This window comes from Chromobacterium sp. IRSSSOUMB001 (genome assembly GCF_023507765.1).
GTDB lineage: Bacteria > Pseudomonadota > Gammaproteobacteria > Burkholderiales > Chromobacteriaceae > Chromobacterium > Chromobacterium haemolyticum.
Genome location: NZ_JALCYU010000004.1, coordinates 285,069 through 337,633 on the forward strand (window position 1 = coordinate 285,069; position 52,565 = coordinate 337,633).

Annotated in this window: 51 protein-coding genes and 1 tRNA gene (1 of these 52 only partly in view); 10 read left to right on the plus strand and 42 right to left on the minus strand. The window is 61.6% G+C overall.

Annotated elements, in window-relative coordinates; all coding sequences use genetic code 11:
* The 5 genes from MOV80_RS07390 to rlmE form a co-directional block, all read right to left on the minus strand.
* Window positions 1-1,127 carry the 5' portion of an ExeM/NucH family extracellular endonuclease gene (locus tag MOV80_RS07390; RefSeq protein WP_161524277.1) on the minus strand. It extends 790 nt beyond the left edge of the window, so the window shows 1,127 of its 1,917 coding nt (coding positions 1-1,127); it begins with the start codon at window positions 1,125-1,127; its stop codon lies beyond the left edge, outside the window.
* 244 nt (window positions 1,128-1,371) lie between these two features.
* Window positions 1,372-2,706, minus strand: coding sequence for a phosphoglucosamine mutase (glmM, locus tag MOV80_RS07395; protein WP_019101987.1), 1,335 nt, complete (start codon window positions 2,704-2,706; stop codon window positions 1,372-1,374).
* A 78-nt stretch (window positions 2,707-2,784) separates the two neighbouring features.
* Window positions 2,785-3,627: a dihydropteroate synthase gene (gene folP / locus MOV80_RS07400; protein WP_039755206.1), complete on the minus strand. Its 843-nt coding sequence runs from the start codon at window positions 3,625-3,627 to the stop codon at window positions 2,785-2,787.
* Window positions 3,628-3,717: 90 nt separating this feature from the next.
* On the minus strand, window positions 3,718-5,628 hold the full coding sequence (gene ftsH / locus MOV80_RS07405) for an ATP-dependent zinc metalloprotease FtsH (protein ID WP_048414214.1): 1,911 nt from the start codon (window positions 5,626-5,628) through the stop codon (window positions 3,718-3,720).
* Between the two features lie 83 nt (window positions 5,629-5,711).
* Window positions 5,712-6,329: a 23S rRNA (uridine(2552)-2'-O)-methyltransferase RlmE gene (rlmE, locus tag MOV80_RS07410; RefSeq protein ID WP_043591324.1), complete on the minus strand. Its 618-nt coding sequence runs from the start codon at window positions 6,327-6,329 to the stop codon at window positions 5,712-5,714.
* A 136-nt stretch (window positions 6,330-6,465) separates the two neighbouring features.
* Here rlmE and yhbY point away from each other — a divergent pair, with 136 nt between their 5' ends.
* Window positions 6,466-6,786 (plus strand): ribosome assembly RNA-binding protein YhbY, encoded by a 321-nt coding sequence (yhbY, locus tag MOV80_RS07415; protein WP_019103533.1) that lies wholly within the window; start codon window positions 6,466-6,468, stop codon window positions 6,784-6,786.
* A 240-nt stretch (window positions 6,787-7,026) separates the two neighbouring features.
* Here the strand turns inward: yhbY and MOV80_RS07420 are convergent, their stop codons facing one another.
* The 21 genes from MOV80_RS07420 to MOV80_RS07520 form a co-directional block, all read right to left on the minus strand.
* Window positions 7,027-7,455: a DUF4149 domain-containing protein gene (locus MOV80_RS07420; RefSeq protein ID WP_043591328.1), complete on the minus strand. Its 429-nt coding sequence runs from the start codon at window positions 7,453-7,455 to the stop codon at window positions 7,027-7,029.
* A gap of 62 nt (window positions 7,456-7,517) precedes the next feature.
* On the minus strand, window positions 7,518-7,994 hold the full coding sequence (gene greA, locus MOV80_RS07425; RefSeq protein WP_019100916.1) for a transcription elongation factor GreA: 477 nt from the start codon (window positions 7,992-7,994) through the stop codon (window positions 7,518-7,520).
* Window positions 7,995-8,132: 138 nt separating this feature from the next.
* Window positions 8,133-11,342 carry a carbamoyl-phosphate synthase large subunit gene (gene carB, locus MOV80_RS07430; protein WP_019100915.1) on the minus strand — a complete coding sequence of 1,070 codons (3,210 nt, stop codon included), beginning with the start codon at window positions 11,340-11,342 and terminating at the stop codon, window positions 8,133-8,135.
* A gap of 91 nt (window positions 11,343-11,433) precedes the next feature.
* Window positions 11,434-12,084 (minus strand): leucine efflux protein LeuE, encoded by a 651-nt coding sequence (gene leuE, locus MOV80_RS07435; RefSeq protein ID WP_043591331.1) that lies wholly within the window; start codon window positions 12,082-12,084, stop codon window positions 11,434-11,436.
* A 15-nt stretch (window positions 12,085-12,099) separates the two neighbouring features.
* Window positions 12,100-13,227, minus strand: a complete 1,128-nt coding sequence (gene carA / locus MOV80_RS07440) for a glutamine-hydrolyzing carbamoyl-phosphate synthase small subunit (RefSeq protein ID WP_249604966.1) — start codon at window positions 13,225-13,227, stop codon at window positions 12,100-12,102.
* 268 nt (window positions 13,228-13,495) lie between these two features.
* On the minus strand, window positions 13,496-14,245 hold the full coding sequence (locus tag MOV80_RS07445) for a type II secretion system protein N (RefSeq protein ID WP_107732851.1): 750 nt from the start codon (window positions 14,243-14,245) through the stop codon (window positions 13,496-13,498).
* Window positions 14,242-14,751, minus strand: coding sequence for a type II secretion system protein M (locus tag MOV80_RS07450; protein ID WP_019100911.1), 510 nt, complete (start codon window positions 14,749-14,751; stop codon window positions 14,242-14,244). Before MOV80_RS07450 ends, MOV80_RS07445 begins: the two co-directional genes overlap by 4 nt.
* Before the next feature lies 1 nt (window position 14,752).
* Window positions 14,753-15,943 carry a type II secretion system protein GspL gene (gspL, locus tag MOV80_RS07455; RefSeq protein ID WP_081574124.1) on the minus strand — a complete coding sequence of 397 codons (1,191 nt, stop codon included), beginning with the start codon at window positions 15,941-15,943 and terminating at the stop codon, window positions 14,753-14,755.
* On the minus strand, window positions 15,930-16,877 hold the full coding sequence (gene gspK / locus MOV80_RS07460; RefSeq protein WP_019100909.1) for a type II secretion system minor pseudopilin GspK: 948 nt from the start codon (window positions 16,875-16,877) through the stop codon (window positions 15,930-15,932). The genes gspL and gspK overlap by 14 nt, the downstream gene beginning before the upstream one ends.
* A gap of 29 nt (window positions 16,878-16,906) precedes the next feature.
* Window positions 16,907-17,482, minus strand: a complete 576-nt coding sequence (locus MOV80_RS07465; protein WP_118268324.1) for a type II secretion system protein GspJ — start codon at window positions 17,480-17,482, stop codon at window positions 16,907-16,909.
* Complete coding sequence (gene gspI / locus MOV80_RS07470; RefSeq protein ID WP_019100907.1) at window positions 17,479-17,859, minus strand: type II secretion system minor pseudopilin GspI; 381 nt, start codon at window positions 17,857-17,859, stop codon at window positions 17,479-17,481. The genes MOV80_RS07465 and gspI overlap by 4 nt, the downstream gene beginning before the upstream one ends.
* Window positions 17,856-18,332 (minus strand): prepilin-type N-terminal cleavage/methylation domain-containing protein, encoded by a 477-nt coding sequence (locus tag MOV80_RS07475; RefSeq protein WP_249604967.1) that lies wholly within the window; start codon window positions 18,330-18,332, stop codon window positions 17,856-17,858. Before MOV80_RS07475 ends, gspI begins: the two co-directional genes overlap by 4 nt.
* A 14-nt stretch (window positions 18,333-18,346) precedes the next feature.
* On the minus strand, window positions 18,347-18,790 hold the full coding sequence (gspG, locus tag MOV80_RS07480; protein WP_019100905.1) for a type II secretion system major pseudopilin GspG: 444 nt from the start codon (window positions 18,788-18,790) through the stop codon (window positions 18,347-18,349).
* A gap of 30 nt (window positions 18,791-18,820) precedes the next feature.
* Complete coding sequence (locus MOV80_RS07485; RefSeq protein WP_107800569.1) at window positions 18,821-19,081, minus strand: hypothetical protein; 261 nt, start codon at window positions 19,079-19,081, stop codon at window positions 18,821-18,823.
* Window positions 19,082-19,103: 22 nt separating this feature from the next.
* On the minus strand, window positions 19,104-20,315 hold the full coding sequence (gene gspF / locus MOV80_RS07490) for a type II secretion system inner membrane protein GspF (protein ID WP_118268326.1): 1,212 nt from the start codon (window positions 20,313-20,315) through the stop codon (window positions 19,104-19,106).
* On the minus strand, window positions 20,315-21,775 hold the full coding sequence (gene gspE / locus MOV80_RS07495) for a type II secretion system ATPase GspE (protein ID WP_249604968.1): 1,461 nt from the start codon (window positions 21,773-21,775) through the stop codon (window positions 20,315-20,317). The genes gspF and gspE overlap by 1 nt, the downstream gene beginning before the upstream one ends.
* Window positions 21,772-23,925 (minus strand): type II secretion system secretin GspD, encoded by a 2,154-nt coding sequence (gene gspD / locus MOV80_RS07500; RefSeq protein WP_118268327.1) that lies wholly within the window; start codon window positions 23,923-23,925, stop codon window positions 21,772-21,774. Before gspD ends, gspE begins: the two co-directional genes overlap by 4 nt.
* Window positions 23,926-23,936: 11 nt before the next feature.
* Window positions 23,937-24,563 carry a hypothetical protein gene (locus MOV80_RS07505; protein ID WP_081574121.1) on the minus strand — a complete coding sequence of 209 codons (627 nt, stop codon included), beginning with the start codon at window positions 24,561-24,563 and terminating at the stop codon, window positions 23,937-23,939.
* A 479-nt stretch (window positions 24,564-25,042) separates the two neighbouring features.
* Window positions 25,043-26,824, minus strand: a complete 1,782-nt coding sequence (locus MOV80_RS07510) for an acyl-CoA dehydrogenase (RefSeq protein WP_043591343.1) — start codon at window positions 26,822-26,824, stop codon at window positions 25,043-25,045.
* A gap of 220 nt (window positions 26,825-27,044) precedes the next feature.
* The gene (locus MOV80_RS07515; protein ID WP_043591345.1) at window positions 27,045-27,977 is read right to left on the minus strand and encodes an FAD-binding protein; all 933 of its coding nucleotides are present in this window, start codon (window positions 27,975-27,977) and stop codon (window positions 27,045-27,047) included.
* Between the two features lie 3 nt (window positions 27,978-27,980).
* Entirely contained in the window at window positions 27,981-28,730 is a 750-nt protein-coding gene (locus MOV80_RS07520; protein WP_107732854.1) for an electron transfer flavoprotein subunit beta/FixA family protein, read from the minus strand.
* Between the two features lie 317 nt (window positions 28,731-29,047).
* Between MOV80_RS07520 and MOV80_RS07525 the strand changes: the two genes are divergently transcribed.
* Window positions 29,048-29,464, plus strand: coding sequence for a MaoC family dehydratase (locus MOV80_RS07525; protein ID WP_019100896.1), 417 nt, complete (start codon window positions 29,048-29,050; stop codon window positions 29,462-29,464).
* A 3-nt stretch (window positions 29,465-29,467) separates the two neighbouring features.
* On the opposite strand, the gene queG is transcribed toward MOV80_RS07525, so the two are convergent.
* The gene (gene queG, locus MOV80_RS07530) at window positions 29,468-30,550 is read right to left on the minus strand and encodes a tRNA epoxyqueuosine(34) reductase QueG (RefSeq protein WP_324606831.1); all 1,083 of its coding nucleotides are present in this window, start codon (window positions 30,548-30,550) and stop codon (window positions 29,468-29,470) included.
* On the opposite strand from queG, the gene tsaE reads away from it, so the two are divergent.
* The gene (gene tsaE / locus MOV80_RS07535) at window positions 30,543-31,034 is read left to right on the plus strand and encodes a tRNA (adenosine(37)-N6)-threonylcarbamoyltransferase complex ATPase subunit type 1 TsaE (RefSeq protein ID WP_019100894.1); all 492 of its coding nucleotides are present in this window, start codon (window positions 30,543-30,545) and stop codon (window positions 31,032-31,034) included. The two genes, queG and tsaE, sit on opposite strands and share 8 nt — an antisense overlap.
* The gene (locus MOV80_RS07540) at window positions 30,995-32,236 is read left to right on the plus strand and encodes an N-acetylmuramoyl-L-alanine amidase (protein ID WP_019100893.1); all 1,242 of its coding nucleotides are present in this window, start codon (window positions 30,995-30,997) and stop codon (window positions 32,234-32,236) included. The genes tsaE and MOV80_RS07540 overlap by 40 nt, the downstream gene beginning before the upstream one ends.
* A 65-nt stretch (window positions 32,237-32,301) precedes the next feature.
* On the opposite strand, the gene yacG is transcribed toward MOV80_RS07540, so the two are convergent.
* From yacG to MOV80_RS07575, 7 genes are all read right to left on the minus strand, one after another.
* Window positions 32,302-32,490 (minus strand): DNA gyrase inhibitor YacG, encoded by a 189-nt coding sequence (gene yacG / locus MOV80_RS07545; protein WP_019100892.1) that lies wholly within the window; start codon window positions 32,488-32,490, stop codon window positions 32,302-32,304.
* 37 nt (window positions 32,491-32,527) lie between these two features.
* On the minus strand, window positions 32,528-33,286 hold the full coding sequence (gene zapD, locus MOV80_RS07550; protein ID WP_019100891.1) for a cell division protein ZapD: 759 nt from the start codon (window positions 33,284-33,286) through the stop codon (window positions 32,528-32,530).
* A 38-nt stretch (window positions 33,287-33,324) separates the two neighbouring features.
* Window positions 33,325-33,936 carry a dephospho-CoA kinase gene (coaE, locus tag MOV80_RS07555; RefSeq protein ID WP_043591353.1) on the minus strand — a complete coding sequence of 204 codons (612 nt, stop codon included), beginning with the start codon at window positions 33,934-33,936 and terminating at the stop codon, window positions 33,325-33,327.
* On the minus strand, window positions 33,926-34,795 hold the full coding sequence (locus MOV80_RS07560; RefSeq protein WP_043591355.1) for an A24 family peptidase: 870 nt from the start codon (window positions 34,793-34,795) through the stop codon (window positions 33,926-33,928). The genes coaE and MOV80_RS07560 overlap by 11 nt, the downstream gene beginning before the upstream one ends.
* Window positions 34,792-36,015, minus strand: a complete 1,224-nt coding sequence (locus tag MOV80_RS07565; protein WP_107732856.1) for a type II secretion system F family protein — start codon at window positions 36,013-36,015, stop codon at window positions 34,792-34,794. Before MOV80_RS07565 ends, MOV80_RS07560 begins: the two co-directional genes overlap by 4 nt.
* Before the next feature lie 71 nt (window positions 36,016-36,086).
* The gene (pilB, locus tag MOV80_RS07570; protein WP_019100887.1) at window positions 36,087-37,793 is read right to left on the minus strand and encodes a type IV-A pilus assembly ATPase PilB; all 1,707 of its coding nucleotides are present in this window, start codon (window positions 37,791-37,793) and stop codon (window positions 36,087-36,089) included.
* Between the two features lie 220 nt (window positions 37,794-38,013).
* Entirely contained in the window at window positions 38,014-39,144 is a 1,131-nt protein-coding gene (locus MOV80_RS07575) for a porin (protein ID WP_107732857.1), read from the minus strand.
* 271 nt (window positions 39,145-39,415) lie between these two features.
* On the opposite strand from MOV80_RS07575, the gene MOV80_RS07580 reads away from it, so the two are divergent.
* The gene (locus tag MOV80_RS07580) at window positions 39,416-40,894 is read left to right on the plus strand and encodes a deoxyribodipyrimidine photo-lyase (RefSeq protein WP_345944380.1); all 1,479 of its coding nucleotides are present in this window, start codon (window positions 39,416-39,418) and stop codon (window positions 40,892-40,894) included.
* A 54-nt stretch (window positions 40,895-40,948) separates the two neighbouring features.
* Here the strand turns inward: MOV80_RS07580 and MOV80_RS07585 are convergent, their stop codons facing one another.
* Window positions 40,949-41,329 carry a helix-hairpin-helix domain-containing protein gene (locus tag MOV80_RS07585; protein WP_118268328.1) on the minus strand — a complete coding sequence of 127 codons (381 nt, stop codon included), beginning with the start codon at window positions 41,327-41,329 and terminating at the stop codon, window positions 40,949-40,951.
* A 34-nt stretch (window positions 41,330-41,363) separates the two neighbouring features.
* Window positions 41,364-42,185, minus strand: coding sequence for a cytochrome c biogenesis protein CcsA (gene ccsA / locus MOV80_RS07590; protein ID WP_019103784.1), 822 nt, complete (start codon window positions 42,183-42,185; stop codon window positions 41,364-41,366).
* 107 nt (window positions 42,186-42,292) lie between these two features.
* Between ccsA and ffh the strand changes: the two genes are divergently transcribed.
* The 3 genes from ffh (at window position 42,293) to purB (ending at window position 46,030) form a co-directional block, all read left to right on the plus strand.
* The gene (gene ffh / locus MOV80_RS07595) at window positions 42,293-43,648 is read left to right on the plus strand and encodes a signal recognition particle protein (protein WP_019103785.1); all 1,356 of its coding nucleotides are present in this window, start codon (window positions 42,293-42,295) and stop codon (window positions 43,646-43,648) included.
* A 49-nt stretch (window positions 43,649-43,697) separates the two neighbouring features.
* A complete protein-coding gene (locus tag MOV80_RS07600) occupies window positions 43,698-44,594 on the plus strand; it encodes a hypothetical protein (protein ID WP_081575323.1) in 897 nt (298 codons plus the stop codon).
* Window positions 44,595-44,659: 65 nt separating this feature from the next.
* Window positions 44,660-46,030, plus strand: a complete 1,371-nt coding sequence (gene purB / locus MOV80_RS07605; RefSeq protein ID WP_043591371.1) for an adenylosuccinate lyase — start codon at window positions 44,660-44,662, stop codon at window positions 46,028-46,030.
* Between the two features lie 131 nt (window positions 46,031-46,161).
* Here the strand turns inward: purB and MOV80_RS07610 are convergent.
* The 6 genes from MOV80_RS07610 to MOV80_RS07635 form a co-directional block, all read right to left on the minus strand.
* Window positions 46,162-46,238, minus strand: a tRNA-Met gene (locus tag MOV80_RS07610).
* A gap of 64 nt (window positions 46,239-46,302) precedes the next feature.
* Window positions 46,303-47,124 (minus strand): undecaprenyl-diphosphate phosphatase, encoded by an 822-nt coding sequence (locus MOV80_RS07615; protein ID WP_191186002.1) that lies wholly within the window; start codon window positions 47,122-47,124, stop codon window positions 46,303-46,305.
* 83 nt (window positions 47,125-47,207) lie between these two features.
* Window positions 47,208-47,819: a thiol:disulfide interchange protein DsbA/DsbL gene (locus MOV80_RS07620; RefSeq protein ID WP_039756185.1), complete on the minus strand. Its 612-nt coding sequence runs from the start codon at window positions 47,817-47,819 to the stop codon at window positions 47,208-47,210.
* 26 nt (window positions 47,820-47,845) lie between these two features.
* Complete coding sequence (locus MOV80_RS07625) at window positions 47,846-48,496, minus strand: SPOR domain-containing protein (protein ID WP_019103586.1); 651 nt, start codon at window positions 48,494-48,496, stop codon at window positions 47,846-47,848.
* A 149-nt stretch (window positions 48,497-48,645) separates the two neighbouring features.
* The gene (locus MOV80_RS07630) at window positions 48,646-50,154 is read right to left on the minus strand and encodes a YifB family Mg chelatase-like AAA ATPase (protein WP_019103587.1); all 1,509 of its coding nucleotides are present in this window, start codon (window positions 50,152-50,154) and stop codon (window positions 48,646-48,648) included.
* Window positions 50,155-50,159: 5 nt separating this feature from the next.
* Window positions 50,160-50,447, minus strand: coding sequence for an accessory factor UbiK family protein (locus MOV80_RS07635; protein ID WP_019103588.1), 288 nt, complete (start codon window positions 50,445-50,447; stop codon window positions 50,160-50,162).
* A 312-nt stretch (window positions 50,448-50,759) separates the two neighbouring features.
* Between MOV80_RS07635 and glnK the strand changes: the two genes are divergently transcribed.
* On the plus strand, window positions 50,760-51,098 hold the full coding sequence (glnK, locus tag MOV80_RS07640) for a P-II family nitrogen regulator (protein ID WP_019103589.1): 339 nt from the start codon (window positions 50,760-50,762) through the stop codon (window positions 51,096-51,098).
* A gap of 29 nt (window positions 51,099-51,127) precedes the next feature.
* Window positions 51,128-52,441, plus strand: a complete 1,314-nt coding sequence (locus MOV80_RS07645) for an ammonium transporter (RefSeq protein WP_019103590.1) — start codon at window positions 51,128-51,130, stop codon at window positions 52,439-52,441.
* The last annotated feature ends 124 nt before the right edge of the window (window positions 52,442-52,565 follow it).

A 52,565-nucleotide genomic window follows, 5' to 3' on the forward strand; every position in this document is an offset into this window, starting at 1 on the left:
AATTGATATTGCTTGGGCTGGGGTTGGCCCTGATTTAGCGCATTCACCAAGTCCTGAATCGCCGAGTAGCGGTCGAAGCCATCATTCTCGATTTCCATCAGGCCTACCACATCAGCGTCCAATTGACGAATCGCGGCCACGATCTTGGCGCGTTGGCGCTCGAAATCCTGCTGAGTCTTGGCGCCGCGCGGCGTCGGGAAACCCTTGCCTTGGCCGTCGCCATTAAAGAAGTTGAGCACATTGAAACTGGCGAAGCGCACGCTCTCCGGCTGGCGCTTGGGCGCGCCTGGGCGCGGATTACTGGCCACCACGCTCGGCGCAGCCAGCGGTTGCAGCCGATATTTGCCAAAGGCGTAGCTGACCACGCCGGTCACGCCGTCCAGGCGGTCGCCGCTGCGCAGGGTGCGGCTGGCGGACAGGCCGCCGGGCGCCGGCAGCCAGGCGTCGGCGTTCTGGATCTGCAGGCCGTCGTCCAGGGTCAGCTTGTCCAGCTGATTGGCCTCGCTCAGCGCCTTGGCCTCGGCGCTGCCGGGCAGGAAGCGCTGGGTGGCGGTCCACAAGCGCGGCCGGCTGGACAACGTCAACTCGCCGTAGCGGCCATAGTCGTAATTGGCGGCGACGTAGACCGGTCCTTCCAGGCGCACGGCCATGCCGGCCAGCGCCTCCAGCTGAGCGCTGGATTGCAAGGGCAGCCGCAGCGTGGCGTAGCTCAAGGGCTCGCTGTAAGCGCACTGCTCCACCGCGGCGATCGTGGACGGGGTGATCTGGGTTTCGCTGGCGGCGTCGCCCTTGCGGCTGTACTCGGACACCTTGCCAGTGACGCGCACCACATCGCCGGGTTTAAGCGTCGGCGCCGCCAGATTGCCGAGAAACACGAAGATGCCTTCCGAGGTGGTCGGGTCGGCATCCTGATCCCGCACCTCTTCTTGCAGGTAGAAGCCTCGCAATTGCCCGGCCCCGGTGAAAGCACCGCTGACGACGCCTTCCACAGTGACGGTCTTGCCCTGCATCGGGCTTCCGACGACGCGGCCCTGCACATCATGGATTAAAGTGGCGCCGGCGGCGCCGCAAGCGGCCTGGGCCAAGGCCGGAGTCGCCAACGCCACTGCCATGGCGATAGGGCTCAAGGTCCTGAATGCTGTTGCTGTTTTCATGGTCTGGGTTCATCACAAGCGTAAGGAGCGCTGATTCTAACCAGAGCGCAATGACAAAAAGATGTCATTAGATACAGTTGCACGCAAAGTCGCTATCTGTATGTTTTTCCTGAAAACAGTAAGCTCCGCATCTTTCCAAATCCAGGCAATAAAAAAACGCCAAACAAACAATGTATGGCGTTTTCATGCTGATGCCGGCACTTGCCGGCTGTGGCAATCAGGCGACGCTCTGGATCGCCGCCGCAATGGACTGCGCCCACTGATCGGCCAGAGCCTTGTCGTCGGCTTCCACCATCACCCTCACCACCGGCTCAGTGCCGGACGGACGCAACACCACGCGGCCGCGGCCTTGCAAAGCCTGCTCGGCAGCGGCCAGCGACGCCGCGGAAGCGCTCTTCCAATCGCAGCCGTTATGGCGAACATTGATCAGCGTCTGCGGATACGGCTGCCAGTCGCTGCAGGCGTCGGCCAGGCTCATGCCCAGATCCGTCAGGCTAGCCAGCACTTGCAGGCTGGAAATGATGCCGTCGCCGGTTGAGTGACAGTCCAGGCACAAGATATGGCCGGAAGCTTCCCCGCCCACCTGCCAACCCTTGCCATGCAGCATTTCCAGCACATAGCGGTCGCCCACCTTGGCGCGGCCGAAGGCCACGCCCTGTTTGTTCAGCGCCAGCTCCATCGCCAGATTGGTCATCACCGTGCCGACCACGCCGCCCTTGAGCTCGCCCCTGGCCGCGCGCGCCTTGGCGATCACATAGATCAGCTGATCGCCGTCGTACACGGTGCCTTCGCGGTCCACCATGATCAGCCGGTCGCCATCGCCATCCAGCGCGATGCCGTAGTCGGCGTGGTGCTCCAGCACCGCTACCTGCAAAGTCTTGGGATAGGTGGCGCCCACCTTCTCGTTGATGTTGTAGCCGTCCGGCTCGCCGCCGATGGTGACCACCTCCGCGCCCAGTTCATGGAACACCTTGGGCGCTACGTGGTAAGTGGCGCCGTGGGCGCAATCCACCACCAGCTTCAAGCCCTTGAGATCGCGATCGTTGGGAAAGCTGCTCTTGCAGAACTCGATGTAGCGCTCCACCGCGCCCTCGATGCGACGCACCCGGCCCAATTGTTCGGACGGATTGGTCGCCATCGGCTGCTCCAGCATCGCCTCGATTTCCAACTCAACGGCATCGTCCAGCTTCTTGCCGCCTTCGGCGAAGAACTTGATGCCGTTATCCTGGAAGGGATTATGCGAAGCGGAGATCATCACCCCGGCCTCGAGGCGCAGCGCGCGGGTCAGGTAGGCGATGCCCGGCGTCGGCAACGGGCCGGTCAGCAGCACATTGACGCCGGCGGCGGAAAAGCCGGCTTGCAGCGCCGCTTCCAGCATATAGCCGGAAATCCGGGTATCTTTGCCGATCAAGACCGTAGGACGATGCGCCTTGTCGTGGTCGACCAAAACGCGGCCGGCGGCATAGCCCAGTTTCATCACGAATTCAGGCGTGATCGGGAATTGACCGACCTCGCCGCGCACGCCATCGGTGCCAAAGTATTTACGGCTCATGTTTCTCTCTCGAATCCGGCCGGCTTCTGGCCAACCGCTGTAATCGCTACGCCGGCTATTGTGCGCCAGACACCCCTTTCAGTTCAAACTTTCCAAGGCGGCCAGCACTTGCAAGGCCTGGCGCGTGGCCTTGACGTCGTGCACGCGAATGATGCGTGCGCCGCGCCGCGCCGACTCCAGCGCCGCGGCCACGCTGGCGCCCAACCGCTCCGCGGGCACGGCTTCGCCAGTGATCGCGCCCAGCATGGATTTGCGGCTCAAACCCACCAGTAACGGCGCGCCGGCGGCGCGTTCAATCTCCGGCAGCCCGCGCAGCAAGGCCAGATTGTGTTCCAGCGTCTTGCCGAAACCAAAGCCAGGGTCAACCAGCAGCCTGCCACGGGCGATACCGGCATCCAGACAAAGCTGGACGCGGCGCGCCAGATAGCCGGCCACTTCAGCCACCACGTCAGCGTATTCCGGCCGATCCTGCATCGTGTCCGGGTTGCCTTGCTTGTGCATCAGACAAATTGCGGCATCCGAAGCCGCCACCAACTCCAACGCGCCCGCGTCTTCCAACGCAGACACATCGTTGACCAGATCCACCGCGCCCATGGCCAGCGCCTCGCGCATGACCACAGTGCGCCGCGTGTCCAGCGACAGCGGCGCGCCTAGCTCTCGCAAACGCTCCAACACCGGCAGCACCCGCTCCATTTCCTGTTCAGGGCTGACATGAGGCGCGTTCGGTCGTGTCGACTCGCCGCCGATATCGAGAATGGCCGCGCCGTCCGCCAGCATTTGCTCGGCGTGGCGCAGCGCCTGGTCCAAGGCGTTGAAACGCCCGCCGTCGGAAAAGGAGTCCGGGGTGACGTTCAGAATGCCCATCACCAGGGGACGGGACAGATCGAGCGTGAAGCGCCCGCATTGCAAAGAGGGTTTCATGATCTGAACTACGCTCATGGATGGAGGGGTGTTGTCGCAAAAAAGCCGGGCAAGCCTGTCAAGGCTTGCCCGGCTTGATGACTGAGAGACTCAGACTTCCTGGGCCGGATCGGCGGTCGGCTCGGCGGCCGGCGGCGTCGGTTTGTCTTCCTGCGGCTTGGCCGCGAAACCAGCGCCAGGCTTGGGCGGACGCGGCGGCTTGCCGTCCATCAGGTCGTTGATCTGATCCGCATCGATGGTTTCCCATTCCAGCAGCGCGGCGGTCATCGCCTCGACTTTGTCGCGGTTCTCTTCCAGCAAGCGGCGCGCCAGCGCGTATTGCTCGTCGATAATGCGGCGGATTTCAGCGTCTACCTGCTGCATGGTGGCTTCAGACAGGTTTTTGTGGGTAGTGATGGAGCGGCCGAGGAAGACTTCGCCCTCGTTCTCGCCGTACACCATCGGGCCCAGCTTGTCGCTCATGCCGTAGCGGGTCACCATGTCGCGCGCCATTTGCGTGGCGCGTTCGAAGTCGTTGGAAGCGCCGGTGGTCATCTGATTCATGAACAGCTCTTCCGCGATGCGGCCGCCGAACAAGATGGCGATGCGGTCCAGCAGATAACCTCGGTCATAGGCGAAGCGGTCCTGCTCCGGCAACTGCATGGTCACGCCCAGCGCGCGGCCGCGCGGGATGATGGTGACCTTGTGCACCGGGTCCGCCTTGGGCAAGAGCTTGGCGACGACGGCGTGGCCGGACTCGTGGTAAGCGGTGTTGCGCTTCTCTTCGTCGGTCATCACCATGCTGCGGCGCTCTGCGCCCATCATGATCTTGTCCTTGGCGGACTCGAGGTCTTCCATGTCCACCAGGCGCTTGTTGCGACGCGCTGCGAACAAGGCGGCTTCGTTGATCAGGTTGGCGAGGTCGGCGCCGGAGAAACCCGGCGTGCCGCGCGCGATCACCTCGGCGTTGACGTCGGCGGCAATCGGCACCTTGCGCATGTGCACGCCCAGAATCTGTTCACGGCCGCGGATATCGGGCAACGGAACCACCACCTGACGGTCGAAACGGCCCGGACGCTGCAGCGCAGGGTCCAGCACGTCCGGACGGTTGGTCGCGGCGATCACGATCACGGTGGAATTGGTGTCGAAACCGTCCATTTCCACCAGAAGTTGGTTCAGCGTCTGTTCTCGCTCGTCGTTGCCGCCGCCCAGACCGGCGCCGCGTTGACGACCAACCGCGTCGATTTCGTCGATGAAGATGATGCACGGCGAGTTCTTCTTGGCCTGCTCGAACATGTCGCGCACGCGGGCCGCGCCCACGCCGACGAACATTTCAACGAAGTCGGAGCCGGAAATGCTGAAGAACGGCACCTTGGCTTCTCCGGCGATGGCCTTGGCCAGCAAGGTCTTACCGGTACCAGGCGAGCCGGCCAGCAAGATGCCGCGCGGAATGCGACCGCCCAGGCTCTGGTAGCGGGAAGGGTCGCGCAGATAATCGACGATCTCCTTCACTTCTTCCTTGGCTTCGTCGCAACCGGCGACGTCAGCGAAAGTAACGGTATTGGCGTCCTGGTCCAGCATTCTGGCCTTGCTCTTGCCGAAGGAGAACGCGCCACCCTTGCCACCGCCCTGCATCTGACGCATGAAGAACACCCATACGCCGATCAGCAGCAGCATCGGGAACCAGCTGATGAAAATATTCATCAGCATTGACGGTTCCTCTTCCGGCTTGGCGGAGAAACGAACGTTGTTCTTGATCAGATCGTCGACCAGTTGCGGGTCGTAAGGGGCGTAGGTGCTGAACGCGGAGCCGTCGGTCAACTTGCCTTTCAGCCATTGCCCGCGCAGCGGGTGGCCTTCTATGGTCAGGGACTGGACCTTGCCGGACTCGACATCGCTGATGAACTGCGAATATTCAAGCTGATTCTGGGTATCCTGACGCTTGTTGAACTGATTGAATACCGTCATCAGTACCAAACCGATGATGACCCATATCGCGATGTTTTTGCCGATATTGTTCACGAGTAGCGGACTCCTCTGTGCCCTGACTTTTTGGTTGCTTGTCTAGATATTTGCTTTGATTGTACGCCGCGAGCCACTTTATGTCAGCGTCGGCCTTTGCCCAGCAGGTAAATTTCGCTGGAACGGTCGCGCGACGCTTTCGGCTTGCGGGTGACTACCTCGTCGAACAGCTCGCGCATGGACTTGAGATAGGCTTGGAAATCGCTGCCCTGGAACACTTTGACGAGAAAATGGCCGCCAGGTTTCAAATGATCTCGCGCAAATTCCAACGCCAGCTCGCACAACAGAAAACTTCTGGCCTGGTCAATGGCGCTCATGCCTGACATATTGGGCGCCATATCGGAAATTACAAGGTCCAATTCGCGGCCGCCGAGCAATTGCACGAATTGCGCCAGCACTTCTTCCTCGCGGAAGTCGCCCTGGATGAAGTCGACGCCGGGCACCGGGTCCATGTCCAGAATGTCGAGCGCGAACACCTTGCCGCTGTCGCCGACGATGCGCGCAGCCACCTGCGACCAACTGCCGGGGGTGGACCCCAGATCGGCCAATACCGTGCCGGGACGGATCAGCTTGTCCTTGTCGTTGATTTCCAGCAGCTTGTAAGCGGCCCGCGCGCGGTAGCCGTCTTTCTGCGCTTGGTTGACATAGGGATCGTTGACGTGTTCCTGCAACCAGTGGTTGCTGCTCTTGCTTCTAGCCATTGCGCTGCGCTCTTAAAAAGGTGGGCAACAGGTCAGCCGCGCTATCCTGTTGTTTTTCATTTATTTTAGGTCCGGACTTTGGGAAAGCGCCCAACTCGAGTAGAATCGGCTTTTGCTTTGTAAATCCGTATTTCTCATGAAAATTGAACTCAAGCCGTTCCAGCGCAAGTATCTGCAGGGACTGGCGCACGACCTCAACCCGGTGGTGATGATAGGCAACAACGGCCTGACCGAAGCGGTGATCCGCGAAATCGCCATCAATCTGGACGCGCACGAACTGATCAAGGTCCGCGTGCAGGGCGACGACCGCGAAGCGCGCGTCGCCATGTTCGAGCAGATCTGCGAAGACCTGGGCGCCGCCCCGGTCCAACACATCGGCAAGTTGCTGGTGCTATGGCGTCCAAGCGATAAACAACGCATCATTCTGCCCAAGAACAAGCAGGCGCTGAAAGGCTGAACGTCGTTCGCGGCGATCGCGCTTGGTAGAAAAGCGGTGGCATGCCACCGCTTTTGTTTTGTCCGCTCCATACAGGGAACGGCGTCCTAGAGCCTGCTCAAAGTCTCGCCAGCGAGAGCGAGACCAGGCGTTTCAACCGAGAAAACGGAATGTACATACGGTACATCTGCATTTCTGAAGATGTTTTCAACGTCCTCTTCCATCCATCTCGCCGAAGCACAGCAGATCAAGAACAGGTTCTTAGTCGTTGCGCCAGACGTAAACCAAACCCATCAAGCTCTGCACCAGATAGATCAGGCTGGAAATCGCATGCCAGGTGGCGAAGCCGCCGCCGAACAGGCCTTCGGCCGCATGATTCATTTGCGCCTTGAGATTGGCGATGATGGGAGTGACGGCGAAATGATTGATCAGCGTGCAGGCCAGCATGCCCATCACCAGCCAGAAGCCGCTTTCCTTGACCCCGGCCGCGCCGTTGCGGCGGATATGGTCCACCAGCAGAATCGCCCCGCACACCAGCCCCACCCAGGCGATGCTGGCGAACAGCTTGCCGGCTACCATGCCGGCGGTAACCCGGTCCAGCATGGCGAACAGCACCGGCGCCACGATGATGCCGATCACCCACAAGCCGCCAATCCAGAACGTCTTGGCGATTGAACGCAATCCATCCATGTCTCAGCCCCTCTCCCACGCCGCGCCGCGCGCGGACCGTCAGGCCCGCTCGCCGGCGGGACTCAGATGTATTTGACGTCGAGCACTTCGTATTCGCGGATGCCGCCCGGGGCCACCACCTCGGCCACGTCGCCAGCTTCCTTGCCGATCAGCGCGCGCGCGATCGGGGAGTTCACCGACACCTTGCATACCTTGATATCGGCCTCGTCGTCGCCAACGATCTGGTAGGTGACGTTTTCCTCGGTCTCCAGGTCCATCAGTTCGACGGTGGCGCCGAACACCACGCGGCCGTCGGCGTCCAGTTCAGCCGGGTTCACGATCAGCGCGTTGGAAATCTTGCCTTCCAGTTCGGCGATGCGGCCTTCGACAAAACCCTGACGCTCCTTGGCGGCGTCGTATTCGGCGTTCTCGGACAGGTCGCCATGCGAGCGAGCCTCGGCAATCGCCTCGATCACTGCCGGACGTTCCACGCTCTTGAGGCGTTGCAGCTCTTCTTTCAGCAGCTCGGCACCGCGCACGGTCAACGGGACTTTGATCATTTCAGAATTCTCTCCAGAGGCGGCATCCGCCTTCATCAAAAGCACAAGCCGCCGTACTGGACGGCGGCTTGAAGTAGCGGGTTATGGGAGGGATTGTAACGGCAAACCCCTCCCGCTTCCAAGCCCCCGCGTCAGGACTCAGCCCTGAATCTGGCTGTGCAGTTCCTGCACGCTGTAGACGTCGAACTCCTCAGCGTGGGCCATGCCCACGCACACCGCCTTGGCGCCGGCCAGGGTGGTGTACTGCGGAATCCGCGCCTGCAAGGCCGAACGGCGGATGGAGTGACTGTCTTGAATCGCCTGGCGCTTTTCGTCGACGGTGTTGATCAGCAGATCGATTTCCGAGTTTTTGATCATGTCGACGATGTGCGGGCGGCCTTCATTAACCTTGTTGACCACCTGCACCACGATGCCCGCCGCGGACAAGTGCTTGGCGGTGCCGCGCGTCGCGCAGACGCCGAAACCCAAGCGCTGCAGTTCGCGCGCCACTTCCACCGCGCCGTTCTTGTCGCTGTCGCGCACGGACAAGAACACCTTGCCGGTTTTGGGCAGACGGTCGCCTGCGCCCAGCTGGCCCTTCACATAGGCTTCGGCAAAGGTTTTGCCCACGCCCATCACCTCGCCGGTGGACTTCATTTCCGGCCCCAGGATGGTGTCCACGCCGGGGAACTTGATGAAGGGGAATACCGCTTCCTTCACCGCGTAGAACGGCGGAATCACCTCCTTGGTGAAGCCCTGCTCGTTGAGGCCGATGCCGGCCATCGCGCGCGCCGCGATCTTGGCCAGCGGAGCGGAAGTCACTTTGGAGACGAAGGGCACGGTGCGGCTGGCGCGCGGATTCACCTCCAGCACGTAGATGGTGTCGCCCTGAATGGCGAACTGCACGTTCATCAGGCCAACCACGTTCAAAGCGCGGGCCATGGCCACGGTCTGGCGGCGGATCTCATCCTGCACCGCCGGGAACAGGCTGTACGGCGGCAGCGAGCAGGCGGAATCGCCGGAGTGAACCCCGGCCTGCTCCACGTGCTGCATGATGCCGCCAATCACCACGTTCTCGCCGTCGGACACGCAGTCGACGTCGACTTCGATGGCATCGTTGAGGAAGCGGTCCAGCAGCACCGGGCTGTCATTGGACACCTTCACCGCCTCGCGCATATAGCGCTCCAGGTCGGCCGGCTCGTGGACGATTTCCATCGCGCGGCCGCCCAGCACGTAGGAGGGGCGCACCACCAGCGGATAGCCGATTTCCTCGGCCAGCTTCATCGCTTCGGCCGGCGCGCGCGCGGTGCGGTTGGGCGGCTGCTTCAGGCCCAGCTCGTGCAGCAGCTTCTGGAAGCGCTCGCGGTCCTCGGCGGCGTCGATCATATCCGGGGTGGTGCCGATGATGGGCACGCCGTTGGCTTCCAGCGCGCGCGCCAGTTTCAGCGGGGTCTGGCCGCCGTACTGGACGATGACGCCGAACGGTTTTTCGATACGGCAGATTTCCAGCACGTCTTCCAGCGTCAACGGTTCGAAGTACAGGCGGTCGGAGGTGTCGTAGTCGGTGGATACGGTTTCCGGGTTGCAGTTGACCATGATGGTCTCGAAACCGGATTCGCGCAGCGCCAGCGCGGCGTGCACGCAGCAGTAGTCGAACTCGATGCCCTGACCGATGCGGTTCGGCCCGCCGCCCAACACCATCACCTTCTTGCGGTCGGACGGGTTGGACTCGCACTCCTCCTCGTAGCTGGAGTACATATAGGCGGTGTTGGTGGCGAATTCGGCGGCGCAGGTATCCACGCGCTTGTACACCGGGTGCAGGTTCAGGCTCCAGCGCTTGGCGCGCACCGCGGCCTGGTCCGAGCCCAAGAGCTCGCCCAGACGACGGTCGGAGAAGCCCTTGCGCTTCAAGCGGCGCAGTTCTGCGTAGTCCAGTTCTTCGATCTTGCGGCCGGCCAGCGCTTGTTCTTCGCCAATCAGGTCTTCGATCTGCGCCAGGAACCAGGGGTCGATCTTGCTGACCGCGTGGATATCGTCGCGGCTCATGCCGATGCGGAAGGCGTCGGCCACGTACAGGATGCGCTCCGGTCCCGGCGTGCCCAGTTCATGGCGGATAGCCGCTTCGTCGCTCGTGACCGGGTCGAAGCCGGCCAGGCCGGTTTCCAGGCCGCGCAGCGCTTTCTGCATCGATTCCTGCAAGGTGCGGCCCATCGCCATCACCTCGCCCACCGACTTCATCTGGGTGGTCAGGCGGTCGTCGGCCTGCGGGAATTTTTCAAAGGCGAAACGCGGAATCTTGGTGACCACGTAGTCGATGGACGGTTCGAAGGAGGCCGGGGTGGCGCCGCCGGTGATGTCGTTCTTCAATTCGTCCAGCGTGAAGCCCACCGCCAGCTTGGCGGCGATCTTGGCGATGGGGAAGCCGGTGGCCTTGGACGCCAAGGCCGAGGAACGGCTGACGCGCGGGTTCATTTCGATGACGATCATTTCGCCGGTGGCCGGATTGGTGGCGAACTGCACATTGGAGCCGCCGGTGTCCACGCCGATCTCGCGCAGCACCGCCAGGCTGGCGTTGCGCATGATCTGGTATTCCTTGTCGGTCAGCGTTTGCGCCGGCGCCACGGTGATGGAGTCGCCAGTGTGCACGCCCATCGGGTCGAAGTTCTCGATCGAGCAAATGATGATGCAGTTGTCGTTCTTGTCGCGCACCACCTCCATTTCGTACTCTTTCCAGCCCAGCACCGATTGTTCGATCAGCAGCTCATGGGTGGGAGAGGCTTCGAAACCACGCTCGCAGATGGCCAGGAATTCTTCGCGGTTATAGGCGATGCCGCCACCGGAACCGCCCATGGTGAAGGACGGGCGGATCAGTGTCGGAAAACCCACCTTGGACTGCGCGTCCAGCGCCGCTTCCATGGTGTGGCAAACAAAGGACAGCGGGCAGGACAGGCCGATCTTGGCCATCGCTTCCTTGAAACGGCCGCGGTCTTCGGCCTTGTCGATGGCGTCCTCGGTGGCGCCGATCAGCTCCACCTTGTATTTTTCCAGCACCCCGTTCTTGGCCAGGTCCAGAGCGCAGTTCAACGCGGTCTGGCCGCCCATGGTCGGCAGGATGGCGTCCGGGCGCTCCTTGGCGATGATCTTTTCCACCACTTTCCAAGTGATGGGCTCGATGTAGGTGACATCGGCCATGTCCGGATCGGTCATGATGGTGGCCGGATTGGAGTTCACCAGGATGACTTTGTAGCCCTCTTCGCGCAGGGCCTTGCACGCTTGCGCGCCGGAGTAGTCGAATTCGCAGGCCTGGCCGATGACGATGGGGCCGGCTCCGATGATCAGAATGCTTTTGAGGTCGCTACGCTTTGGCATGGTTCTACTCTTTATGATTGCATTTTGTTTGCCGCCAAGCCCGGACGCCTGGGACGCCCGGCGGCATGGCGGCGAATGTTAAATCTCTGTCTTACAGACTGGCCGCGGCCAGCTTGGCGCCGAAGCCGACGAACAGCGCGCCCACCGAGCCGCCCAGCGCCGCGCTCAACCTGCGGCGGCGGCGGAAAGCCTGGGCCAGCCGGTGGCCGGCGACGATCAGCGCGGTCAGGTACAGCGTGCTGCACACTTCCACGATCAAGCCCAGCGCGACGAAGGTCAGCGCAGGATGCGGGTAAGCGGGATCAACGAATTGAACAAAGAAGGACACGAAAAACAGGATGGCCTTTGGATTCATCAAGCTGATCAGCAAGGCTTTGACGAAAGGATTTTCCTCTCCCACCAGCACCGACTTGGCCTCGGCCGCTTCGCCGCGGGCGGAGCGGCGCCAGGCCGTCAGCGCGCCGCGCAGCATATTGAAGCCCAGCCAGGCCAGATAGCCGCCGCCCAGATACTTGACCACGGCGAACAGCATCGGGTTGGCCTTCAGCAGACCAGCCGCGCCAGTAGCCGCCAGCGTCATCAGGATGAAGTCGCCGATGATGATGCCGCCGGCGCCGGCAAAGCCGGCGCGCGTGCCGCGCTGCGCCGCCACCGACAGCACATACATGGAGTTGGGCCCCGGCAACAGCACAATGAGAACGGCGCCCAGCAGATAGGTGGTGAGATCGGTAATCCCCAGCATGTCCCCGCTCCCCGCTTAAACGCGTTCCGCCATCGAGGCGATGAAACGGTCGAACAGATAAGCGACGTCTTCCGGCCCCGGGCTGGCTTCCGGGTGGCCCTGGAAGGAGAAGGCTGGACGGTCGGTCAATGCGATGCCCTGCACCGTGCCGTCGAACAAGGAGCGGTGGGTGACGCGCACGTTGGCCGGCAGGCTGGTTTCATCCACCTGGAAACCATGGTTCTGGCTGGTGATCATCACCCGGCCGCTGTCCAGGTCCTGCACCGGATGGTTGGCGCCGTGGTGGCCGAACTTCATCTTGGACGTCTTGCCACCGCTAGCCAGACCCAACAGTTGATGGCCAAGGCAAATGCCGAATACCGGCCGCTTGGCGTCCAGAATGTCCCGGATGGCGGCGATGGCGTAATCGCACGGTTCCGGATCGCCAGGGCCGTTGGACAGGAAGACGCCGTGCGGATTCAGAGCCAGCACGTCGGCGGCCGGGGTCTTGGCCGGCACCACCGTCAACTGACAGCCGCGTTCGGCCAGCATGCGCAGAATATTGTGCTTGACGCCGAAGTCGTAGGCGACCACATGGAAGCGGGTAGACGACTGCACTTGATAGCCGGCGCCCAATGTCCACTCGCGCTCGGTCCAGGCGTACGGCTTGTCGCAGCTGACCACCTGGGCCAGATCCTGACCAGCCATGGAGCCGAAGCCCCGCGCCAGTTCCAGCGCGCGCGCCTCATCGACATCCCCGGCCATGACGCAGCCGGCCTGGGCGCCCTTTTCGCGCAGGATGCGGGTCAGGCGGCGGGTATCGATGTCGGCGATGGCGACGACATTGTGCCGCTTCAGATAAGCGGACAAGGAATCTTCGGCGCGGAAGTTGCTGTGCAACAGCGGCAGATCGCGAATGATCAGGCCGGATGCAAAAACGGCGCGAGATTCGGTGTCTTCCGAATTCGCGCCGACGTTGCCAATATGGGGATAAGTCAGGGTGACGATCTGTTTGGTATAGGAGGGGTCGGTCAAAATCTCCTGATAGCCGGTGATGGCGGTATTGAACACCACCTCGCCTACCGTATGTCCGGCGGCCCCGATAGCACTGCCCTTGAACACGGTGCCGTCGGCCAAGACAAGGATTGCGGGTACGGTTGACACAAGCTGCTCCTATTGCGTTTGCGGCGGGTAAGGAAAAACCGGCTGCGCCGGTTTGTTTGACCCCGTCCGCCCGCCTGGCCGCCTTGCTCGCGCAAGACCCTGGCCGCGACAGATGGGATCTGTCCCTACCCTAAGTTTTCGAATTGCTTTATGTGAAGAACGGGACTCGATGCCTGGCGCATCAGTCCCGTTTGGTTAAACCTTTCTATAGTAACGCCGAACCGAAAAACTCACAAGAAAAATCGATAACATGACAAATGAGCGGCAATCAGGCCCCGGGGCGGATCTGCCACTGCACGCTGGTCGGCCCGCTCGGTTTGCCCAGCATCAGCATCAACGGCTTCAAGGCGTCGTATTTTTCCGGCGGGCTGTCGGCGCTGCCGCTCAGCGCGAAGGCCGCGCCCGGCAGCCACTGCCCCTGCCCGCTCAGATTCAACGGTCCGTCCAGCGTCGACACGTTCAGCGCCACGCCCGCGCCGGCGCCGTTGACGTCCATCTGGTAGGAGCCGAACGGCGACAACGGGCTCAAGGGCGAGGCCGCGCCCAGCCAGCTGAGCTGCAGATTGCCGGCCAACTGGCCGTCCTTGCGGCTGAACTGGCCGATCTTGAGCTGCAGATCGCCGCCCAAGCGCGCCGCCTGCCAGGTCTTGGACAAATTCGCCAGCGCCGCCACCGGCAGAGTCAGGTTGACGCCGTTGACCTCCATCCCGCCCCAGCCCCACTCCAGCTTGCCGTCCTGGCCGTCGCTCTCCAGCAGCCAGATCGCCCGCCCCGACAGCAAGGCCTTGGGTTGGAAGCGCCAGCCTATCCGGCTCATCGGCAACACCTCGCCCTTGTCGCCGACATAGACCAATTGCGCCTTGCCCTGCCACACCGTGCCTTGCGCGCCGCTGAACTGCCAGCGATCGCCGGTGGCTCGCAACAGCGGCAGCGACAGCAAGCTCGCCGGCAAAGCGGTGATCAGGCCGGCCAGGAACAACGCGCCCAATAGCGCGCCAATCAGAATCTTTCGTTTCATGCGCCGCCTCCGGCATGCGCCAGCAGCGCCTTGATATGCACTTGGCCCGGCATCGGCTGCGCCTCCGCCCTCACACTGAGCACGCGCACCTGGTGCTGAGCCGCCAGCACGCCGGCCAATTTGACCCAGGCGTCGAACGCCATCGTCCCCTCCATCGCCACGCCGGACTCGCCCTCGGGGCTCAAGTGCCAGCCAGCCTCGGACAAGCCTTGGCTCTGCGCCACCTGACGAATCACCGGCAACAGCTCCTTGGCGGGCAGCGCCGCTTGCGCGGGCTGGCGCTTCAGTTGCTCTGCCTCCCGAGCCAAAGACTGCACATGGCTTAGTTCGGCTTGAAGGCGCGCCGCCGCGGCGCGGTTGCGCTCCACCGATTTGCCCGCCGGCTCCCAGACGCCGGCGTAGAGCACGCCGACGCCGAGCACGACGGCCATCGCCAGCAGCAGCCCTTGTTCCCGGCGGCTGCGCTGCCGCCAGTAAGCGACGAATTGTTCACGGTATTGCTTCATTTCAAGGCTCCCGGGACAAGCTGAGTTCTTTGGTCCCTTGCTGGGTGGCGGTCACGTCCAAGCGGATTTGCTTAGCCGCCAGTTGACTACGCCAGCGTTGCAAGGTTTCCCCCGGCACGTCCGCCACTTGCAGCTTGAGCCGCCCGCCTTCGTAGCTGAGCGTGCGGGTCTGCAAATCGCGGCCGCTGAGCGCGGCCAGCGCGCCCATCAGTTCCAAGGCGTCGTCGCGAGCCGGCAGGCCGTGGCTCAGCCGCAGCTTGTCCACCGCCCGCGTCATTGCCAGCGCGCTGCTGCCCGGCATCGCCTGACCGCCGATCCAAGGTTTGGCGGCGGCGCGAATGTCGGCCGACAGGCTTTGTTTCTGCCAGGCATACCAAGCGGCCTGGCCGAGGGTCAGCGCCAGCTGCGCCGCCAGCAAGCCGCCCAGCACCAGCCCGGTCCGTCTCAGCGCCGGTCCCCAGTCGCGCCAGCGGCGATTGGCCGCCAATTCGCCGTTGGCGAAATCGAAAGCCTGTTGTGCCTGGCCATGCCGCCAATCATGAGCGGCCAATTGCTTGGGCTCGCCTTGCCACGCCGGCAGCCGCGAGCCGATCAGACCGGCCGCTTCAGCCCCGCACACAATCAGGCTGGCCGGCGGCAGCTGTGTCGCCAGCCGTGCAAACAACAGTTGTTCGGTGGTTTCGCCGCAATAGGGCAGCCAGGCCGCGCGCGTGGCGCTCAGCCGCAGCAGCCAGCCCTCGCTACCGCGCGCCACGCTCCAACCGTCGCGCGCAGGCGACGGCAACAGGCTTTCCTCCGGCAGGATGCGGTCGCAGAGCCGCCCCGCGCTCTTGAGCATGGCCACGGCGCGGCGCACCGGAAACGCCTCGGTCACCGCCACGGCCCGGCTGCCATCCGGCAACTCCCCGCCAAGAGCGTAAAGATTGGCGGAGGGATCATTGATCAGCCCCTCCTCCAGAGCGAAACCCATCATCGCCGCCGTCGGCTGCTTGACCGCGGCCGGCAGCCGCGCCTGGGTGAACAGAGTGCGGCCGGCGGGCAGGATCAGTTCGCAACGATCGGCGCGCGGCCAGCCGGCCGGCGCGCTGTCGCCCTGAGCGCTCGGCTCGCCGCGCGCGCCCAGCAAGGCCCAGGGCAGCCCCGGTTCGCTATCGGGCCAACCGGCCCGCAGATACAGTCTAAGCGTTGTCATTCTGATTTCCGTTTCCCCTGGCCGGCGGCGGACGTCCCGCGCCGTCTTGCCGCCACAGCGTCTTCACCACATTCATATTGCTGTAGATCAGCGCCCGCATTTCCAGCCGCGCCCGTTCTAGCCGGGCAGAGCTGTCCAGCATGAAGTAATTGGACGCCGCGGCGATGTCGGTGTCGGCGATGATGCCCGGCGCCGGCAACCGCGCCTTGAAGTCGTTGGCGTCCTTGTAGTAATTGACCTTGCGCTGGTTGAGCAAGACCAGCAAATTGCCGTCGCCGACGCCGGGCAACAAGGTTTTCATCACCGCCGGCGTGGCGGTGTTGATGTTGATCTGGCTGACGTCCGCCGGCAAGGCCGCTACGTGCGGCAGCAACTTGTCCAGCACCTCCGGGGTGTAGCCCGGCAGCCAGCGCAACATCTCCACGCGAAGCAGCGGATGGCCCGGCGCCGTCGCGCCCGGCTCCGGCGGACGGTTCTCGCCCGCCGGCTGGCTGGCGTCCTCCGAATCCTTGCCGCCGCGCAACTGTCTGACCAAGGGTTCGGACAAGCGCGTGGGCAGGCCCAGCGTGGTCAGCAGCCGCTTGTAGAACACCAGCTGCCGCGCATTGGTCTGGCCGTTCTGCACCAGCGAATTCAGATTGAAGCGTCCCTGCAGATCGCTCAGCTGCCCGGCCACGGTCACGCCCTGCGCCTCGGTCTGCGGCAAAGGTTGCGCCCACAGCTGGGACAAGGCCACCACGCCGTTGCCGGCCGCGCCGTTGTTGAAACGCAGGATTTCCATCGCCCAGCCCAGGCCGGCGTCCGCCACCAGTCGCAGTTGGGCGCGATTGCGATCATTGTCCAGCTGGTGCCACCACAGGCCTTGCTGCCACAGCACCAGCGAGGCGGCGGTGGTGGCCAAGGCCACGATCAGCAAGGCCATGATCACCGCCATGCCGCGCTGCTTCCGGCTCCCCGACGCCCTCATGGCAGCGCCCATATCCGTTTCGCCCATTCATTGCCCGGCATGCGGATGCGCATTTCCAGCGCGCGCGGGCTGCGCGCCAAGCTGGCTTCTCGCGGCGGCCAGTTCTCCAGCCAGTTGCCGTCGTCCAACATCACGCGCCATCGCACCGCGGCGTCCTTGCCTAAAAGCACGTAGGCGGTCGGCGCCGCGCCCTGAGCGTCGCCCGCCGCCCAACTGAGGCCTTGCGCGCCGGCATGGTAGCTGATGCGCTCCTGGCCGCCGGGATAGCGGGCGGAAAAACTCTGCAGGGTCAGCGTCTGTCCGTCGCCGTCGCTTTGCAGCAGCAACTGGCTGCCGCCCAGGCTCGGCCCCTGCCCTTGCGTCGGCGCCGGCATCTGGCCGGTCAAATCGCCCTCCAGCCGCCGGAAGGCGCGCGCGGCGTCCACCCATTGCTCGCTGGTCTGCATCAGCCGTTCGCGCGAGATCAGCAAGGAGCCGAACGCCTTGTAGCCGAGCACCGACAAGAGGGCGAGCAAGCTCATCGCCACCAAAATCTCGATCAAGGTCATGCCGCCCTGCCGGCCGTCCCTCACGACCCGCCTCCAACATTCATGCGCAGGTAGCCGGTCATCTCGGCCAGCACATAACGGCCATCGCCCTGAGCCAACACCCGTACCACCACCTTGCGGAAATTGGGGTTGGGCGTCTGGCTGATCACGCGCTGCCAGCGCCAGCGCGCGCCGTCGTCGTCCAATTCTCCAGCCTGCTCGCCCACGTCCGGCCATTCGCGGCGCGCCTGCATCAGAGCGATCATGTTCTGCGCCTCCCAGGCCGCCTGCATCCGGCGCTTCATGCCTTCGCCGTTGTCGGCGGCCAGACCGGTGGCTCGCAACAACGCGCCCAAGGCCACAGCGATGATGGCCAGCGCCACCAGCACTTCAAACAAGGTAAAGCCGCGCTCGCGCTTCATGAGCCTTCGTCCACCCGGCTGCGTCCCAACGGCGACAGGGTCACGGCCAAGCTGCGCGTCTCGGTCTTGATCTGCAAAGCCAGCACGTTGGCGCGCCCGTCCTGCCACAAGAGCAGCGGCCGCCCCGCCGGCCAGGGTTGGCCGTCCAGCAACAGCGCGCCGCCGTGCACACCCTCCGGCCACAGCCGGTCGGCCAGCAATTCGTCGTTGGCGCCGCCCCAGTCCCCGTTGTCGCCGCGACGGCGGAAACCATAACCCTTGGCGTCCCACATCAGGGCCAGCGGATCCCCCATTTCGGCGGCGTCCGCCGCCTGCTCCAGCACCCGCGCCAATCGGTAGGCCTCATCCGAAGCCTGACGATGGGTATCCGGCCGCATGCTGAGCGTCACCGTGGTGGCCAGCACGCCGATGATCAGCATCACCACCATCACCTCAATCAGGGTGAAGCCACGTGCCGGAAGGGAGGAGCTCATCAACGGCTCCGGCCTTACTTGACCGCGTCCCAGTTGCCGATGTCGGCGTCCACGCCCTCGCCGCCCGGCTCGCCGTCGGCGCCGAAGCTCCAGATGTCGATCTCGCCGTGAGTGCCGGGGTTGGCGTACTGGTAGGGATTGCCCCACGGGTCCTTGGGCAAACGCTCCAGATAGCCGCCCGGCTTCCAGTTTTTCGGCTCCGGTGCCGAAGTCGGTTTTTGCACCAGCGCCTGCAGGCCTTGCTCGCTGCTAGGGTAGCGGCCGTTGTCCAGACGATACAATTTCAGGGCCTGGCTCAGTGCGCCCAAGTCCTGCTTGGCGGCGACGGCGCGCGCCTCGTCCGGACGGCTCATCACCTTGGGCACCACCAGCGCCGCGAGTACGCCGAGAATCACGATCACCACCATGATTTCGATCAGGGTGAAGCCTCGCTGGGCCGCTTTGGAAAGGTGTCGCATATCTACTCCTACTACCGAGGTTTCAAAGGGTCAAAACAGGGAGGGGCCGTCGCCGGACAACTCCCAGACGCCGGCGGGTCCGGCATTGGCCGGCTTGAGCTGGCCCAGCTTTCTCAACTCGCTCGCCGCCCAGCTCATATCGTATTGCCAGGTGTAGAACAACTCGGTGCCTTCCAGCTCGCGAGCGCGCGCATGCCAGATGTGCTTGGCCACCGTCAGCCGGTCCGCCTTGCCGCCGTGCGCGGCCAGCGCTTCCAACACCCATTGCTGTAAAACTGCCTTGTGAGACATTCCGTGCTTCTTTCCGCGAAAATCAATGCACCATCTGGTTCATGTCGATGATGGGCATCATGATGGCCAGCACGATCAACAAGACCATGCCGCCCATGAACAGGATAAGCAGCGGCTCCATCAGCGTGGTGAAGGTGGCGAGCTTGCGCTCCACCTCCTGCTCCTGCTGCTGGGCGGCGCGGTCCAGCATATGGGCCAGCGTGCCGCTGGATTCGCCGCTGCCTATCAGATGGATCAGCACCGGCGGGAATTGGCGGGTGGCGTGCAGCGCGCGCGACAGCGCCACGCCCTCGCGCACCTTGGCCATCGCCTCGCTGACCGCGTCCTGCATCGGCAGCAGGGTCATCAGGCCGCGCGCGGTTTCCAGCGCGGTCAGCAAGGGCACGCCGCTGCCCACCAGGATGGATAGGGTGCTGGCCATGCGCGCGGTGTTGAGCGCGCGCAGCAGGCGGCCGAACACCGGCAGCTTCAACAGCCGGGCGTGGAAGCGCCGTTTCAGCGCCGGCGCGCGCAAGGCGCGCACGGTCAGGAACAGCGCGGCGACGATGCCGGCCAGCAACGCGAGGCCCCATTGCCGCAGGAAATCGCTGGCGGCCACCAGCGCCCGGGTCAGAAAAGGCAGGGTCTGCTTGGTCTGCGCGAACACGCTGACCACCTGCGGCACCACATAACTCATCAGACCGGCCACCACCAGGATGGCCACCACGGTGACCACGGCCGGATAGGCCATCGCCAGCATCACTTTTTGTTGGGTGTTCTGGCGCTTGTCCAGGTATTCGGCCAAGCGCGCCATCACGGTGTCGAGATGGCCGGACTGTTCGCCGGCCTGCACCAGCGAGCGATACAGCGGAAAAAACACGCCCGGCGCCGAAGCCAGCGCCTGGGCGAAGCTCTTGCCTTCCAGGATGTCGCTGCGCAAGGCCGCCAGCACGGTGCGGCTGCGCGGGTGTTCGCACTGCTCGGTCACCGCGGTCAGCGCCTTTTCCAGCGGCAGGCCCGCGTTGAGCAGGGTGGACAGCTGTTCGGTGATCATCACCAGTTCCGCGCGCGGCAGGCCGCGGCGCAGCGCCGAGCTGCCGGCGTCGCCGTTCTTGGCGCTGACGCTTTCCACCTCCAGCGGCAGCAGGCCGCGCTCGCGCAGCTGGCTGCGCGCGGCGCGCGCGGAGTCCGCCTCCAGCAAGCCCTTTTGCTCCTTGCCGGCGGGGTCGAAAGCGGTAAAGCGGAAGGCGGCCATCAGTTCCTCGTCACCCGCATGATTTCTTCCAGCGAGGTTTCGCCGTCCTTGACCCAACGCAGGCCATCGTCGCGCAGCGAGCGCATGCCGTGGCGGGCGGCGTAGTCGCGCATTTTCTGCTCGGAAGCGCGATCATGGATCAAGCGTTGCAACTGATCGTCGACCAAGAGCAGTTCATAGACGCCGTAGCGCCCCTTGTAGCCGGAATGGCCGCAGCTTGGACACCCCGCAGGCCGGTAATGCGGCGTGTCCTCCGAACCTTCCAGCGGCACCGGATGCGGCGCCTTGCAGTGCGGACACAGCCGGCGCACCAGCCGTTGCGCCATCACGCCCAGCAGGCTGGACGCCAAAAGGAAGGGCTCGACGCCCATGTCCACCAGCCGCGTCACCGCCGAGGCCGCGTCGTTGGTATGCAGCGTGGCCAACACCAGATGACCGGTCAGCGAGGCCTGCACCGCGATCTGCGCGGTTTCCAGATCGCGAATCTCCCCTATCATCACCACGTCCGGATCCTGGCGCAGAATCGCGCGCAGCGCCTTGGCGAAACTCATGTCGATGCGCGGGTTGACCTGGGTCTGGCCGACGCCGTCAAGGTGGTACTCCACCGGGTCCTCCACCGTCATGATGTTGGTATGGCGCGCATCCAGCCTCGACAAAGCCGCGTACAGCGTGGTTGTCTTGCCCGAACCGGTGGGGCCGGTGACCAGCAGGATGCCGTGAGGCTGGCGGATCACCTTGTCCACCGCCTGCAAGGTGTCCGCCGCCATGCCCAGCGTGGCCAGATCCAGGCGGGCGTTTTCCTTGTCCAGCAGACGCAGCACCACGCGCTCGCCGTGACTGGTGGGCAGCGTGGACACCCGCACGTCCACAGGGCGGCCGCCCAGGCGCAACGAGATGCGGCCATCCTGCGGAATGCGTTTTTCGGCTATATCGAGGTTGGCCATGATCTTGATCCGCGACACCATGGCCGCATGCAGCGCGCGGTGCGGGCTGACCACGTCGCGCAGCGAGCCGTCCAGGCGGAAACGCACCACCGAGCGGTCTTCGAAAGCCTCGATATGAATGTCCGAGGCGCCGTCGCGCAGCGCCTGGGTCAGCAAGGCGTTGATCATGCGGATGATGGGCGCGTCGCCCTCGCTTTCCAGTAGATCCTCCACCGTCGGCAAGGACTCCACCATCTGGGTCAGGTCCAAATCCTGACCGATGTCGTCCACCACCTCGGCCGCCGCGCCGTCGCGGTTGGCGTAATGCTCGGACAGGCGCTTGTCGAACAAGGCCGCCTCCAGCGTCTCCACGCTGGCCAGCCCCTGGCCGTGCAGGCGCAGCACTTCGGCCCAAGCCTCGTGCCGGCTGTCTTCGCGCAGCAGCAGATGCCGGCCGCTCTCGCCGTCCAGCAGGATGACGCCGTTGGCGCGCGCGAACGGGAAACCCAGCGCCGGCGACAGCTTGGGCTTGTTCATTTCGGCTGCGCTTTCAGGCTCTGTTCCAGCGTCGAGCGGATGCCACTCTCCGGCAGGGACTTCAGCGCCGAATCCAGGTTCATCTGCAGTTTTTCCTTCTCCGCCTTATGGCCTTCACCGATGATGTAGTTGTAGCGATCGGTGGCGATGGAACGCGCCCCCAGATCGTCGCGGATGATGGTGGGCTTGATGAAAATCATCAGGTTGGTCTTGTTGCGCTGCTTGTTGCTGTAGCGGAACAAGGCGCCCAGCCATGGGATGTCGCCCAGCAGGGGCACCTTGCTTTCATTGTCGCTGACCGTTTCTTGCAACAGGCCGCCAATGGCGATGATGCCGCCGTCGTCGACATTGGCGATGGTTTCTATCATCCGCTTGTTGGTGGTAGGACCCTGCGGGTTCTTATCGGTGCCCGGCACGATGGTGGACGCTTCCTGCAAAATCTTCATGCGGATGGAGCCGCCTTCGGAAATCTGAGGCGTGATTTCCAGATTGAAACCAATGGTCTTGCGGTCATAGGTCTGGAAGGGGTTGACCGAGCCATTGCTATTGCTTCCGGTATTGCTGTATTGGCCGGTCAGGATAGGCACTTCCTGGCCAATCTGGATCTTGGCCTTCTCATTGTCCATCGCCATCAGGGACGGGCTGGACACGATGTTGCCTCCCATCTCCGTCTCCATCGCCCGGGCCAACGCGCCCATGTTCAACACGGTGCCGATGCCGGGGATGTTGACGGTGCCCTTGACCCAGCCGATGTTGAGGCCGCCGGTGGTGGCCAGCGTGTTGATCGGACTGCTGGGCGCGCCCGAGCCGGACACTGAGGGGGCAGACAAGCCGATGATTCCCGGATTGGTGGTGCCGGGGAAGTTGGTTCCGCCGAAAACCCCGGCGCCGTTGCCGTTGAGCGCGCCCAACGCCTGCCATTGCACGCCCAGCTCCATCACCCGCTGCGCGGCCACTTCCACCACCAGCGCTTCCACCATCACTTGCGCTCGGCGCTTGTCCAAGAGGTCGATGACATTGCGCAGGTTCTGGTACATGGAATCCGGCACATTCAGAATCAGCGCGTTGTTAGTGGGGTCGGCCTGGATCATGGAACCGCCGCCTCCGGCCCCTCCGCCGCTACTGCTGCTGGACGCGCTGTCGCCTCCCACCGGACTGGCCGCCTGAGCGGCGCTGGCGGAGCCGCTGGACGAGGACGCGGAACCGCTGCCCGAACCGCTCTGATTCAACAGGCTGGAGCTGGAGCCGCCATTGGTACTCACCGCGGTGCGGCCCTGCAAGGGGCCTGCGTCGCCGGTCATCAGCGCGCGCAGGGTCTGCGCCACTTTGCCGGCCTCTGCATTTTTCAGGTAGACCACGCGCACATTGGCGCCGGCCTGACTGGGCTGATCCAGGAGCTTTAGCAGGCTTTTGATCTTGCCGATCTTGCCCGGGGTGTCGGCGCGTACCATCAGCACATTGGCGCGCGCGTCCGGGATGATGGTGGTCTTGCCGCCGTCGGCCCCGGCGCCGCTGTCCTGCAGCAGCTTGTTCAGGCTGCCGGCCAATTCCACCGCGGAGCCGAACAGCACCGGCACCACCACGGTATCGCCCGAAGCCGCGCTCTCGATCGAGTCGATAATGGACTCGATGCGCTGGATATTGTCCGCGTAGTCGGTGACGATCAGCGCGTTGGACTGCGGGTAGGCTGCAATCGTGTTGTTGGGCGACACGATGGGACGGATCACCGGCACCAGCTGATTCGCATTGCCGTATTTGAGCGTGAACACCTTGGTGATCAAGCGATCGCCGTCGCCGCGCGGAATGCTCTTGCTGGCCTTGGCGTGCAACTTGGCGTCGGCCTCCGGCACGATCTTGACCACGCCGCCGCCCTCCACCGCTGAGAAGCCCTGCAAACGCAAGGAAGACAACAGGATCTGATAGGACAAGGCGCGCGGCACCGGCTTGCTGGACACGATGTTGACCGTGCCCTTCACTCGCGGGTCGATGATGAAGTTTTTGCCGGTGATCTCGCCTATCGCCTTGACCACGGTTTCGATATCGGCGTTGACGAAGTTGAGCATCACTCCATCGTTCTGCGGGGTGGCGGCCAATGCGGCGTTGCAACCGTAGATCAGGGCCAGGATGGCGACGAGTTTGTGGATACGCATATTCAGTCTTCTTATTGGCGAACCATGCTGGCGGAATCCAGCCCAGGTTGCGGCGGGGTTTCAGGATTCACAGGGACCACGGCGGGGGGAGAAACGGGGGCCTGGGAAGGAGGAGAAATCGGCGGCGGCATCGTTGGCGGGATATTGCCGCCAACCACGCCCCCCGCGCCGGGCACGCGCTCAACCAAGGGCACAAACTGCTCGCTGCCGCCGGAACGCATCAACACGCCGGAGGCGGTGATCTGGGCCAGCTCCCAGCCATCCGGCGTCGTTTTGCCCAGCAACAAGGCCACCGAACGGCCATTATCGTCTATCACCGCGAAGCCGGGCGCGCCGGAAGCCTGCGGAGCGTACACGCCGATCAGCTTGACCGGCGGCAAAGCCGCGGCTTGTTGCGCCACCGGCTCGCCAAACCAGTGCGCCATCGCCACATTGGCGGCAGCGGACTGCGGCGCCGGCTCGCTTAAGCCTCGCCACTGCTTGGCGGCGGGGCCCAGCAAGGGCGCGGCGACCGTACCCAGCCACGCGGCGGCGCCTGCCAGCGCCAGCCAAGGCAAAGCGGCGACCAGACGCCCCAGCGTCGCGGCCGACGGCAACAATCGCTTCCCCTTTTCACTCCAATGGACCACTTGCTTCATTGCATCCTGGCTTCTGTATTCATTCTTGAAATCTAAGCGCGGACCTTGCGGCCAAGTTCAAGCGGACGCCCGCGCCGTGGTGGAATCGGCCGGGGTTGGGCTCAAGCATGGCTGTGAGTCATGCAGCGGATTATTTGCACGCCATCAGGATACGGTCAATCCAAAAAAAGACCGAATTGCATAGCCTAGCAATATTCAAGCGAATATCAGCGCGCCATGCGATTAATTCTTCTATTAAGGACTATTTTTTCGCCTGATTTCGCACACAGCCCGTAGCTAGGGGCGGAGCAAACACTATGCGGCAAAATAATTTTAATGACAAACGGTTTTTGATATTGCAACGCGGCATCACGCAACAAGCTCTTTTCCATTATCTCAAAGACGGATTACAAGCTCATGCAAGAATCGCTCTTGCGTCGGTCAGGCAACAAAAAACGCCGCGGAATCCCCGCGGCGTCTCCTTCGTATCTCCCTCCGCCTCAGAACCAGGCTTCGTCCATCTCCAGCACGCTGTCAGCGCCCTCCACGATGGCGGCCGCCAAACCGCCCGCCTGGGGCAGCAGGTGCTCGCCGTAGAAACGCGCGGTGGCCAGCTTGGCGTTGAGAAAGTCTTGATCCACGTCGGCCTCTCCCTGCTTGGCCTTGGCAATAAGCGCCGCGCGCGCCATCTGCCAACCACCCAAGGTAATACCCATCAGCTTGAGGAAGGGCACCGATCCGGCAGCCGCCCGTTGCGGCTGCCCCGCGAAGGTGGCCAGGATGAAATCGACGCTGCGGCGCGCCTGCTTGACCGCCTCATCCAGATTGTCCGCCAGGCTGGTCAAACCCGCCGCGCGCAGCTTGACCGCGCAACCGGCCGCCTCTTCCAGCAAGGCGCGGGCAGTGACGCCACTCTCGCCGGCGGTCTTGCGACCAATCAAGTCCAGCGCCTGAATGCCGGTAGTGCCTTCGTAGATGGCGGTGATGCGCGCATCGCGGTAGTACTGCGCAACCCCGGTTTCCTCGATATATCCCATGCCGCCGTGCACCTGCAGCGCCAGACTGGTGATTTCATTAGCCTGCTCGGTGTTCCATCCCTTGACGATAGGGATCAGGAAATTGGCCAGCGCCTGATTGCGTGCTTTTTCGCTCGCCACCGGATGACGCGCGGCGCGATCCAGCGCCGCCGCGGTATACAGGGCCAGCGCGCGCTGCGCTTCCACTTGGGCGCGCATGGTCAGCAGCATGCGGCGCACATCCGGGTGCTGAATAATGGCCACGCCGGTCGGATCGGGCGAGCCCACGGCACGGCTCTGCACCCGATCACGCGCGTACTCCACCGCCTTCTGGTAGGCGCGTTCCGATACCGCCAGACCTTCGATGCCCACGCCCAGGCGTGCGTGGTTCATCATGGTGAACATATAGTTCAGGCCCTTGTTGGCCTCGCCAACCAGATAACCGATCGCGCCGCCCTGATCTCCGAAGCTCATCACGGCGGTGGGGCTGCCGTGGATGCCCAGCTTGTGCTCCAGCGATACGCAACGCACGTCGTTGCGCGCGCCCAGGCTACCGTCGGCATTGACCAGGAATTTGGGCACGATGAACAAGGAGATGCCCTTCACCCCGGCCGGCGCGTCCGGCAAGCGGGCCAACACCAGATGGACAATGTTGTCCGCCATATCGTGCTCGCCCCAGGTGATGAAGATTTTCTGGCCGCTGACGCGATAGCTGCCGTCAGCCTGCGGCATCGCCTTGCTGCGCACCTGAGCCAGATCTGAGCCGGCTTGCGGCTCGGTCAAATTCATAGTGCCGGTCCAGGCGCCGCTGGACATCGGCGGCAGATAGACGCTCTTGAGTTCGTCCGACGCGTGATGGTGAATGGCTTCGATCGCCCCCAAGGTCAGCAGCGGCGCCAGCGAGAAGGCCAGATTGGCGGAACACCACATCTCCTCGGCCGCGGTGGCCACCAGGGCCGGCATGCCCTGACCGCCGTAGGCCTCCGGCGCGCGCAGGCCCACCCAGCCGGACTCGACGTATTGCTGCCAGGCGTCTTTGAAGCCCGGTGCGGCGCTGACTTCGCCGTCGCGCCATTTCGCGCCCTGATCGCCTTGCTTGTTGATGGGAGCCAATACGCCCTCGGCAAACTTGGCGCCCTCTTCCAAAATGGCGTCCACCAGCTCCACCGAGCACTCGCCATAGCCCGGCAGGCCGCAAATGGCCGGAAGCTCGGCCAACTCGTTAAGCGCGAATTGGATGTCCTTGATCGGTGCTTGATAAATCATCGCCTTCTCCTCGTGTTTGGATGGCTGGGATGGCCTCCGCAGCCGGCAATCGGTTTCTATTCGCAGACATGAAAAAGCCGGCAAGCGCCGCACGGGTCCGGCCCGCATCGGGCCGATGACTGCGCGCGGGCGTTGCCGGCTGAATGTTCTTGTTCCGGCGGCCATGCGGCGCGCCGAACCCCATCCACGCCGGCGAGAGGCTCGCGGCGCGGACGCGGGATTATTTGGACAACTCGGCCATCAACTCCGGAACAACAGTGAACAGATCGCCGACGATGCCGTAATCCGCCACTTGGAAGATAGGCGCTTCCTCGTCCTTGTTGATGGCGACGATCACCTTGGAATCCTTCATACCGGCCAAGTGTTGGATGGCGCCGGAAATGCCGACTGCGAAGTACAGCTGCGGCGCCACTACCTTGCCCGTCTGACCCACTTGGTAGTCGTTTGGCGCGTAGCCGGCGTCCACCGCGGCGCGGGAAGCGCCAACGGCAGCGGAGAGCTTGTCCGCCAGCGGATCGATCACCGCCTTGAACTGCTCCTCCGAACCCAAGGCGCGGCCGCCGGAAACGATGACCTTGGCCGAACCCAGTTCCGGACGATCGGACTTGGTCAGCTCCTGACCCACAAAACTGGACAGCTGCGCGTCGGCGGCAGCGGCCACGGCTTCCACCGCGGCGGAGCCGCCCTGGCCCGCCGCGTCGAAGGCGGTGGTGCGCACGGTGATGACCTTGATCGGGTCTGCGGACTGCACGGTGGCCAGCACGTTGCCGGCGTAGATGGGCCGCACGAAGGTATCGGCGGACTCAATGGCGACGATCTCGGAGATCTGCGCCACGTCCAGCAGCGCGGCTACTCGCGGCAGCAGGTTTTTGCCGAAGGAAGACGCCGGCGCCAGCACGTGGCTGTAGCTCGTGGCCAGGCCGGACACCAGCACGCCCAGGTTCTCGGCCAGACCGTGCGCGTAGTGCGCGGCATCCGCCAGCAGCACTTTGGCCACGCCCGCCACGCTCTTGGCGGCTTCTGCTGCTGCGGCGGCGTTGTGGCCGGCCACCAGCAGGTGCACTTCGCCCAGCTTGGCGGCGGCGGTAATGGTATTCAGGGTGCCTGCTTTCAGGCTCTGGTTGTCGTGTTCAGCGATAACGAGAATGGCCATGGCTTACAGCACCTTTGCTTCGGTTTTCAGTTTGGCGACCAGCTCGGCGGCGTTGGCCACCTTGATGCCGGCGCTGCGCTTGGAAGGCTCCGCCACCTTCAACGTCTTCAGACGGGGAGCGGCGTCCACGCCCAGCTCCGCCGGCGTGGTCTTGTCCAGCGGCTTTTTCTTGGCCGCCATGATGTTGGGCAGCTTGATGAAACGCGGCTCGTTCAAGCGCAGGTCGGAAGTGACCACCGCAGGAAGGCGCAGCTTGACGGTTTCCAAACCGCCGTCGATCTCGCGGGTCACGTCCACGGTCTCCGCCGACAGTTCCACCTTGGAGGCGAAAGCGCCCTGGCCCCAGCCCAACAGCGCGGACACCATCTGGCCGGTTTGGTTGGCGTCGTCGTCAATCGCCTGCTTGCCCACGATCAAGAGCTGCGGCTGCTCCTTGTCCGCCACCGCCTTCAACAGCTTGGCCACTGCCAGCGGCTGCAATTCGACGTCGGTCTCCACCAGGATGGCGCGGTCGGCTCCCATCGCCAGCGCGGTGCGCAGCGTTTCCTCGCATTGCTTGACGCCCAGCGACACCGCCACGATTTCACTGACCTTGCCGGCTTCCTTGAGGCGCACCGCCTCTTCCACCGCGATTTCGTCAAACGGGTTCATCGACATCTTGACGTTGGCGATATCCACGTCAGTGCCGTCGGCCTTGACCCGAACCTTCACGTTGTAATCCACAACGCGTTTCACAGCGACTAGAACTTTCATATTCCTCCAACAAACCTCTGGACATCTCTCAAAAGAAACCTGGAGCGGCTTATAACCGCCGCCGCGCCGCCAAGCGCGGCCGTTTCAGAAATGCCGCTCTGGATTGATCGAACGCGGAAGCAGCAATTGCCGAAGCAAGCCTGATTATGCCCCAAGGACAAATTCAAACGAGCGTTTGGTTGATTTGTATTGCATACAGCGTGGCAAAAACGCAACTTATCGCCGATAGTACGTGATTTCTCGGTAATTTGCATTTCGGCCAAAAGCTGTCACAATGCACCGCAGCATTTTATCGTCATATCAAGTCAGGAGCGGTCATGACTGTTTGGTTTGAAGATCTTCAGCTCGGCGATTTCGCCGAATTCAGCAAGACCATCACCGAAGCCGACGTGCTGATGTTCGCCGCCGTATCCGGCGACAACAACCCGGTGCACATCAATCAGGAATACGCGGAACAAACGCCGTTCGAGACACGCATCGCGCACGGCATGCTGACCGCCAGCCTGATCTCCACCGTAGTGGGCACCCAATTGCCCGGCCACGGCACCATCTATCTATCGCAATCCACCCGTTTCAAAGCGCCGGTGCGCATCGGCGACACCGTAACCGCCCGCGCCACCGTGATAGAGCTGAACCCGGACAAACACTTCGTCAAATTGGCGACTCAATGCTCGGTCCGCGGCAAGGTGGTGCTGGAAGGCGAATCCTTGGTCAAGGCGCCCAGCAAACCCTGAGCTTCAGACGATGACGCCGTGCCGGCCCAGCGCCCAGCGCACCGGCTCGGCCACCATTTCGTCGGGAAAATCCAAACGCGCCCGCAGCCCCGCCACCACTTCCGGCGTGGTGGGCGCGTTACCCAGGCCCACCGCCAAGTTAGACAGCCACTTAAGGTAGCCGATGCGGTAAATCGGGCTGCCAGCCATCTTTTCCTTGAACTCGGCCTCGCTCCAAGCGAACAACTCTAGCAAGCTCACGTCGTCCAGACCATGACGCACCGCAAAATCCGTCTCACGGCTATCGACCGCGAAACGGTTCCACGGACAGAACAACTGACAATCGTCGCAACCGTAAACACGGTTGCCGATCAAGGGCCGCATCTCCTCCGGAATCGCCCGCTTCAATTCTATCGTCAGGTAGGAAATGCAGCGCCGCGCGTCCACGGTATAGGGCGCGACGATGGCCGCCGTGGGACAGACATCGATGCAGCGGGTGCAGCGGCCGCAATGACCGTCCTCCGCCTCGTCCTCCGGCAAGGGCAGATCGGTGAAGACCTCCCCCAGGAAAAACAAGGAGCCCTCGTTCTTGGTCAGCAGCAGAGTATGTTTGCCTCGCCAGCCCAAGCCGGCCTGGGCCGCCAGCGCCACCTCCGCCACAGGAGCGCTATCGGTGAACACCCGGTAGCCGAAATCGCCGATTTCCCGCTTGATCCGCTCCGCCAGCGCCTGCAGCCGGTTGCGCAAGACCTTGTGATAATCGCGTCCCAGCGCGTAACGCGATAAATAGGCTTTGCCGCCGTCTGCCAGCACTTCGGCCGAAGCGCGGGCCTGCGGCCAGTAATGCATGCGCAGAGAAATAACGGACAGGGTGCCGGGCACCAGATCCGCCGGCTTGACCCGCAAGGAGCCGTGGCGAGCCATATAGTCCATCTCGCCGTGATAACCGGCGGCCAGCCAGGCGTTCAACTTCTGTTCCGCCTCCGGCGGCAGGCCGGCGCGACCGATTCTGGCGTCGGCGAAACCCAATTCGCGCGCCCAGGCTTTGATTTGGCGCGCCAATTCGGGATAATCCGTTTTTTGTAAAGAGTTTTCGGTCATGGCCATGGATGATACCAGCGTTCGCTGCGGCTACCTGGAAGATGAAACCGCTACTCTGGCGCTGGGCAAAGCCTTCGCCGAAGCGGCGCAAGCCGGCCTCGTCGTCTATCTATTAGGCGATCTGGGCGCAGGCAAGACCACGTTCACGCGCGGCCTGCTGACCACGCTCGGCCATGCCGGCAAGGTCAAAAGCCCCACCTATACTCTGGTGGAGAGCTATTCTTTTCCTCACTATAGCGTGCACCATTTCGACCTGTACCGTTTCGCCGACCCCGAGGAATGGGAGGATGCAGGCTTCCGCGAATACTTCGGTCCGGACAGCCTGTGTCTGGTCGAATGGCCGGACAAGGCCGCGGACCTGCTGCCGCGCGCCGACATCGTGTTGGAACTAGCCGTGGCCGGAAATGGTCGCAATTATCGTTTACTTGCCCACTCAGAAACCGGACAGTCATGCCTGATTCGACTTTCGACCCCATCCGCCGCCGCTTGATCGGTGCCGCGGCCGCCACCTTCATGCTGTCGGTGAGCCGCGTCGGCTTCGCCTCCGGCAGCCAGGTTGTCGCCTTGCGCATATGGCCTGCGTCGACCTATACCCGCATCACGCTGGAAGCCAGCGAGGCCATCCAATACAAGCAGTTCACCATCCCCAACCCCAACCGCTTGGTGATCGACCTGCAAGGCGTGCAGCTCAACAGCGTGCTGAAAGACATCGGTGGCCAGATTTCCGCCGCCGACCCCTATATCAAGACCGCCCGCGCCGGCCAGTTCGACCCGGAAACCGTACGCCTGGTGCTGGAGTTGAAAGCCGACGTCAAGCCGCAAGCCTTCACCCTGGCACCGGTGGCCGAATACAAACACCGGCTGGTGGTGGATCTTTACCCGGCCGGCGGCCAGCAAGACGATCCCCTGCTCGCCCTGCTGCAGGACTACAACAAGGGCAAGCTGGAACAGCCTGCGCCGCAGATCAAGCCCAAGAAAAAAGACAGCAACCGCCCCATCATCGTGATGCTGGACCCGGGCCACGGCGGCGAAGACCCCGGTGCCGTCGGCCTGAACGGCACTCGCGAGAAAGACGTGGTGCTGCGCATCGGCAAACAGTTGAAACGGCTGGTCGACGCGGAAAGCAATATGAAGGCCTATATGACCCGCGAGGAGGACGTGTTCATCCCGCTGGGCGTGCGTGTGGCCAAGGCCCGCAAGCTGAACGCCGACCTCTTTGTGTCCATCCACGCCGACGCCGCGCCCAACCGCGCCGCGCGCGGATCCTCGGTGTTCGCGCTGTCGGAAAAAGGCGCTACCAGCGCCTTCGCCAAGGCACTGGCGCAAAGCCAGAACGACGCCGACCTGATCGGCGGCGTCAAGATTGGCAGCAAAGACAAATACTTGGCGCACACCCTGCTGGACCTGACCCAGACCGCCACCATCAACGATAGCCTGAAACTGGGCAAGACCGTGCTGGGGCATCTGGGCGGCCTCAACAAACTGCACAAGAGCGCGGTGGAGCAAGCCGGCTTCGCGGTGCTGAAAGCGCCAGACATCCCGTCCATCCTGGTGGAGACCGCCTTCATCTCCAACCCGGAGGAAGAACAGCGCCTCCTCAGCAGCGACTTCCAGCAGCAAATGGCCAATGCCATCTTCACCGGCATGAAGGGTTATTTTTCGCAAGGCGCGGCGCTGGCCGCCCGAGCCTGAGCAGCTCCCTCCCCCCAAACGAAACAGGTCCCGTACGGGACCTGTTTTTCATTGAGGCCGGGCGCTCACTCGCCGCGGCTCGCCTCGCTCGGCGACTCTTCCTGCGCCGGCACCCGGTAGCTTTCCGACGCCCACTCGCCCAAATCAATCAAACGGCAGCGCTTGCTGCAAAATGGACGGAACTGGCTTTGCGGCTCCCAGCGCACCGGAGCGTGACAAGTGGGACAGGCGACAACGCGAACAGAATCAGACATGGTTTCTCAAAACGGGGCAAAGACCAGCGCACGCCGGTCAGAATTTGCAATTGGTCAGGTGAAACTCGACATCCTGCTCGGTCTGCCGCGGCCGGGACTCCCCGGTCACCGCGCTGACAAAGCGGATATTGAGCGCATATTTATTGGCGGACAGCTCGGGCAGCAATTCCAGGCCGCCGTCGTAGGCCACACGGATCAGCTGCACCACCTTGCCGCCGGACATCTGCTGGAACACGCCTCGGCGCGCCACGTAATGATGGGTCTTGCCGCTATCGCGCAACAGGGTCAACAGAATGCCCGCCGCCTCGGCGGTGGGCATCAACGGCGACGCCCAGCGCTTGATATCCTGGCGCCGCACTTCAGCCGACTTCTGCTGCCACTGATGATAGGACGGCAAATCGAACTGACAGGTGCCGCCGGGAATGCCCGCGCGCTGCTTGATCGCCATCAGCCACTCGTTTTCACGCAAGTGTTGACCAAACTTGCCGGTCAGCGCCAGCAAACGGCTGGACGCGTGCTCAATGTCCTCCAGCACCCCCTCCAGGGTCTCCTCCGCCACTTGCGGATTCTCGCGCAGCGCTTCCAGCATCTGTTTCTGCCGCTCCAGCTCCTGCAGCAGATCCGCCTTCAAATCCGCGCGCGAGGCGGTTTCCATCAGCTCGAACAACACCAGCAGGGCCGCATGATGATCATACGGATGGTCCTTGCCGATGAAATACCCAAGACGTGCGTAGAGATGCTCCAGGCGGAGCAGGATGCGGGTTCGCTCGGTGACGGGAAACTCAAAACTGATCACGGCGCATCGGCCCTTCTGCTTGGCTCGCGAGAGCCCGGTTATGATCTATCGGCTAGGCTGGCAAGATAATAATCGTGTTTGGCGTCGACTTGAAGCCTCAATGCAGCCAAGCTGTCATTATTACAAATTATATCGTCGGCGCGTTCACGTCGCTGCGCTCGCGAACATTGCGCCGCCATGATCGCGCGCACGGCTTTTTCGTCCATGCCGTTGCGCCGCATCACCCGCTCTAGTTGCACCGACTCGTCGCAGTCCACCAGCAAGGTACGCGACAGCATCGGCAGATAATGCCCGGTTTCGAACAATAAGGGCACCACCAGCACGCAATACGGCCCGCGCGCAGCGGCCACCCCGGCTTCGCTCTGCCGTCGGATCAGCGGATGCAACACGCTCTCAAGCCGCTGCCGGCTGCCTGAGTCGGCGAACACCCGCTCGCGCATCCAGCCCCGATCCAAACCACCATCCGCTCGCACCGCCTCCGCGCCGAACTCAGCCTCCAAGGCCGGCATCGCCGCGCCGCACGGGCCGGTCAACTCATGCGCGATGGCGTCGGTATCAATCACCGGCACGCCCAATTCAGCGAAACGATCAGCCGCCGCGCTTTTGCCGGAACCAATGCCGCCGGTCAAACCCACGACTTTAATAGGCATGCAAATACCAATTCACAATGTCCTGCCCCCAGATCAAAGCGATCCAGCCGGCGGCCGCAAGATAAGGGCCAAACGGCAGCGGCTGACCGCGTCCGTGCTTGGACAGCAAAATCAAGATCACGCCCACCACGGCCCCCACCAGCGAAGACAGCAAAATCACCAAGGGCAGCAAAGTCCACCCCAACCACGCGCCCAAAGCGGCCAGCAGCTTGAAGTCGCCATAGCCCATGCCCTCCTTGCCGGTGGCCAGCTTGAAGCCGTGAAACAGCAACCACAGGCACAGATAGCCCGCCATCGCGCCTATCACCGCGTCGGCCAGCGGCACGGTGCCGGTCAGCAAATTGAATAACAAGCCCCCCCACAGCAAGGGCAAAGTCAGGTTGTCCGGCAGCAGCTGCGTATCCGCGTCGATAAAAGTCAGGGCCAGCAGCACCGCGGTCAAACCCATATAGGCCGGCAGCTGTTCCGACCAGCCGAAACGCCAGGCCAGGAAAGCGAACAACAGCCCAGTCGACAGCTCCACGACCGGATAGCGCCAAGGGATCTTGGCTCGGCAACTGCCGCAGCGTCCGCGCAGCAACACAAAGCTCAATACCGGGATATTCTGCCACGGACGCACCGCGGCCCGGCATTGCGGGCAGTGCGAGGCAGGCCGCATTAAGTTGTAGGGCTCGGACGTCTCGTCCTCTTCCAACTGCAGACAATCAACGCAATTGCGCCGCCACTCGGCCTCCAGCATCTTGGGCAAGCGATGAATGATCACATTCAGAAAACTGCCAACCAACAAACCCAGCGCCAGCGCCGCGCCGGCGAAAGCCAGCGGATACGAGCCGGCGATCCAGCGCCACTCCTCAATCATCCAACCACCTGCCCCATTTTGAAAATCGGCATATACATCGCAATGATCAAACCGCCGATCAAGACCCCCAGAATCACCATGATGGCCGGCTCCAGCAAACTGGACAGCGCGGCAACCGCATTGTCGACTTCTTCTTCGTAAAAATCTGCCACCTTGTCCAACATCTGGTCCAACGAACCGGACTCCTCCCCAATCGAGGTCATCTGCAGCACCATATTAGGGAACAAGTCGGTCCGCTGCATCGAATAGTTGAGGCTGGAACCGGTGCTGACATCGTTCTGAATCCGCTTGGTGGCATCCGCGTACACCTGGTTGCCGGAGGCGCCGCCCACCGAATCCAGCGCTTCCACCAGCGGCACCCCGGCGGCGAACAAGGTGGATAAGGTGCGCGCCCAGCGCGCGATGGTGGCCTTGCGGATGATATCGCCGATCACCGGCAGGCGCAGCAGGATGCGATCCATCCGCTCTTGCAACTTGGGCGTGCGCTTGAAGGCGTAGAGAAAGCCGAACAGACTGCCGAAAACCACCCCGAAGATCAGCCACCAGTAATGGACAAAGCCATCCGACAACCAGATCACGAACAGCGTCGGCGCCGGCAAATTAGCGCCGAAACTGGAGAACAAATCCTTGAACGCCGGAATCACGTAAATCATGATCACGGCGGTAATGATGAAGGCGGTGCCGACAATGGCGGACGGATAGATCAGGGCCGACTTGATCTTACCCTTGATCGCCATCACTTTTTCCTTGTAAGTGGCCAATTTGTCCAGCAAGGAGTCCAGCACGCCGCCGGTTTCGCCCGCGGCGATGATGTTGCAGAACAGCTTGTCAAAGTACAAGGGACGTTTGCGGAATGCCTCCGCCAGCGACAAGCCGGTTTCAACGTCGGCGCGCACCTCCAGCAGCATCTTGGTCACGGCGGGATTACTGTGGCCCTTGGCCGCGATGTCGAAGGCCTGCAACAGGGGCACGCCGGCGCGCATCATGGTCGCCAACTGCCGGGTGAACAGGGTGATGTCCCGCTCGGTGATGCGCTTGCCAAACCCGGCGCGCCGACGCTTGATCTTGACGACATTGATGCCTTGACGCCGCAGCTGAGTCTTGGCCACCGCCTCGGACTCCGCTCTCAATTCCCCGCGTATCGCCTTGCCCGCCTTGTCCTTGCCTTCCCACTCCCAGACAAAGCCCGGCGTCGCTTTTTTCGCTACCGTGACTGCCATTCCATGGCCTCTTTCTTATTCCAAGCCGTTAAGTCAGCTTTCCGGCTGCTGCCGGAGGCGCGAAACCGCTTTTATTCGTTAGTCACCGCTTCGATCTCGGTCAACGAGGTCAAGCCCGCCTTCACCTTCAGCAAACCGGCGTGGCGCAAGTCCACCATGCCCTCCTTGCGCGCCAAGTCGGCGATATCGATGGCGGTGCCATTCTGCATGATCAAACGCGTCATCGCGTCGGTAATCGGCATCACTTCGTAAATGCCGGTACGGCCGCGGTAGCCAGTGTTGCGGCACTCCTCGCACCCTACCGGCGCATAGGGCTTCCAGCTTCCGTCCAACTCCTCTTGCTTGAATCCCGCCCGCAGCAATGCCTCCTCCGGAATCTCCGCAGGTTTCTTGCAATGCGCGCACAGACGACGCGCCAAACGCTGCGCCATGATCAGCAGCACCGAGCTGGCAATATTGAACGGCGCCACCCCCATATTCAGCATCCGGGTCAAAGTCGCCGGCGCGTTATTGGTGTGTAGAGTGGAAAACACCATATGGCCAGTCTGAGCCGCCTTGATCGCGATGTCCGCCGTTTCGAAATCCCGGATCTCACCCACCATGATCACGTCCGGATCCTGACGCAGGAAGGCCTTCAAGGCCGAAGCGAAGGTCAAGCCGGCTCGCTCGTTGACGTTGACCTGATTGATGCCCGGCAAGTTGATTTCCACAGGGTCTTCCGCCGTGGCGATATTGATGTCCGGCTTGTTCAACAAATTAAGACAGGTATACAGCGACACCGTTTTACCACTGCCGGTGGGACCGGTAACCAACACCATCCCGTAGGGGCGTCCGATAGCCTCCAGCAACAACCGTTTCTGCTCCGGCTCGAAGCCCAGCTGCTCGATATCCAGATTCGCCGCCGACGAGTCCAGAATACGCATCACGATCTTCTCGCCGTACAAGGTGGGCAAGGTGCTGACCCGGAAGTCGATCGCCCGCGCCTTGGAAATGACCAGCTTCATCCGACCGTCCTGCGGCACCCGCTTCTCCGAAATATCCAACTTGGAAATCACCTTGATCCGAGAGGCGATCTTTTCCTTCAATACCAGAGGCGGCTGTGAAATCTCCTTCAACACCCCGTCTACCCGGTAGCGAATGCGGTAAAACTTCTCATAGGGCTCGAAATGAATATCGGACGCGCCTCCATTGATAGCGTCCAACAACACCTTATGAATGAACTTGACCACCGGCGCATCGTCGACATCTGGCTGTGGACCGGTATCCGTCGGCGCATCCGGATCGGCGAATTCAAGATCGCCAAAATCCTCGTTCTCCAGAGCCTTGATTGCGGCGGTGGCGTCCTCGCTGTACTTGCCAAGCATCTTGCCCAGCTTATCATCCTCCACCACCACGATTTCCACCGTCATACCGGTCTTGAAGGTGATGGCGTGATAGGCCGAGGTCTGGGTGGGATCGGAGGTGCCTACATACAGCTTGTTGCCGCGCTTGAGCAGGGGCAGCAAGCGCCGGCTGGCGATCAACTCGTCATCAACCACGCCCTTGGGCAACTGATCAAGATCAATGGCCGACATGTCCAACAAGGGGTAACCAAAGGTCTTGGACGCGAACATCGCAACATCTTGCGCCGTCATCTTCTTGCTCTGAATCAGCTGCTCGACGAAGCTGATATGCGACGCCTGAGACTGGCGCAGAATGGCGTCCGCATCCTGCTGCAACAGCATATTGTTTTGCACCAAGGCCCGACCCAAGCCGGAAATCCCAGCCGAAGCTTCCATACGCTTGCAACTCACCTGTGAACAGATTGGACGACACTGCGCGGCGCCCCGTATCAAAGCTCGCCACCTTGAAGACAGCCGCACTACCGTTACAACATTATATGCAAAATGCGGATGCTGCTTTGACTTAAATCCCGGCGCGACCGGATTCCATCGGCAGCCAAGCCAAAAACAAAAAGGACTGCCGAAGCAGTCCTTTCAAGATCATACTCAAGTGCGCTTAGAAGCGGTGCACCAGACCCAAGCCGAAGGAGTTTTCCTTCTCCACGTTGTTACCCTTCCATTTCACGTGGCCGTAGGAAGTGTAAACCTCGGTACGCTTGGACAAGGCATAATCCAGAGCCAGCACGTACTGGTCGTAACCTGAGTTGTTGACATCGCTGCCGCCAACGCTGATGTCGTAACCCTTGACATAGGAGAAGTACGGGGTCAAGGAACCGAAGGTGTAGCCCAGCGTCAGTGCCAACTCACGGGTTTTCACCTCTTTGCTCACATCCAGATTGCTGGAACCGGCTGTCAAAGCGTTAAAGGCAGCTTTGTTATACAACACGCCCTTGCTATCAGCGTAAGCGCCGGCGGTGCCGTCGATATAGCCGCGAATTTGTTGATAGCCCAAAGCCGCGTAGATATTGTTGGCCATGTAGCCGCCTTCGAAGCGGTGCCAATCTTTGTTCGAGCTACGTCCGCCAGACACCAGTGCCTTATTAGCATCGCCCCAGTGTTGATAGTTGTACTTGCCGAAGAAGCCGGAGTTCTCATAGCTCAGACCCAGGTTCCAAGTCTGGCGATTAGTGCGACTGCCATCGGTGCTTGCGCCGCGAGCTTCGTCGGTACCGTATAGGAACGCAAAACTGAAGCCGGCCCAGTTCGGGCTGTCGTAACGAACGGCGTTGTTGACACGGTCGTCAAGACGAGTGAAGTAAGCCAACCCCCCTACGCTTTGCGAGCTGTAGTAACCCGGATCAACTTGCTCCATCATATCGTTGGCGTAGTTGGACAGGCGGCCCAGACGGAACTTACCCCAGCTGTCGCCGGCCAAGCCGATGAAGCTATCGCGAGTATTGAAGCCGGAGGATTCGGAGCCGTCGATATTCACACGATTCTCCACCTGCCAAATGGCTTTCAGGCCATTGCCCAGATCTTCATTGCCCTTAAAGCCGATACGTGAAGTCCAGTCGTTGATCTGGGAGTTGCCTTGCGGCTTACCGTTAGAGTCCAGGGCGGTGCTCGCACGGTAAGTCTTGTTGTACTCGTAACCCCCACGGATTTCACCGTAGATGGTGACGTCGGCCATCGCGGCGGCGGCCGGCATCAGGGCGGCGATTGCAAGAGCGATATGCGTCTTGTTCATTGCAGTTCCTTTCAAGTCAGTTGATGTTGTCCTGTTGATTTCGCTGCTCTAAAGCCAGAGAACCCGGACATTTATGTGCCACCGATATGCTTCGGTGATCGCTAGCCTCAATATAAGACCGACGTTGCGAAAAAACAAAAACAGCATGTACTTTCGACAAAAAATCACTCAAAAAAACAACACCATCATCACAAACCATTGTTTTACATGAGCCAAGCTCCTAAATACCCCAACCATTAAGATGCAATTACACAACACAAGCGGTAACTTGGTGCAAAAAAGCAACAAACCACCAGACACAAAAAAGGACAACACATTGTCAGACAACCAAACCACAACGAATCCACCTGTAAGCAAGACCGCTCTTTACTGGCTCAGACGCGATTTGCGCCTGGAAGACAACCACGCCTTACGGCAAGCGCTTGCCTCGGGGCTGCCGGTTCAATGCGTCTTTGTTTTCGATAGCAATATTCTCAACACACTCCCCCCCACCGATCGACGCCTCGGCTTCATCTGGCAGTCCTTGCGGGAGATTCAGGATACCCTGCGCGCGGCGGGTGGCGATCTGTGGTGCGAAACGGGACCAGCGCAAGACGTCATCCCCAGGCTGGCAGCGCAGCTAGGTGCCGACGCCGTTTACGCGAACGAGGATTACGAGCCTTATGCGCGCCGGCGAGACACGATGGTTGCCCAAACCTTGGCGACGATCGGCAAGACCTTTCACGCCTACAAGGACCAGGTCATTTTCGCCCGGGACGAGCTACTCACGGCCAGCGGAAAGCCATTCACCGTGTTTACCCCGTATTGCAATGCCTGGCTCAAGAAGCTGAGCCCACAGCACAGCCAAGCGCTGACCGTGCCGCCGCTGACTGGCCGACTGCGCCCACCAGCGGGTACGCCGGCCATGCCCAGCCTGACAGAACTAGGATTTGGCCAGGCCGAGCCTTGCTTGCTGGCGCCGGGCGCGTCCGGCGCAAAAGAACTGTTTGCCGATTTTTGCCAGCAACGCATTCAACGCTACCATCAACAAAGAGACTATCCCGGCGTAAAAGGCGTGTCCTACCTCTCCACCCACTTGCGCTTCGGCACCATCTCGATTCGCCAATTGGTGCAATTCGCCTGCTTCGACGGCGGCGAAGGCGCTATGTGCTGGCTGAAGGAATTGATCTGGCGGGAGTTTTATCAGCAACTGCTGTGGCACTTCCCGGATGCGGCCACTCACAGTTTCAAGCCGCAATACCGCGATCTGCCCTTTCCCAACCGTCTGGACTGGTTGGAAAGCTGGCAGAAAGGACTAAGCGGTTATCCGCTGATTGATGCGGCTATGCGACAACTGAACCAAACCGGCTATATGCACAACCGGCTGCGCATGATCGCCGCCAGCTTTCTGGTCAAGGATCTGCTGATTGATTGGCGCCTGGGAGAACGCTATTTCGCGGAGAAACTGTTGGATTTCGATCTGGCGTCGAACAACGGCGGCTGGCAATGGGCCGCCTCCACCGGCTGCGACGCACAGCCCTATTTCCGCATCTTCAACCCGGTCACTCAATCGCAGAAATTCGACCCGGATGGACGCTTCATCCGCCGCTACGTACCGGAGCTGGCGGCGCTAAACGATCAGGCGATTCACGCCCCCTGGCAAGCCAAGACGCTGCCAGAAGGCCTCAAACTGGGCCGAGACTATCCGCTTCCCATCGTCGATCACGCCAAGCAACGACAGTTGGCGTTGGCCCTGTTCGGCAAGCAATGAAAAACGCCCGTAGATGCGGGCGCTGTTTCCTGCAAACCGTTGCCGGGCGGGGGGTCAGGGCTTTTTCTTGGCCGCCGGCTTGGAAGCTTCTTTCTTGGCTCCGGCCACCGGCTTGGCCGCAGCAGCAGCCGGTTTGGCTGCGGCAGCGGGCTTGACCGCCGCTTTCGGAGCAGCGCTGGACACTCCGCTGACCGCGATCTCACTGCGCAGTTTCTCCAAGGTCTTGTCGCCGATTCCACTGACATTCTTCAGATCGTCAACACTCTTGAACGGCCCGTTTTTGGCGCGGTATTCCACAATCGCCTTGGCCTTGACCGGGCCAATACCATTCAGCGCCTCCAACTCCTGCTGGTTAGCGGTATTGATGTTGACGGCGGCAAAAGCGGTGCCGCAAATCAGCATCAGGGCGACAAACAGGGCTAACAATTTTTTCATCATTGATCTCCTTGTGAGACAGGACTGAGCAACCTCAACCGCGTTGCAGGATCAATTCTATGACGACCTTGCTCCCAATGTAAGCCAGCGCCAAGGACAGGAAACCGGCCAAAGTCCAACGAATCGCCACCCGGCCTCGCCAGCCTTGCAACTTGCGGCCGATCAACAAGCCGCCGAACAGCAACCATGACAACACGGCGAAAACCGTCTTGTGCGTCAGCGCTGCGGCATGCCCCAGCACTTCCTCGGAAAACACCACCCCGGTCAACAAAGAAACCGTCAACAACAAAAAGCCGACGCCAATCACTTGGAACATCATTTTTTCCAGGGAAAGCAAAGGCGGCAATTGCCTAACCAGCGGAGACGCCCGTTTATCGTGCAGAGCCTTTTCCAAAAACAGCATCAAAATAGCGATCAGAGCGCCGATGGCGAACAGGCTGTAGGCGAACAAGGACACCAGGATATGCAGCACAAAAGCCGGATTGCTCAGATCCTGAACCACGTGTTGGCCGGGAAACAGCAAGGCGAAACCCAGCGCGGCCATCGCCAGCGGCATCATGAACAGCTGCAAGCCTTCCACGCGATAGAAAAAACTGCAGGTCCAATAAATCAGCAGCATGATCCACACCATTACCGACAGCGCGCGGCCAACGCCAAGAGACAGCAATGCCCCCTGTGTCAGCGGTAACAGCACGGCTATCGCCTGCAGCAGCAGCAGCACGCCCAATAGGCTGTGTTCCAGCCGCGGCTTGCGCGGCCAGCAAGCCAAGCCTCGCCAGTTGGCGAAGTAATGCCAGGTGAAGACCCCGTAAGAGAGGATCAACGCAATAGAAAGTATGAGCAGGAAGCTGGTCATGGCGGGTGTTTTATCAAAACCGGGTGCAGCCCGGCGGCTCGTGGTAAAATCAATGGTTTGAGAGTCTACACCAACCGGCAAGCCGTTGGCAGAAGTAAGGACGCACCATGCTAGACAACCTGACCAGCCGCCTGTCCGGCGTGATGAAAAATCTGCGCGGCAATGCGCGCTTGACCGAGGCCAATATCCAGGACGCGATGCGCGAAGTGCGCATGGCCCTGCTGGAGGCCGACGTCGCCCTGCCCGTGGTCAAAACCTTTATCGCCCAGGTCAAGGAACGCGCCCTGGGCCAGGACGTGGCCGGCAGCCTGACTCCGGGCCAGGCCTTGGTGGGCGTGGTCAATGAAGAATTGACCAAATTGATGGGCGAGAAGAACGACGCCCTCAATCTGGCGGCCGTGCCCCCTGCCATCGTACTGATGGCCGGCCTGCAGGGCGCCGGTAAAACCACCACGGTGGGCAAACTCGCCAAGCTGCTGAAAGAGACCCAGAAGAAAAAAGTGCTGGTCGTCTCCGCCGACGTCTACCGTCCCGCCGCGATCGAACAGTTGAAACTGCTGGCCCAGCAGGTCGAAGTCGAATGGTTCCCCTCTTCCGGCGACCAGAATCCCATCGACATCGCCCGCGCCGCGGTGGATCACGCCAAGCGCCATTTCTTCGATGTCCTGATGGTCGACACCGCCGGCCGCTTGGCCATCGACGAGGCGATGATGGCCGAGATCAAGGCGCTGCACGCGGCGCTGAATCCGGTGGAAACCCTGTTCGTCGTCGATGCGATGCAAGGCCAAGACGCGGTCAACACCGCCCAGGCTTTCAATGAAGCGCTGCCGCTGACCGGCGTCATCCTCACCAAGATGGACGGCGACTCGCGCGGCGGCGCGGCGCTGTCGGTCCGCCACATCACCGGCAAGCCAATCAAATTCATCGGCGTCGGCGAAAAGGTGTCCGGCCTGGAACCCTTCCACCCGGACCGGATCGCCAGCCGCATTCTGGGCATGGGCGATGTGCTGTCGCTGATCGAGGAAGTGCAAAAAGGCATCGATCAGGACGAAGCCGCCGCCATGGCCAAGAAGCTGAAATCCGGCAAGGGTTTCGACCTTGAGGACTTCAAGGCCCAGATGCAGCAGATGAAGAAAATGGGCGGCATGAGCAATCTGCTGGAGAAAATGCCGGGACAGCTGGGCCAGATGGCCAAAGGCGTGCAGGGCGCGGAGGCGGAGAAAGCCATGCGCCGCATTGAAGGCATCATCAACTCGATGACACCGCAAGAACGCCACAAACCAGAGTTGCTCAAAGCCAGCCGCAAGCGACGCATCGCCGCCGGCGCAGGCGTGACGGTACAGGAAGTCAACAAGCTGCTGAACCAGTTCGAGCAGACGCAGAAAATGATGAAGCAGTTCTCCTCCAAGGGAGGCATGATGAAAATGCTTCGCGGCATGAAGGGCATGATGCCCGGCATGTAAGCTGAAACGGGTGCCTGGCACCCGTTTTTCTTGATGTAAAAGGATTTCGATGTCGCTCGATGTTGCCGTTCTGACCGATTCGCGCCTGCTGCCGCCGGACGACCGCGACTGGTATCGCCGCCAGGTTCATCATGAGGACGGTTTGGTCCTGACAGCGCTACAGCGCCAGGGTTTGCTTGTTCGTCGTCTGGCCTGGGATGACCCGGACATGGACTGGGCCGACGCGCGCTGCGCGCTGTTCCGCACCACTTGGGATTACTTCGAGCGCCTGCCCGCGTTTTCCAACTGGCTGGCGCGCGCGGCCGGCCAAACGCGGCTATTCAACGAGATTGGGCTCATTCGCTGGAATCTGGACAAACACTACCTGGCCGAACTGCAACAAAACGCTGTTCATACGGTGGACACGCACTACATTGAGAAAGGCGCGCCGCAAACACTGCGCCAACTACTGGCGGAACGAGGCTGGAACGACGCCATCTTGAAGCCGGTCGTCTCCGGCGCCGCCCGGCACACCTATCGCGTCGCCCCGGCGAACGCTGAAACGCTGGAATGCGTGTATGCCGAGCTGATCCAACAAGAAGCCATGTTGCTGCAACCCATGCAACACAGCGTGTTGACTCAGGGGGAGCTGTCCCTGATCGTCATCGATGGTCATTTCAGCCACGCCATCCGCAAAACGCCGAAGTCCGGCGACTTCCGCGTGCAGGACGACCACGGCGGCCAGGTGCACCCGCATCAGGCCGACGCGCAAGAGATCGCCTTTGCAGAAGCCGCCGTGCAAGCAGTGCCTTTCGACGTGCTGTACGCGCGCGTCGACGTGATTCGCGACAACCATGGCCGCCTGGCGGTCATGGAGTTGGAAATGATCGAACCGGAGCTGTTTTTCCGCTTCCGGCCGCAAGCCGCGGAGGAGTTGGCCGCGGCGCTCGCGCGACGCCTGCGTTGAGCATTAAGGGATTTTGTACCGCAACCCGCCAGAACACCGGCAACCCACGTTTGGAACTACCCAGCATGAACCTGACCACGCTGACCGCCCTAAGCCCCCTGGATGGCCGCTACGCCGGCCAAGTCGAGGCCTTGCGCAATCTGTTTTCCGAGTACGGCCTGATGAAGTTCCGCATTAAAGTGGAGCTGGAATGGCTGAAAATGCTGGCCGCTGAGCCAGGCATCGAGGAAGTGCCTTCCTTCTCGGAAGCCACCATCCGTGAAATCGACGACGTGATCGCCAACTTCAACGTGCAGCACGGCGAAGAAGTCAAAGCCATCGAGGCGCGGACCAATCACGACGTGAAAGCCATCGAGTACTGGCTGAAGGAACGTCTGTCCGGCAACCCGGAAGTCATGGCGGCCAGCGAATTCATCCACTTCGCCTGCACCTCCGAAGACATCAACAACCTGTCGCACGCGCTGATGCTGAAAACCGCGCGCAACACCGTAGTGCTGCCCACCATCGACGAAGTCATCCACAAGCTGCAAAAACTGTCGCATGAGCTGGCCGACACCGCGATGATGTGCCGTACCCACGGCCAGCCGGCGACACCGTCCACCATGGGCAAGGAACTGGCCAATACGGTCTACCGCCTGAAACGCCAACGCGAACAACTGGTACACCAGGAAATCCTCGGCAAGATCAACGGCGCGGTGGGCAACTACAACGCCCATCTGGTCGCTTACCCCGACATCGACTGGGAAAGCTTCTGCGGCCGCTTCGTCACCGGCCTGGGTCTGACCTTCAACCCTTACACCATCCAGATCGAACCGCACGACTATATGGCCGAGCTGTATCAGGTTCTGGCGCGGGTCAACACTATCCTGGTAGACCTGAACCGCGATATCTGGGGCTATATCTCGCTGGGCTATTTCAAGCAGAAGGTGAAGAAGGACGAAGTCGGCAGCTCCACCATGCCGCACAAGGTCAACCCTATCGACTTCGAAAACGCCGAGGGCAATCTGGGCATGGCCAACGCCATCCTGGGCCACTTGGCGGAAAAACTGCCGGTATCGCGCTGGCAGCGCGACCTGACCGACTCCACGGTTCTGCGCAATATGGGCGTGGGCTTCGGCTACACCATTCTTGGCCTCAAAGCCTGCCTGAAGGGCTTGAACAAGCTGGAAATCAATCCACAGGCGATTGCCGCCGATCTGGACAATAGTTGGGAACTGTTGGCGGAGCCAGTACAAACCGTAATGCGGCGCCACGGCGTGCCCAATCCGTACGAACAGCTGAAGGAATTGACGCGCGGCAAGGGCGGCATCACCCGTGAAACCTTGCATGCCTTCATCAAAAACCTGGAACTACCGGAAACGGAAAAAGCCCGCCTGCTGGAATTAACCCCGGCCAGCTATATCGGCAAGGCATCGGAACTGGCCAAGCGCATTTAATCACGCCTGCTCGAGCAATAAAAAGCCGCCGTTACCCGGCGGTTTTTTTAATTCAGCGGCCATTGATCGGACAGACCACTGGAAGGAAAACAAAAAACCCAGCTTTCAAAAGAAAGCTGGGTTTTTGAATTTGGTTGCGGGGGCAGGATTTGAACCTACGACCTTCGGGTTATGAGCCCGACGAGCTACCAGACTGCTCCACCCCGCGTCAGAGAGGTTGCATATTATACAAGCCATTCTTGGCTGTCAAGATATTTCTATCTTGAGCCAATTCAAACACTCCAATCCACCCAGCCCAACTGCCATGTAGCCAATATCACCAAGCCGAATACGATGCGATACCAAGCGAACGCATTGAAGTTGTGGCTGGACACATAGCGAATCAAACCACGCACCGCGAAGAAAGCGCTGATGAACGCCGCGATGAAACCAACGCCTATCACCGGCACATCCGCGGCGGTGAACTGGTGCCAATGCTTGTACACATCGTAGAACGTGGCCGCGAACATGGTAGGCACCGCCAGGAAAAAGGAAAACTCAGTGGCTACTTTGCGGTCCAGGCCAAACAACATGCCGCCGATAATGGTGGAACCGGAGCGCGATGTGCCGGGTACCATGGCAAACACCTGAGCGACCCCCACTTTCAAGGCGTCTTGCCAGCTCATCGCATCCACGCTGTTCACCCGCGGCACGCGCTGCCTGCGCTCAACCAGCAGAATGATGATGCCGCCCACCACCAAGGCCAGCGCCACGGTCAGCGGGTTGAACAAATAGTGTTTAATCGCCTTGATCGCGAAGAAACCGATGACCGCCGCCGGCAGGAAGGCCACCAGCAAGTTGCTGATGAAGCGCAACGACTGCGCATCCCGCTGCAAAGCGCCCTGCGCCACGCCCAGAAAACGCTGGCGGTATTCCCAAACCACCGCCAGGATCGCCCCCAGCTGAATCACCACCTCAAACACGTCGGCATTGTTTTGAAAACCGATCAGGTCCCCCACCACAATCAAATGCCCGGTGCTGGAAATCGGGAAAAACTCCGTCACCCCTTCGACAATGCCCAGTAATAAAGCCTTGGCCAACAGCATCACATCCATGTCCACCCATCCCCCATCAAGGATTAATACGCACAAAAGGCAGCCCCAGGGCTGCCTTCTTCACCAAGCGTCTTGCTCGATTCTTATTTTTTCTCGGCTCGGGCTTTGGCCACCAGCTCGTTGATCACCTGCACCATGCGCTCCGGCGCCACCGGCGTCACCACGTACTTGCCGTTGACGATCACCGTCGGGGTGCCCTGGATCGCATAATCGCGAGTCATCTTGGCCGCCTTGGCCACCTGCGCGTTCACGCCGAAGGATTTGTACGCCTGCATCACCTTGGCGGCGTCAACGCCCTTCTGCTGCTTGAGCCAGTTAGCGAACACACTCTCGTCAGACAGATTGATGCGCGACTTCACTACAGCCTCGAAAGCCGGGCGGTGCAGTTTGTCGTAGGAACCGGAGGTCTTGAAGGCGGAGAACATGCGCACGAAGCCTTCCATCGACTTTTGCCACACGATCTGCTCCTTGGAGAACGCCACGTCGGCGGGCTTGCTCTTTTCCCAAGCGCTCATCGCCGGCTCAAGCTCCAGGCAGTGAATGCAGTGATAGGAGAAGAACTCGATCACCTCCACCTTTTTCGGATCCGCCACCGGCTGCGGCGTCGCCAGCATGGTGTAATCCTTGCCCAGCTCAATCGCCGCGTTTGCCAGGCCGCTGAACAGCATCAACGAAAGCAATAACCACTTTTTCATTATCGATTCCCTAATAGAGGAAGAGTTTATTCCGCCTTGACGACTGTCGCGCCAATGCCATCCTGCTTCAACTGAGCCTTCACTCGGTCCACCTCGTCCTGGCGGCTATACGGCCCCACCCTGACCCGATGCACCAGTCCCTTTTCCGGCACAGTCACCGACTGGATTTTGGCCTCCACGCCCAACAAAGCCAGCTTAGCCTTGAGGTTGTCCGCCTCGTCCTGATTCTGGAAGGAACCCAGCTGCAAGTAGACCTTTTTGGCTGCCTGCTGAGCAGAAGGTTCCGCCGCCTTGCCGTTCTTGCCGGGCACCGCATCCACCTGCCCAGGCAAGATCTTGTAGAAATCAAAGCGCTGCTCTTCCTTGCCTGCGTCCTTGGTCGCCGGCGCGGTTGCGGCCGGCTTGGCGGGAGCTTCCGCCGGCATCGGCGGTGGAGCGGACGGCGCCTCCTGAGCCGGCTTGGCCACCGGGGCCGGCGCAGTAGTGGTTTCCGAAGCTGCATCCGCAATGCGCGTGCCCGGAGCCAGCAGCTCCGTCGGCGGCGCGGAAGCGCCGGCCGCTTTGCGATCCAACTTTTCCAAGTTGCTGAACGGCGTAGAGGACTTATTCAGATACATGGCGAGGCCAACCGCGACGGCAACGCCGACGATCAGGCCGATGACGATGCCCGCCACCATGCCGCCGCCTCCGCTCTTAGAGCTGGATGAGCGGCCACGGGAACTACGGGAGGAATTTTTTAAATCTCGATTTGCCATGCAGCACTTACGCTTTTAACTAATCAAATAGTTCAACAAACTATCTGGATTGATCAATTCTTTATTTATTGTTAGCCATTAGGCATTGCAGCTCGTCGTAATTGAATCGCCTGCAACACATGCTCCCGCATGACCATAGCCTGACCCTGCAAATCGGCAATGGTTCTGGAAACCCGAAGTATCCGATGATAACTCCGCGCCGACAAGCCGATCTTGTCCAAAACTTGCCGCAATAATGCCAGCCCTTCGGCGTGAAAATCGCCAAGCGCTTCAAGTTCGGCCCCGCTCAAGCCGGCATTCGCCTTTCCCTGCCTCGCCAATTGTCGACGATACGCCGACTCCACCCGTTCACGCACCAAAGCGCTGGGCTCGCCGGCGGCCCCATCCACCAACTCGTCGGCAGGCAAGGACTGCACTTCAACATGCAAATCGATGCGGTCCAATAAGGGACCGGATATTTTACCTCGATAGCGCCCCACTTGCTCGGGCGTGCACCGGCATTTTCCGCTGAAATGCCCAAGATAGCCACACGGGCAGGGATTCATTGCCGCAATCAGCTGAAATCGCGCGGGAAAACTGGCTTGGCGCGCGGCGCGCGAAATGTGGATTACTCCGGCCTCCAGCGGCTCGCGCAAGACCTCCAGCACTTTACGATCGAACTCCGGCAATTCGTCCAAAAACAAGACCCCATGATGCGCCAGGCTAATTTCTCCAGGCCGGGGATCGCTGCCACCGCCCACCAGCGCAACCGCGGACGCGGTATGGTGCGGAGAACGGAACGGCCGTACGCCCCAATCGTCCAGGGCAAAGCCATCGGTCCCCAAAGAACGCACGGCGGCGCTTTCCAGCGCCTCTTCATCCGGCATGCCGGGCAAGATACCGGGCAGGCGGGCGGCCAACATGGATTTGCCGGTGCCGGGCGGGCCGATCAACAAGAGGCTATGCCGCCCTGCCGCGGCTACTTCCAGCGCATGGCGCGCCATGGACTGGCCTTTGATATCCAATAGATCAAGGTAATCCGGAAGCGAGCGGGACGAACCGCCCTCTTGTCGGTACGGCTCCAGCTCGGAGAGACCGTTGAGAAAGGCGCAGGCCTCAACCAGGGTGCTCACGCCATACAAAGGCATGCCCTCAAGCACAGCGGCCTCCCTGGCGCTGGCTACCGGCAAGATGAAGGCGCGCCCCGCCTCCCTCGTTTTGCACGCCATCGCCAAGGCCCCGCGCACCGGCCGCAGGGCCCCGGTCAACGCCAACTCTCCCGCGATTTCATATTCCGCCAATTTGGGACAGCGTACCTGTCCGCTGGCAACAAGAATGCCAATGGCGATGGGCAGGTCAAAACGGCCGGAGTCTTTGGGAAGATCGGCCGGGGCCAGGTTGACGGTGATGCGCCGGGCCGGGAACTCAAAACCAGAGGTCAAGATTGCCGCGCGGACTCGCTCCCGGCTTTCCCTCACCTCCAGATCAGGCAAGCCGACAATGGTGAAAGCGGGCAAGCCGTTGGCCAAATGCACTTCCACCGCAACCTCAGGCGCGTCCACTCCGGCCAGCGCCCGACTTGCGACCACAGCCAGCGCCATGTCGCTCAGGAATGGCCGAGTTCTGATTGAGCCTCTACCGTGGCTCGCGCCTCCTCCGGGAACACCTGCGCCTCTAAGCGCGCTAGCTTCTGCTCCAGTTGAGCCAGCTTCTCCCGAGTTCGCACCAACACTTCCTGCTGCACGTCGAACTCCTCGCGCGTCACCAGATCCATTTTGCTGAATGTAGAGGCCATCATCGCTTTGACGTTTTTCTCGATGTCCTTGGCCGGACTGGCGGCAATAGTTTCGCTGATCTTGTTGCCGATTTCCTCGAACAGCTTTTGGCTCAACATGACGCGGCTCCTTGAGTGAATAAGTGATAACAGAGCAGAGTGTAGCAAAAAGCCAAGTCCGCTACCCGCCAGCGCGTACCCATTGGCAACCCCCATCCCAACTCCGCGCCCTTCGCGGCACCAAATCAGTGCGGCCCCTCATCGCCGCATGCACCGGGAAAGTGCCAAAAAGGCCAGTACAGACCTTTTTTGCATTGCAACATGATCTTAGCGTTTTCTTTTGCGCCAATCCGGCCTGGCACGATTCATGCGTACTGACGCGACAGCAGCGCTCAACTCAAGACACCGGATCATCAGACCCAAGGAGCAGTCATGAAACTCGTTTCTGCCATTATCAAGCCCTTCAAGCTGGACGAAGTCCGCGAAGCCTTGTCCTCCATCGGCGTGCAAGGAGTCACCGTCACCGAAGTCAAAGGCTTTGGTCGCCAGAAAGGGCATACCGAACTCTACCGCGGCGCCGAATACGTGGTGGACTTCCTGCCCAAGGTCAAACTGGAGATCGCCATAGACGACGCTTTGCTCGACCAAGTCGTGGAAGCCATCGAAAAATCCGCCCGCACCGGCAAGATCGGCGACGGGAAGATCTTCGTTTACGATCTGGAACAAGTGGTGCGCATCCGCACCGGCGAAACCGGCGCCGACGCGGTCTGAACCGCAATAGAGACTTAGGGGAAACGACAATGAAAAAACTGCTCGCAACCATTCAGCTCGCCGGCTTGGGCCTAATGGCCCCGCTGGCGTTCGCCGCCGCGCCGGCAGGCCCGGCGATTGCCGACGCCAAGAGCATCAGCGCCGGCGACACCGCCTGGATGCTGATCTCCACCGCCTTGGTTCTGTTCATGACGATTCCCGGCCTGGCGCTGTTCTATGGCGGCATGGTGCGCAAGAAAAACGTGCTGGCGACGCTCATGCAAAGTTTCGCCATCACCGCGCTGATCACGGTGCTGTGGGCGGTCATCGGCTACAGCCTGGCCTTCACCGTCGGCACGCCTTATCTCGGCGACTTGAGCCGCGTGATGCTGGACGGCATGGTTTACCTGAAAGACGCCGGCAAATTGGCGGTACATCCGCTGGCCGGCACCATACCTGAATCGGTGTTCATGACCTTTCAGATGACTTTCGCCATCATCACCCCCGCGCTGATCACCGGGGCCTTCGCCGAGCGAATGAAGTTTTCCGCGATGCTGGTCTTTATGACCCTATGGTCCTTGCTGGTCTACGTACCGGTAGCGCACTGGGTCTGGGCGCCGGGCGGCTGGATGGCGGACAAGGGCGTGCTGGACTTCGCCGGCGGAACCGTAGTGCACATCAACGCCGGTATCGCCGGCTTGGTAACCGCCTTGGTACTGGGCAAGCGCGTCGGTTTTGGCAAGGAAGCGATGCCCCCCCATAACCTGGTGCTAACCCTGGTGGGGGCATCGATGCTGTGGGTGGGCTGGTTCGGCTTCAACGCCGGTTCCGCCGTTGCTGCAGACGGCCGCGCCGGCATGGCCATGGTCACTACCCAACTTGCCACCGCCGCCGCCGCGCTGGCCTGGATGTTTGCCGAATGGCTCACCAAGAAAAAACCTTCGGTGCTGGGCATTGCCTCGGGCGCGGTCGCCGGCTTGGTCGCCATCACGCCCGCGGCCGGCTTCGTCGACGTCAAAGGCGCGCTGATTATCGGCCTGGCAGCCGGCGTGGTGTGCTTCTGGGGCGCCACCGGACTCAAGCACATGCTGGGCTATGACGACTCTTTGGACGCCTTCGGCGTACATGGCATCGGCGGCATCCTGGGCGCCTTACTCACCGGTGTCTTCGCCGTCAAAGAAATCGGCGGCGCGGAAGGCAGCCTCGCCGCTCAAGCGCTAGGCGTGGGCGTCACCGCGGCCTATTGCGCCGTCGTCACCTTCATCCTGCTTAAGCTGATCGATGTAGCAATTGGACTGCGCGTCGCGGAAGACGAAGAACGCGAGGGACTGGATGTGACCCTGCACGGGGAGCGCGTCGAATAAATCCAAATTTTCTTGTTGTGGTAAGGGACTTGGGGCGCCGCTGGCGCCCTTTTTTTTGCCAGAGAGGGTGCTTAAACTCCGGGGAGCCCGGACGAGACAACACGAAAACGGCTAAGAACCTGTC

What these genes read in the sequence shown, in the direction of transcription:
- glmM (WP_019101987.1), bottom strand. Translation starts at nt 2,706, where the DNA reads ATGAGCCGTAAATACTTTGGCACCGATGGCGTGCGCGGCGAGGTCGGT.
- folP (WP_039755206.1), bottom strand. Translation starts at nt 3,627, where the DNA reads ATGAAACCCTCTTTGCAATGCGGGCGCTTCACGCTCGATCTGTCCCGT.
- rlmE (WP_043591324.1), bottom strand. Translation starts at nt 6,329, where the DNA reads ATGGCTAGAAGCAAGAGCAGCAACCACTGGTTGCAGGAACACGTCAAC.
- yhbY (WP_019103533.1), top strand. Translation starts at nt 6,466, where the DNA reads ATGAAAATTGAACTCAAGCCGTTCCAGCGCAAGTATCTGCAGGGACTG.
- MOV80_RS07420 (WP_043591328.1), bottom strand. Translation starts at nt 7,455, where the DNA reads ATGGATGGATTGCGTTCAATCGCCAAGACGTTCTGGATTGGCGGCTTG.
- greA (WP_019100916.1), bottom strand. Translation starts at nt 7,994, where the DNA reads ATGATCAAAGTCCCGTTGACCGTGCGCGGTGCCGAGCTGCTGAAAGAA.
- carB (WP_019100915.1), bottom strand. Translation starts at nt 11,342, where the DNA reads ATGCCAAAGCGTAGCGACCTCAAAAGCATTCTGATCATCGGAGCCGGC.
- leuE (WP_043591331.1), bottom strand. Translation starts at nt 12,084, where the DNA reads ATGCTGGGGATTACCGATCTCACCACCTATCTGCTGGGCGCCGTTCTC.
- MOV80_RS07445 (WP_107732851.1), bottom strand. Translation starts at nt 14,245, where the DNA reads ATGAAACGAAAGATTCTGATTGGCGCGCTATTGGGCGCGTTGTTCCTG.
- MOV80_RS07450 (WP_019100911.1), bottom strand. Translation starts at nt 14,751, where the DNA reads ATGAAGCAATACCGTGAACAATTCGTCGCTTACTGGCGGCAGCGCAGC.
- gspL (WP_081574124.1), bottom strand. Translation starts at nt 15,943, where the DNA reads ATGACAACGCTTAGACTGTATCTGCGGGCCGGTTGGCCCGATAGCGAA.
- gspK (WP_019100909.1), bottom strand. Translation starts at nt 16,877, where the DNA reads ATGGCGGTGATCATGGCCTTGCTGATCGTGGCCTTGGCCACCACCGCC.
- gspI (WP_019100907.1), bottom strand. Translation starts at nt 17,859, where the DNA reads ATGAAGCGCGAGCGCGGCTTTACCTTGTTTGAAGTGCTGGTGGCGCTG.
- MOV80_RS07475 (WP_249604967.1), bottom strand. Translation starts at nt 18,332, where the DNA reads ATGAGCTCCTCCCTTCCGGCACGTGGCTTCACCCTGATTGAGGTGATG.
- gspG (WP_019100905.1), bottom strand. Translation starts at nt 18,790, where the DNA reads ATGCGACACCTTTCCAAAGCGGCCCAGCGAGGCTTCACCCTGATCGAA.
- MOV80_RS07485 (WP_107800569.1), bottom strand. Translation starts at nt 19,081, where the DNA reads ATGTCTCACAAGGCAGTTTTACAGCAATGGGTGTTGGAAGCGCTGGCC.
- gspF (WP_118268326.1), bottom strand. Translation starts at nt 20,315, where the DNA reads ATGGCCGCCTTCCGCTTTACCGCTTTCGACCCCGCCGGCAAGGAGCAA.
- gspE (WP_249604968.1), bottom strand. Translation starts at nt 21,775, where the DNA reads ATGAACAAGCCCAAGCTGTCGCCGGCGCTGGGTTTCCCGTTCGCGCGC.
- gspD (WP_118268327.1), bottom strand. Translation starts at nt 23,925, where the DNA reads ATGCGTATCCACAAACTCGTCGCCATCCTGGCCCTGATCTACGGTTGC.
- MOV80_RS07505 (WP_081574121.1), bottom strand. Translation starts at nt 24,563, where the DNA reads ATGAAGCAAGTGGTCCATTGGAGTGAAAAGGGGAAGCGATTGTTGCCG.
- MOV80_RS07510 (WP_043591343.1), bottom strand. Translation starts at nt 26,824, where the DNA reads ATGATTTATCAAGCACCGATCAAGGACATCCAATTCGCGCTTAACGAG.
- MOV80_RS07515 (WP_043591345.1), bottom strand. Translation starts at nt 27,977, where the DNA reads ATGGCCATTCTCGTTATCGCTGAACACGACAACCAGAGCCTGAAAGCA.
- MOV80_RS07520 (WP_107732854.1), bottom strand. Translation starts at nt 28,730, where the DNA reads ATGAAAGTTCTAGTCGCTGTGAAACGCGTTGTGGATTACAACGTGAAG.
- MOV80_RS07525 (WP_019100896.1), top strand. Translation starts at nt 29,048, where the DNA reads ATGACTGTTTGGTTTGAAGATCTTCAGCTCGGCGATTTCGCCGAATTC.
- tsaE (WP_019100894.1), top strand. Translation starts at nt 30,543, where the DNA reads ATGGCCATGGATGATACCAGCGTTCGCTGCGGCTACCTGGAAGATGAA.
- queG (WP_324606831.1), bottom strand. Translation starts at nt 30,550, where the DNA reads ATGGCCATGACCGAAAACTCTTTACAAAAAACGGATTATCCCGAATTG.
- MOV80_RS07540 (WP_019100893.1), top strand. Translation starts at nt 30,995, where the DNA reads ATGCCTGATTCGACTTTCGACCCCATCCGCCGCCGCTTGATCGGTGCC.
- yacG (WP_019100892.1), bottom strand. Translation starts at nt 32,490, where the DNA reads ATGTCTGATTCTGTTCGCGTTGTCGCCTGTCCCACTTGTCACGCTCCG.
- coaE (WP_043591353.1), bottom strand. Translation starts at nt 33,936, where the DNA reads ATGCCTATTAAAGTCGTGGGTTTGACCGGCGGCATTGGTTCCGGCAAA.
- MOV80_RS07560 (WP_043591355.1), bottom strand. Translation starts at nt 34,795, where the DNA reads ATGATTGAGGAGTGGCGCTGGATCGCCGGCTCGTATCCGCTGGCTTTC.
- MOV80_RS07565 (WP_107732856.1), bottom strand. Translation starts at nt 36,015, where the DNA reads ATGGCAGTCACGGTAGCGAAAAAAGCGACGCCGGGCTTTGTCTGGGAG.
- pilB (WP_019100887.1), bottom strand. Translation starts at nt 37,793, where the DNA reads ATGGAAGCTTCGGCTGGGATTTCCGGCTTGGGTCGGGCCTTGGTGCAA.
- MOV80_RS07575 (WP_107732857.1), bottom strand. Translation starts at nt 39,144, where the DNA reads ATGAACAAGACGCATATCGCTCTTGCAATCGCCGCCCTGATGCCGGCC.
- MOV80_RS07585 (WP_118268328.1), bottom strand. Translation starts at nt 41,329, where the DNA reads ATGAAAAAATTGTTAGCCCTGTTTGTCGCCCTGATGCTGATTTGCGGC.
- ccsA (WP_019103784.1), bottom strand. Translation starts at nt 42,185, where the DNA reads ATGACCAGCTTCCTGCTCATACTTTCTATTGCGTTGATCCTCTCTTAC.
- ffh (WP_019103785.1), top strand. Translation starts at nt 42,293, where the DNA reads ATGCTAGACAACCTGACCAGCCGCCTGTCCGGCGTGATGAAAAATCTG.
- MOV80_RS07600 (WP_081575323.1), top strand. Translation starts at nt 43,698, where the DNA reads ATGTCGCTCGATGTTGCCGTTCTGACCGATTCGCGCCTGCTGCCGCCG.
- purB (WP_043591371.1), top strand. Translation starts at nt 44,660, where the DNA reads ATGAACCTGACCACGCTGACCGCCCTAAGCCCCCTGGATGGCCGCTAC.
- MOV80_RS07615 (WP_191186002.1), bottom strand. Translation starts at nt 47,124, where the DNA reads ATGGATGTGATGCTGTTGGCCAAGGCTTTATTACTGGGCATTGTCGAA.
- MOV80_RS07620 (WP_039756185.1), bottom strand. Translation starts at nt 47,819, where the DNA reads ATGAAAAAGTGGTTATTGCTTTCGTTGATGCTGTTCAGCGGCCTGGCA.
- MOV80_RS07625 (WP_019103586.1), bottom strand. Translation starts at nt 48,496, where the DNA reads ATGGTGGCGGGCATCGTCATCGGCCTGATCGTCGGCGTTGCCGTCGCG.
- MOV80_RS07630 (WP_019103587.1), bottom strand. Translation starts at nt 50,154, where the DNA reads ATGGCGCTGGCTGTGGTCGCAAGTCGGGCGCTGGCCGGAGTGGACGCG.
- MOV80_RS07635 (WP_019103588.1), bottom strand. Translation starts at nt 50,447, where the DNA reads ATGTTGAGCCAAAAGCTGTTCGAGGAAATCGGCAACAAGATCAGCGAA.
- glnK (WP_019103589.1), top strand. Translation starts at nt 50,760, where the DNA reads ATGAAACTCGTTTCTGCCATTATCAAGCCCTTCAAGCTGGACGAAGTC.
- MOV80_RS07645 (WP_019103590.1), top strand. Translation starts at nt 51,128, where the DNA reads ATGAAAAAACTGCTCGCAACCATTCAGCTCGCCGGCTTGGGCCTAATG.